Raw genomic sequence first — 56,156 nt, forward strand, 5'->3', positions numbered from 1 at the left:
CGATAGCCGAGGGCGTCGAGAAAATTCTGGTTGGCCGTGATGATCGAGCCATCGAGATTGAATTCGATCATGGCCTGCGAACGGCCAATGGCGTCGAGCCGCGCTTGCGCATCACTGTGGGACTTGCGACCGAACATCAAACAATCTCCATCTCGAAATAGTGTGGGCAGCCCGTAGGGAAGTGACCGTTGCGGCAACACAGCCGTATTCAAATCTACAATTCCCGCGAGTCCGTGCACTCGGATGCAGCTCGGACGAGTTCACGCTGACGACAGCGGGGTACGCTTGAGTCACTCGTAGTCGAAAAGCGCGAAGAAAGTTCTAATAGAAATGTCGGAAATCGGCGGGAGCTGGAACGACCTTCGCCCATATCGCGATCAGGCATGAGCGTCGACGCAACTTGAAATGACGCATCTCATTCAATGGCTTGCGGAGATGCCGCGCTGCCCATCAGCGTGAAATCGACATTCCTGCACAGGGCCTTTCGCGACGCGACATCGCGCCTATCCGTAGTCTCACGGCCGTTGCCGCGCCTTGTGCATCGCACGCCGGCCGAGTCCCCACAGCGTCAGGTTCCAAGCAATACAGGTTCCGAGTGCGAGACACAGACCGACGGCCGACCCGAATGCCACCACCGCAACGTGCAGAACGGCGATTGCCATGCCGAACCCGAGCAGACCCCAGGCGGAGTTGGCGAGCACGGCGGCGGTCGGCGGGCCGCCGATACGCGGATGCAGAATCACCATGATGCTGGAGAACACTACGGGATACAGCGCGATGATGCCGCTGATGCGGGGACCGACCCAGCCGGAGGTCGAGACCACGATGGCAACAAGGGTCGCGACCAGCGCAGCCCGCATCGGCACGTCGTACCAACGGCGTGTCACCAGCGGCATCTTTACATCGCGATAGCCGGCCAGCAGCGGAATGCAGATGCCGAAGGCGATCAGATTTGCAGCGAGTCCCGCGGTGAGCGGCCAGTCGAACTGACGGATGATCGAAGCCAGCACGATCCAGACCGCGACCGCGCTTCCGCAACTCAACAGAAGATTGTGCCGTTGCGCCAGCACGACGTAAGTGAGGCACATGAAGATCGTCGCCGCGTTGACCGGCAGGCTCGCCAGCGCCCCCTGCGCGATGAAGGCAGCGTCGTGGTCAAGCGCGAGGAAGACGTAGGAAGGCCCCGCCGACACCGGCAGTGTCGCGATCAGCGCACCGATCACCGGACCTGCGCGTTCAGTGATGATCGACGCCGACACGACGAACGCCGCCGCGATCGCCATCCGCAGGAGGAGGAAGAGGAGGAAGTGAAGGTCGAGGGACATCTTGGCTTCTTACCCTCCCCTGGAGGGGGAGGGTCGGCTCATATGAAGCGCAGCGAATATGAGACGGGGTGGGGTGACGGTCTCTCGACGGATACAGTGCCCGAGTGGAGAGATCACCCCACCCCGCTCGCGCTACGCGCGATCGACCCTCCCCCTCCAGGGGAGGGTACACAGAGTCACATCCGCTGCATCGACACCGAGACCTTCGGGCCGTTCTTGATGGTCTGGTAGACCACGCAATAGCGCTCGGTGAGCTTCAGAAGGAGATCGAGCTTGTCCTGCGGCGCGTCGGTGTCGACCTCGAAGCGCAGACGGATCTCGGCGAAGCCGACCGGGGTCTCCTTGTCGATGCCGAGCGTGCCGCGGAAATCGAGATCGCCCTCGGCATAGACGTTCCCGGTCTTGAGCGGCACCTCGATCGCGGTGGCGACCGATTTCAGCGTGACACCGGCACAGGCGACCAAGGCTTCCAGAAGCATATCGCCCGAGCAGAGCTCGAGGCCGGAGCCGCCTGTCGCCGGATGCAGGCCCGCCATCGCGATGGCGCGGCCGGTCTCGACCTTGCAGGCGATGCCTTCGCTATCGGTGGAGCCCTTGGCCTTCAGGGTGATCAGTGCGGTCTTGGGATCGGTCTTGTAGCGCTCCTTGATCGGAGCCTGCATCTGGCGCAGTTGGGCGGCGTCCATCTTGTTCTCTCCCGGAAAATTGCCCTTCGATGTACCGGCTCGGAGGGACATTGTCACCACCACATGGCCTGACCGGGACCCTGGGTTGCGTCGCGGTCGGGCACGCTGCGATCGAGCGAACGGTCGAGTGACGTCAGCACACTTCGCTTGAAGTTCTCGAATAGCGGCGAATTGCGGTCGCGCGGGCGGGCGAGATTGATCTCGATCTGGTCGAACAGCCGCCCCGGCCGCGGCCGCATCACCAGCACGCGATCGGCCAGAACCACGGCTTCATCCACGTCATGCGTGACGAGGATCAAGGTCGGGCGCGTGTCGGCCCAGAGGTCGAGCAGATGATCCTGCAGGTCGCGGCGGGTGAAGGCGTCGAGTGCGGAGAACGGCTCGTCGAGCAGGAGCACCTCGGGCTGCGGCACCAGCGCGCGGGCGATCGCGACGCGCTGCGCCTGCCCGCCGGAGAGTTCGCGCGGCCAGGCCTGCGCCTTGTCCGCCAGCCCGACGCGCTCGAGCGCACGCACCACCTTCTCGCGCCGCTCGGTCGCGGGCAGATCGGTAAGGCCGAAGCCGATATTGTCGGCGACACTGAGCCAGGGCAGCAGCCGCGGCTCCTGGAAGATGATGCCGATCTTGGCGTGCGGCGAGGCGATCGCCTCATTGTCGAGCGTCACCGTGCCCGAGCTGGCGCGATCGAGCCCGGCGATGGCGCGCAGCAATGTCGACTTGCCGCAGCCGGAGCCGCCAATGATGGCGATGATCTCGCCCTGCCTGATCTCGGCGGAGAAGCGCGCCAGCGCCGCGACGCCGTTGGGATAGGTCTTGCTGACCCGGTCGAGCGCCAGCATCGCCTTACGCTCCCTTGGCTGGACCGAAGGCGTCCTGCCAGCGCAGGAACGGCGCAGCGGCAAGCTCGATCAGCCAGTCGGTGAGCTTGCCGAGAATGGCGAAGATCACGATGGCGGCCAGGATCTGCGCGGGCTTGCCGAGCTGCTGGCCGTCGAGCAGGAGATAGCCGAGGCCTTCGGAAGCGCCGATCAGCTCCGCCGCCACCACGAACATCCAGCCGAGGCCGAGCCCGACGCGCAAGGACACGACATAGGCCGGCAGCACGGCGGGCAACAGGATGCGGCGGATCATCGCGAAGCCCGAGAGGCGGAAGGTGCGGCCGACCTCGACGATCTTGCGGTCGACGATGAGGATCGCGCCCATCACACCGAGATAGACCGGGAAGAACACGCCGACCGCGATCAGCGCGACCTTCGAGGTCTCGAAGATGCCGAGCCAGAGAATGAACAGCGGCACCCAGGCCAGCGACGGGATCGCGCGCAAGGCTTGGACGGTCGGGTCAAGCAGCCGCCGCGCCAGCGACCAATAGCCGGAGATGGCGCCCAGCAACGTGCCCGCGACCACGCCGAAGGCAAAACCGAGCGAGACGCGCCACAGCGTCGCTGCGATGTGGCGGACCAGCTCGCCGGAGCGAGCAAGCTCGGCGATGGTAGCGAACACGCGCGAGGGCGGCGGCACCAGCCGGCCATTGGACCAGCCGAGCCAGACAACGACCTCCCAGCCGAGCGCGAGCGTCAGCGGCAGCAGAATTCCAAGCAACGGCCGCGCATAGCGCGCGGCGCGCGACGGCGCGGCGGCGTTGTCGGCCGGTTCCGAAGTCTGTTGCAAGGCTGGCGCGTCGGAGACCATAGTCATTAGCAAGCGCGTCTGGTCAGGGAATGCAAGGGCGCCTCTTACCCTCCCCTGGAGGGGGAGGGTCGGCACGCGATCGAGCAAAGCGAGATTGCGTGACGGGGTGGGGTGACAGTCTCTCCACGAAGCAGTGCCCGAGTGGAGAGCACCCCACCCCGCTCGCGCTGCGCGCGATCGACCCTCCCCCTCCAGGGGAGGGTAAGAGGATCAATTCGTCGGCAGCGGGACCTGGTCGTCGATCAGGGCATCCAGCGTGGCCTTCACGTCGACCTTGGCATCGACGACGCCGGCCTGCTGCAGGGCAAGGCCGGCGGCGAGGATCGACTCGCGCTGGGGCGCGCCGATGCGGCTATGGGTGAGGTCGGTGCGCTCCTTGAGCTGTTTGTCGACGACGGCCTCGGGAAGCTTGGTCACGGCGATGAAGGTCTTCTTCAGCTCGTCGTAGTTCGCCAGCGAATATTTGCGCGCCTCCTCATACACGGCGAGCACGCGGCGGGCGGCGTCCGGATAATCCTTCAAGAACTGCTCGCGCACATTGAGGATGCCCCAGGTGTTGGCGTCGGCCTTGCGGTAGAACAGCTTTGCGCCCTCCTCGACCTCGGCCTGCGCCATCATGGGATCAAGGCCGGCCCAGGCGTCGACGTCGCCGCGGATCAGCGCAGTCTTGCCGTCGGCGTGCTGCAGCAGCACCGGCGTGATGTCCTTTTCGGTGAGGCCCGCCCCCAACAGCGCACGCACCAGGAAGATGTGCGGATCGGTGCCGCGCGTCACCGCGACGCGCTTGCCCTTGAGGTCGGCCACGCCGGCGATCTTGGAATCCTTTGATGTCACCAGCGCGGTCCATTCGGGACGCGAATAGACATAGATCGACTTGATCGGATTGCCGTTGATCTTCGCCACCAGCGCCGCCGAGCCCGCGGTCGAGCCGAAATCGATCGAGCCGGCATTGAGGAATTCGAGCGCCTTGTTGGAGCCGGCCGACTGCACCCAGGTGACGGTGATGCCGTCCTTGGCGAACTCCCTCTCCAGAAGGCCCTTCTGCTTCAGGACCATCGACACCGGATTGTAAGTCGCCCAGTCGATGCGGATTTCCTTGAGCGGATCCGCGGCCCTTGCCGCAGGCGCCATGACGAGTGCGACCGCTCCGGCCAACAGAATGCGTCGTGAAATCTCGGTCATGCCCAGAGCCCTCCAAAACTTCATTGTTTTTCAATGAGTTATATCTAGAGGTCAACGAGAAAATCCGCCCCCAGAAAGCCCGCCGGCCGAGAACAGATTTGCCCGAAGCCGCAGCTTTCCAGCATGGAACGACTATTGCCAGAGAATGGCGGGTGACAGCGCCTGTCACCTCTTATATCCGGTGAGACATGGACAGCGTCACAACTGAGCATAAGGCCGAGGGGGACGATCGTTTCGACACTGCGCGGATCACCGCGGCGGTCGATGCGCTTGCCGAAAAGCACCAGGGACGCGAAGACGCGTTCCGCACGGCGACGGCGCAATTGCTCAAGGCCGAGCTGATCGCGGCACGCGCCGCGGCACAGGAAATCCTCTTGAAGGACCGCCACGGCCGTCGCTGCGCCGAGCGGCTGTGTTACGTCCAGGACGAGATCATCCGCATCCTGTATTCGGCGGCGACCCGTCATCTCTACCGCTCGCCGATCCCGAGCGGCGCCGAGCGCATGGCGGTGGTGGCGACCGGCGGCTACGGCCGCGGCCTGATGGCCCCCGAATCCGACATCGATCTCCTGTTCATCCTGCCCTACAAGCAGACCGCCTGGGGCGAGCAGGTGGCCGAAGCCATCCTCTATTGCCTCTGGGACATGGGGCTGAAGGTCGGCCACGCCACGCGTTCGGTGGACGAGTCGATCCGGCAGGCGCGCGGCGACATGACCATCCGCACCGCGATCCTGGAGACGCGCTTCCTCACCGGCGACAAGCCGCTCTACGAGGAGCTGGTCGCGCGCTTCGACAAGGAGGTGGTGCAGGGCACCGCATCGGAATTCGTCACCGCGAAGCTCGCCGAGCGCGAGGAGCGCCATCGCCGCGGCGGCCAGTCGCGCTACCTGGTCGAGCCCAACGTCAAGGACGGCAAGGGCGCGCTGCGCGACCTGCACACGCTGTTCTGGATCGCCAAATACGTCTACCGCGTGCGCGACACCAGCGAGCTGGTGGAGCGCGGCGTGTTCGACGCGCAGGAATATCGCACCTTCCGCCGCTGCGCCGACTTCCTCTGGTCGGTGCGCTGCAATCTGCATTTCTACTCCGGCCGCGCCGAGGAGCGGCTTTCGTTCGACCTCCAGCGCGAGATCGCGGTGCGGCTCGGCTACACCTCGCATCCCGGCATGCAGGACGTCGAGCGCTTCATGAAGCACTATTTCCTGGTCGCCAAGGAAGTCGGCAACCTCACCGCCATCCTGTGCGCCAAGCTTGAGGACCAGCAGGCCAAGCCGGCGCCGGTGCTGAGCCGGATGATGGCGCGGCTGCGCCCGACCGCGGCGAAGCGGCGCGTACCCGAAAGCGACGACTTCATCGTCGACAACAACCGCATCAACGTCGCTGCGCCCGACGTCTTCAAGCACGATCCGGTCAATCTGATCCGGATCTTCCGCCTGGCACAGAAGAACAACCTCGCCTTCCATCCGGATGCGATGCGCGACGTGACGCGCTCGCTCGGCCTCATCAACGCGCAGATGCGCGAGAATCCCGAGGCCAACCGGCTGTTCATGGAGATCCTGACCTCCGACAACGCCGAGATCGTGCTGCGGCGGATGAACGAGACCGGCGTGCTCGGCCATTTCATCCGCGCCTTCGGCAAGATCGTGTCGATGATGCAGTTCAACATGTATCATCACTACACAGTCGACGAGCACTTGATCCGCTGCGTCGGCTTCCTCCAGGACATCGAGCGCGGCGGCCTCGATGAATTCGCGCTCGCGAGCGACCTGATGCGCAAAATTCGCCCCGAACACCGGGCGGTGATCTACATCACGACGCTGCTGCACGACATCGCCAAGGGCCGGCCCGAGGATCATTCGATCGCCGGCGCCAAGGTCGCGCGGCGACTCTGCCCGCGGCTCGGCTTCAGCGCCGCCGACACCGAGCTCATCGCCTGGCTGATCGAGGAGCATCTGACGATGTCCACGGTCGCACAGTCGCGCGACCTGTCCGACCGCAAGACCATCGAGAATTTCGCCGCCGTGGTGCAGTCGGTCGAGCAGATGAAGCTGCTGACGATCCTGACCACCGCCGACATCCGCGGCGTCGGTCCCGGCGTGTGGAACGGCTGGAAGGCGCAGCTGTTGCGTTCGCTCTACTACGAGACCGAGCCGGTGCTCACGGGCGGCTTCTCCGAAGTCGATCGCGGCAAGCGCCTCACCGCCGCCTATGCCGAATTCCGCAACGCCTTCGCCGAATGGCCGGCGGAGGAGCTCGACGCCTATATCGGCCGGCACTATCCGGCCTATTGGCTCAAGGTCGAGCTGCCGCGCAAGATCCGCCATGCCCGCTTCGTCCGCTCCAGCGAGCAGGCCGGCCACAAGCTCGCGATCAATGTCGGCTTCGACGAGGTGCGCGGCGTCACCGAGCTGACGATCTTCGCCGCCGACCATCCCTGGCTGCTGTCGATCATCGCGGGCGCCTGCGCCTCGGCCGGCGCCAACATCGTCGACGCCCAGATCTACACCACGACCGACGGCCGTGCGCTCGACACCATCTCGATCTCCAGGGAATACGACCGCGACGAGGACGAGGGACGGCGCGCCACCCGCATTGGCGAGATGATCGAGGACGTGCTGGAAGGCAAGCTGCGCCTGCCCGAAGTGGTGGCGCGGCGCACCGTGCGCAGCAAGGCGCGCCCCTTCGTGATCGAGCCGGAAGTCACCATCAACAACCAATGGTCCGACCGCTACACCGTGATCGAGGTCTCCGGGCTCGACCGGCCCGGCCTGCTCTACGAGCTGACCACCGCGATCTCGAAGCTCAACCTCAACATCGCCTCGGCGCACGTCGCGACCTTCGGCGAGCGCGCCCGCGACGTGTTCTACGTCACCGACCTCCTGGGCGCGCAGATCAACGCGCCGACGCGCCAGGCCGCGATCAAGAGCGCGCTGACCCATGTGATGGCCGGCGACAAGGCGGTCCAGCCGGCGGCGTGACGCTGTCTCGTCGTTCCGGGGCGCGTTTCTTTCCACTCGTCATTCCGGGGCGCCGCATAGCGGCGAGCCCGGAACCCATCAAGCCACCGACGACGCCGACAAATGGATTCCGGGTTCGCGCTTCGCGCGCCCCGGAATGACGGCAGAGCTAAACATCCACTCCCTCATGCCTGAGCAGCCAGCGCTTGCGCTCGAGCCCGCCGCCGTATTTCACCAGCGAGCCGTCGGCGCCGATCAGGCGGTGACACGGCAGCACGACGCTGATCGGGTTGGAGCCGTTGGCATGGCCGACGGCGCGAATGGCTTTGGGCATCTCGATCGTCGCGGCCATCGCGCCGTAGCTCATCGTGGTCCCGGCAGGAATCTTCGCCAGCGCAGTCCAGACCTTTTGCTGAAACGGCGTGCCGGCGATGCGCCAGGCGATGTTCGAGAGCTGGCCGAGATCGCCTTCGAAATAGCGTGACAGGGCGGTCCGGATGTCCACCGGCGCGGATCGATCACTCAGATCGACCGCACCGTAATGCAGCCGCAACAGTTCGCGCATGCGGTGCTCGTAATCGTCCCAGTCGAGCGCGCGCAGCGCACCTGCGGCATCGGTGACGAGCAAGGCGATCCCGATCGGCGTCGTCAGGCGATCGAGGCCGAAGCTCACGGAGGACTTGGTTGATCGGCTGGGCATTGCGGCACCATTGCATCGAACACGGCCATCGCACTTGCCATGCCGGCCATGCTAACGTCCACTCGAAAGCTGACGCTTTTTGGGGGAGCTCATCTTGATCTGGATCGCCAATATCCTGGTGGCGCTGGTCGCCGCGCTGCACGCTTACTTTCTGACCCTGGAGATGTTTCTCTGGGACAAGCCGCTGGGCTTGAAGACATTCCGCAACACGCCCGAGAAGGCGGAGATCACGAAAGTGCTGGCCGCCAATCAGGGGCTCTATAACGGCTTCCTCGCCGCCGGCCTGGTCTGGGGGCTGGTCCACGGCAACCCCGCCTTCGCATTCCAGATCAAGGCGTTCTTTCTGCTTTGCGTGATCGTGGCCGGCGTCTATGGCGCCGCGACCGTCAGCAGCCGCATCCTGATGGTGCAGGCGCTGCCGGCGGCGATGGCGCTGGTTACGTTGTTTCTGGCCTGAACGCCCTGAGCTCGGACTCCGACGCCTGAGACGCTACGGCGCAGCGCTGCGATCCTTGCGCGGCGCCGCACCTTCCTCCACAATCTTCGGCAGCGATGGCAACCGTTGCAATCAACGGGAAAAGACCGTCGACCGGAAATTCCGTCAGGAGGAACAACCAAGATGAACAATCGCAGAGCCTTCATAGCTGCCGCGGCGACGCTCGCCTTTGCGTTCTCCGCGAGCCAAGCGCTTGCCCAGAAGAAATACGACACTGGCGCAACCGACACCGAGATCAAGATCGGCCAGACCGTGCCGTTCTCCGGCGCCTACTCCGTCTACGCCAATATCGGCAAAACCCAGGCCGCCTATTTCAAGATGATCAATGATCAGGGCGGCATCAACGGCCGCAAGATCAATCTGATCCAGTATGACGACGCCTACTCGCCGCCGAAGACGGTCGAGCAGGTGCGCAAGCTGGTCGAGGGCGACGAGGTGCTGTTCACCTTCCAGCTGATCGGCACCGCGGCCAACGCGGCCGTGCAGAAATATCTCAACGGCAAGAAGGTGCCGCAGCTGCTGGCTTCGACCGGCGCGGCCCGCTTCAACGATCCCCAGAACTATCCCTGGACCATCGCCTACAATCCCAACTACGTGTCCGAGGGCCGGATCTACGCCAAGTACATTCTCAAGGAGCATCCGAACGCCAAGATCGGCGTGCTCTACCAGAACGACGACATGGGCCGCGACTATCTCGCGGGCCTGAAGAGCGGCCTCGGCGACAAGGCCGCCAGCATGGTCGTCGGCGAGGTCTCCTACGAGGTCACCGACCCCACCGTCGACTCCCAGGTGGTCAAGCTGAAGTCGATGGGCGTCGACGTGTTCTTCGACGCTTCGACGCCGAAATTCGCGGCACAGGCGATCAAGAAGCTGGCCGACCTCGGCTGGACGCCGGTGCACATCCTCGACATCAATGCGAGCCCGATCTCGGCGACGCTGAAGCCGGCCGGCCTCGACATCTCCAAGGGCATCATCTCGACCCAATATGGCAAGGAGCCGAGCGATCCGCAGTGGAAGGACGATCCCGGCGTGAAGGCCTTCTTCGCCTTCATGGACAAGTATTTCCCGGAAGGCGACAAGCTCAACACGGTCAACACCTATGCCTATTCGGTGGCCGAGTTGCTGGTCCAGGTCCTGAAGCAATGCGGCGACGATCTGACGCGTGAGAACATCATGAGGCAGGTCGCCAACATCAAGGACTTCACCCCGAGCTTCGCCCTGCCCGGCATCAAGATCAACACCGGGCCGAACGACTTCCGCGTCAACAAGCAGATGCAGATGATGAAGTTCAACGGCGAGCGCTGGGAGCTGTTCGGACCGATCATCGAGGACACGGGACCGTCGGGTTAGGGATCGTGTAGGGTGGGTTAGCGTAGCGTAACCCACCACGGTCTTTCACCGCGGCAACAGACGAGGTGGGTTACGCCCCGCGGACTGCGCTTTGCGCAGTCCGCGGGGCTAACCCACCCTACAAAGGATGTGCCTCTCCCACCTTGCGCCGCAACAATCGTTCCTCCACACTCGCCCTCAGCGATGGCATCGGACGCGCAAGCGCGCGCCGAGAGATCATCGGCAAAAACAGACTGAGGGAATTGCGAATGAGGAATGGAAAGCTGCATCTGGCCACGGCGCTCGCTCTGGCGCTGTCGATTTCAGCGGCCAATGCCCAGAAAAAATACGATCCAGGCGCCAGCGACACCGAGATCAAGGTCGGACAGACCATGCCGTTCTCTGGACCGGCGTCGGCCTATTCGTCGATCGGCAAGACGCAGGCCGCCTATTTCAAGATGATCAACGACCAGGGCGGCGTCAACGGCCGCAAGATCAATCTGATCCAGTACGACGACGCCTATTCGCCGCCGAAAGCCGTGGAGCAGATCCGCAAGCTGGTCGAGAGCGACGAGGTGCTGCTGACCTTCCAGATCATCGGCACGCCCGTGAACGCGGCCGTGCAGAAATATCTCAACGCCAAGAAGGTGCCGCAGCTGTTCGCGGCGACCGGGGCCTCGCGGTTCACCGACCCGAAGAACTTTCCGTGGACCATGGGCTTCAATCCAAACTACTTCGTCGAAGGCCGCATCTACGGCCAGTACATCCTGAAGGAGCATCCGAACGCCAAGATCGGCGTGCTCTATCAGAACGACGACCTCGGCAAGGACTATCTGAACGGCATCAAGGCCGGCCTCGGCGACAAGGCCGCCAAGATGATCGTGACCGAAGCCTCCTACGAAGTGTCCGATCCCACCGTCGACTCGCAGGTTCTCAAGATCAAGGATGCCGGCGCCGACCTGTTCTTCAGTGCGAGCACGCCGAAGCAGGCCGCGCAGGCGATTAAGAAGATCGCGGAGATGGGCTGGCATCCGGTGCAGATCGTCGACATCAACGCCACCTCGGTCGGCGCGGTGCTGAAGCCCGCTGGCCTCGACGCCGCCAAGGGCCTGATCAGCGTCAATTACGGCAAGGAACCGCTGGATCCGACCTGGAAGGACGATGCCGGCCTGAAGAAGTATTTCGACTTCATGGCGAAGTACTATCCCGACGGCGACAAGGACTCGAACTTCAACACCTACGGCTACAGCACGGCACAGCTGCTGGTGCATGTGCTGAAGCAGTGCGGCGACGACCTGACCCGTGAGAACGTCATGAAGCAGGCAGCCTCGGTGAAGGACTTCGCCACCGACACCGCGCTGCCCGGCATCAAGGTCAACACCTCGCCGACCGACTACCGCGTCAACAAGCAGCTTCAGATGATGAAGTTCAACGGCGAGCGCTGGGAGCTGTTCGGCCCGATCCTGGAGGATGCCGGTCCGGCGGGTTAGCTTCCATCGCCGCCATTCCGGGGCGATGCGACAGCATCGAACCCGGAATCTCGAGATTCCGGGTTCGGCTCTTCGAGCCGCCCCGGAATGACTGATTGAGAAATCGTGGATGGCCGGGTCAAGCCCGGCCATGACGACGGAGACAGACGTCTACTCCGGTATCTCCCCAAAGTTCTTGCCGACCGGCAGAACGGCATGCCGGATCAGGCGCGAATCCTCTACCGCGGCCTGCCTGTGCTTCACGGCCTCGCGATAGACGGGATCACGGATCATCTCGACGAAGGCGGCAACGCTTGGATACTCCGCGATGAAGCAATGGTCCCAGCGCTCGTCCTGCGGGCCGATCAGCATCAGCTCGAACTTGCCCTGCCAGACGATGCGGCCACCGAGACGTTCGAACACCGGGCCACTCTCGCGGCCATAGGCGGCGTAGGCTTCCGCGCCGCTCGCCTTGCGGCCGTCCGGATAGGCGGCCTCTTTCCGCAACCGCACCAGGTTGAGCATGTGGATCGGACCGGGACGGTCGTTCTCCCGGAACTGCGCGAAGATCTCCTTGGTCGGATCGATATGGCCCATGTGGGTTTCCTCTGGGTGCTTGCTCTTTTTGTGCCGGCGATCCTAGCTCCGGCGCCAAAGGAGCGGAACTGCGGGGTGCGAATGCCCCACCTCCTAATCACGCGTTAACGCCGGGGTAACCGGGCCTTAAACAGCGACCGCTAGCGTGCGGCGGGGCGGGCTGACCGGGCGTTTGCATATGGCGTGGGGAAAGAAAAAGGGTGGGCGGAAGGAGCCGCTGTTCGGCTTGCCCGCGGCGCTCGCCGATCTGCGCCTGACCCCGGCCGATCGCATTCCCGGCGGCGAGGACAAGCCGAAGAAATCAGCGAAATCATCCACCAAGCGCAAGAGCGAGGACGCCGGCGACGAGCCGCCGCGCGAGCGCAAGGCGCCGGCCAGCCGCAGCGGCGCCAAGCGCCGCGCGAAGTCACGCGGCGGGTTCAGTCTCGGCCGGGTGGTCTATTGGGGCGCGGTGCTGAGCCTGTGGGGCGTGATCGCCGTGATCGGCGTCGTGATCTATGTCGGCGCCCATCTGCCGCCGATCCAGTCGCTGGAAATCCCGAAGCGCCCGCCGACGATCCAGATCGTCGGCATCGACGGCAGCATGCTGGCACAGCGCGGCGAGATGGCCGGCGCCAATATCGCGCTGAAGGATCTGCCGCCCTATTTGCCGAAGGCGTTCATCGCCATCGAGGACCGCCGCTTCTATTCGCATTTCGGCATCGACCCCGTCGGCATTTTGCGCGCCCTCGTCACCAATTTGCTCCATCGCGGCGTCTCGCAAGGCGGCTCGACGCTGACGCAGCAGCTGGCGAAGAACCTGTTCCTGACCCAGGAGCGCACCATGCAGCGCAAGCTGCAGGAGGCGGAGCTCGCGATCTGGCTGGAGCGCAAGCATTCCAAGGACGAGATCCTGGAGCTCTATCTCAACCGCGTCTATTTCGGCTCCGGCGCCTACGGCGTCGAAGCCGCCGCGCAGAGATATTTCGGCAAGTCGGCGAGGAACGTCACCATCGCGGAGGCCGCGATGCTCGCCGGCCTCGTCAAGTCGCCCTCGCGCCTTGCGCCGAACCGCAATCCGGAAGGTGCCGAAGCGCGCGCGCAGATCGTGCTCGCGGCGATGGCGGACGCGAAATTCATCACCGATGCGCAGGCGCAGGCCTCGATCGGCCATCCCTCCTACAACGTGAAGCCGGTCGGTGCCGGCACGGTCAACTACGTCGCCGACTGGATCGGCGAGGTGCTGGACGATCTGGTCGGCCAGATCGACGAAAGCATCAAGGTCGAGACCACCATCGATCCCAAGCTGCAAAGCGTTGCGGAAGCCGCCATCATCGACGAGCTCGCCGCCAAGAGCGTCAAGTTCAACGTCAGCCAGGGCGCGCTGGTGGCGATGACGCCTGACGGCGCGGTGCGCGCCATGGTCGGCGGGCGGAACTATTCCGAGAGCCAGTACAATCGCGCGGTGACCGCCAAGCGCCAGCCGGGCTCCTCGTTCAAGCCGTTCGTCTATCTCACCGCGCTCGAGCAGGGCCTGACGCCGGACACGATGCGCCAGGACGCGCCGATCGAGGTCAAGGGCTGGAAGCCCGAGAACTACACCCACGAATATTTCGGCGCGGTGACGCTGACGCAGGCGCTGGCGATGTCGCTCAACACCGTCGCCATCCGCCTCGGCCTCGAGGTTGGGCCGAAGAACGTGGTGCGCACCGCGCATCGGCTCGGCATCTCCTCCAAGCTCGAGCCCAACGCCTCGATCGCACTCGGCACGTCGGAAGTCTCTGTCGTCGAGCTGGTCGGCGCCTATGCACCCTTCGCCAATGGCGGCTTCGCGGTGGCGCCGCATGTCGTGACGCGGATCAGGACGCTCAGCGGCAAGCTGCTCTACATGCGCCAGCCCGACGAGCACACCCAGGTCATCGACCCCCGCTATGTCGGGATGATGAACACGATGATGCGGGAGACGCTGATCTCAGGCACCGCCAAGAAGGCGGAGATCCCGGGCTGGCCGGCCGCCGGCAAGACCGGCACCAGCCAGGATTATCGCGACGCCTGGTTCATCGGCTACACCGCCAATCTCGTCACCGGCGTCTGGCTCGGCAATGACGACAACTCGCCGACCAAGAAGGCCACCGGCGGCGGCCTGCCGGTGGAAGTCTGGACGCGCTTCATGAAGACCGCGCACGAGGGCGTGCCGGTGGCGGCCCTGCCGAGCGCGCCCGGCGGCTGGGGCCTGTCGAATCTCGCGCAGGCCGCATCGCAGGTATCGCCGCCGACGGCGGCCGCGCCCGCACCGGCAGCAGCGAACAACGGCGGTTATCGCCCGCCGCCACCGACGCGCGCCAATGCGCGGCCGGAGGCTGCGGCAGGGCTTGATGGCTGGCTGATGGACCGCCTGTTTGGCGGAAACCGATAGGCCCGGGTTGAGGGCAGAGAGTCCCTTCAAAACAAAAACTGCGAAAACAACCCCATGCACAGTAGCCGAGGATAGCGAAATCAACGGCTTGCGCGGACGGCGCAGACGCATGAGGCAGGCCTTGAAGTCCGCCGCCACTTCGGCAAGTCCTGCCTATTGCGGCAAGATCAACCGAGGTGAACTCCTCCCCGAAAGCAAAAACATCAGTCTCTTCAGGCGTTCGTCTTCGGCCCGGGATTTGCTCTCATAGGTTGAGCGAGTGCCCAGGAGCGTTCCATGATTTCAGCTCTATCCAGCGCGGCGTTGCCCCATCTGCGCCCCGCATCGACGCCGACTTCGCATGCGGCATCGGGTCTCCAACCGGTGGCGGCGGATACAGCCAATGCGGCGACCAGCGGCTTTCGGATCGACCTCTCGCAGGTCAAGCCGCTGTCGGGCGCCAAAATGATATCGGCGGCGGATGATCCCGTCCTGCATGACCTCATGGCCACGAACTGGCTGATTGCCCAAGGCGCGAATGCACCTCAGTCGGTCGTCGCCGACGATGCACCTGAGAACACCTACGCACAGGTCAAGGTCGACGGCCGGGTGGTGGCCACGCTGTACAATGGCGGCTCCTCGACCATGACCAATGCGGCGGCAGCCAACATCGGCAAGCTCGAGGATCCTCCCGGCTTGGCCGGGCCGGATCTCGCGCAGTGGCGAGCCGACCAATATGCCGCACGGCTTGGCGGCACCGTCGAGAAGGCTTCCACCGCGATCACGCAAGCGCAATGGACGCCGCGTGAAAGCAGATCCACGGCCTATAGCCGCCAGCAACTCGACGCCGCCTTCCAGGCGATGCTGGCGGAGGGGCAAAAGGCCAGCGCGCAACGGCAATCGTCCTATCCGGCCTCACGCACGCAGGCAGGAACGAGTGCGGATTTCAGTGCATGAGGGTTGCCTGAGGCCGCTGAGCGCGCGTCGGCCGGAATCCAAAAAAATACGTCGACGGGCGTTCTGCCTGGCGCCGTCAATGAGTATTGTGCTGCAATCAGGTGAAGCGCGCAGCGCGTAGGATCCGATGTATATGCGCCAGATTGTTTTCGCCGTCGTGCTGCTCGGCGTTTTGGTTCGGTTCGGAGCTGCCGCAGCCGAGGATGGCTTCCCGGCCGCGGAGTGGGAGCGCGTCACCCCTGCAGAATTGGGCTGGTCAGAAACCGAATTGGCCCAAGCGCGATCCTTTTCGGATCAGATTCGCTCGAGCGCGGTTGTGATCGTTCAGCACGGAAAGGTGGTCGCCGAGTGGGGCAATACGACGAAGCCGATGGAACTCGCCTCCATCCGCAAGAGCGTGCTCAGCGCCCTGATCGGCATCGCAGTGTCGGATCGCCTGATCAACCTCGACAGCACGCTTGGCGAACTCGGCATCGACGATAATCCGCCTGGCTTGACCGGAATCGAGAAGGGCGCGACGGCGCGCGAACTCCTCGAAGCGCGCTCCGGGGTCTACCACGCGGCGCTCTATGAGACGCCGGACATGGCCAAGATGAGACCGCCGCGCGGCAGCCACCCGCCCGGGACCTTCTGGTATTACAACAATTGGGACTTCAACGCGCTCGGCACGATCTACGAGCACGCAACTGGCAACGGCATCTTCGAGGCGCTCAACCAAAAGATCGCAAAGCCAATCGGCATGCAGGACTACCGGCCACAGAATGGCAGCTATATCCGCGGCGAAGCCTCTATCCACCCCGCCTATGAGACCCGGATGAGCGCACGGGACTTGGCGCGTTTTGCACTTCTCTATCTGCACAAAGGCAATTGGGCCGGGCACCAGATCGTGCCTCGGGACTGGGTCGAAGAGAGCACGCGTAGCCATTCGAGAGCCGCGTTAGGGATGGGCTATGGCTATCTCTGGTGGATCGGTTTTCTGGGCGGTGCCGTTGCGCCTACGGTCACTTTGCCGGAGGGCAGCTTTATGGCCCAGGGATCCGGCGGCCAATACGCCTTGGTCGTGCCCGCGCTCGACCTCGTCGTGGTGCATCGTGTCGACCGCGACATGCCCTTCACCGAGCCGACCATGCGTAGCATTGGCAGGCTCTTCTGGCTGATCCTGAAAGCCGAGGGCTATGATCCCGGGCCCGATGCCTCGCTCACTGCGGCGGTCGGCGAACGACCGACAGGTGAGGCCCTGGCCGCAAAACTCCAGGGCAAGACGATCAGCTTCGGTACCAAGCTCAGGGATGGCCCGTTCACGATGCGATTCGAGCCCGACGGCCGGATGACCTATCCGCACTGGGACGAGTCCCTTGGACCTAAGGCCGGGACATGGACGGTCGTGGAGGACAAGCTCTGTATCTTGGGTGCCAGACGTCGCTGCTACATTCCCGTGCTGAACGGTGAGCAGATTGAGTTGTTCGACCAGCTTGGTGTCATGCAAATCGCCGGGGTGGCGCTGCCTCAGTGATCTGCGTGCAGCAATCGGCTCGTGACGTCTGTCGAGGGTCATGCACGACAAACGCTTCGACAGGACCAAGCAATGCCGTCGGGTGGCGATGCGCTAAAGCGCGATGAGATCTGGATGAATCGCCATCGCGCTTTAGGTTATTGTTTGCGCATGATCTTTCCGGAAAACCGCTTCGCACTTTTCCGGATCATGCTTTAGGACAAGCGCGCCGCCAACGACCTTGCATTTGTCCAGCTGGCGTCAATCCGGTCGCGGCTGCGCCTTGACGAGCCGCGCCTTAGTCTTCGACCCCGTAGCGGTGCAGATCGTTGCCATACGTGTCGAGCCACTTCTTGGCGCGCTCCATCGACGGGCAGACCTTGCCGCAGACGCGCCAGAAGCGTGCCGAGTGGTTCATCTCGACGAGATGGGCGACCTCGTGCGCGGCGAGATAGTCGAGCACGAAGGGCGGCGCGAGGATCAGGCGCCAGGAGAACGACAGCGAGCCGGCCGAGGTGCAGGAGCCCCAACGGCTGGACTGGTCGCGGATCGACAGGCGCTTGACCCGGACACCGAGCTCGGCGGCGTAGGCCTCTGCCGAACGCTGCAGGTCCTTGCGCGCCTCGCGCTTGAGGAAATCGCTGACGCGGCGGTCGACATGTTCGAGTCCGCCGGCGACGCAGAGGATGCGTTCACCGCTGTCGCGCACCTCCGTCCACACCGTGCCGCGCGTGCCGGCGCGATGAACGATACGATGCGGCGTGCCGCGCAGCGGTATCACCGTGCCCGGCTGGAATGGCGCAGCCTTCGGCAGGCGACCGAGACGTGCGGCGATCCACGCACCGTGACGCTGCGCGAAGTCCTTGGCTTCGGCCAGCGTGCCGCGCGGTGGCATGGTGAGGATGGCTTCGCGATCGCTCGGATGAATTCTGAGCGTATAGCGGCGCGCGCGGCGATGCCGGCGCAATCGGATGGCAAAAAATTGCGATCCGTGGGTGATGACCAGGGTCTTTGGCTCGTGGGGCCGCCGATAGAGGAGAGCGCGAGTGGCCATGTCTGTCAGTCCGGGGGGCAGGAGGGCGCCCGGATTCTGCCATAACCGCCGCCAGGGAAAGCGCTCGGCGCAAAAACAAATCATTTGCCCAATATACAGCGGGTTGGCGTCCGGGAGACCCTACAGACTGGGGTCGGAACCGGCTTTTTTCGCCCCCGCTGGACGCATGCGACACCCCCAAGGGGTGAGGATGGACTCACTCCTATAAGGCTACCTAAATACCGCGAATCTGGCGGGAACTCGGCCCCTTCCGGAGCCTCCGGCCGGGCCTGATTTTCGACGGGAAAGCCGAAACGAGAGGTTATTCGGCGGCGCGCGCCTGCAATGAGCTCGGATTCGCTGCTGAGACCATGAAATCATGAATCCGCGGCACGATTTCCGACTTGAAGCGTGAGCCGTTGAACACGCCGTAATGTCCGACGCCCTTCTGGACGTAATGAACGCGGCGATGATCGGGGATCGCGCTGCACAGCGCGTGCGTCGCTTCGGTCTGACCAAGACCGGAAATGTCGTCATTCTCGCCTTCGACCGTCATCAGCGCGACGCGCGTGACCTTGGAGGGATCGACGCGTGTTCCACGATGGGTCATCTCGCCCTTGGGCAGCGAGTGCTTCACGAACACGGTGTCGACGGTCTGGAGGTAATACTCGGCGGAGAGGTCCATCACCGCGAGGTATTCGTCGTAGAACTCGCGATGCTTGTCGACGAGGTCGCCGTCGCCCTTCACCAGATGGGCGAAGAGCTGCTTGTGGGCGTCCATGTGCCGGTCGAGATTCATGCTGATGAAGCCGTTGAGCTGCAGGAATCCCGGATAGACGTCGCGCATCATGCCCGGATGCGGAAACGGCACCTTGGTGATGACATGGTTGCGGAACCAGTCGATGCCGCGCTCCTGGGCGAGATTGTTCACCGCAGTCGGATTGCGACGGGTGTCGATCGGGCCGCCCATCAGCGTCATCGACGTCGGCACGAAGGGATCGCGCCGCGCTTCCATGATCGAGACCGCGGCAACGACGGGCACGGAGGGCTGGCACACCGCCATGACGTGAGTGTTGCCGCCGAGCACGTGCAGCATCTCGATGACGTAATCGATGTAATCGTCGAGATCGAAGCGACCGTCGCTGAGCGGCACCATGCGGGCGTCGGCCCAATCGGTGATGTAGACCTCATGCGCGGGCAGGAAGGCCTCGACCGTACCGCGCAGCAGCGTCGCGTAATGGCCGGACATCGGCGCGACGATCAGCACGCGCGGCTGCGGGCTGCGCAGCGGACGGGTGAACTTGCGATCGAAGTAGAGCAGCCGGCAGAACGGCTTTTCCCAGACCGAGCGGACCTCGACGGGGACGCGGATGCCGTTGACCTCGGTGTCGTCGAGACCCCATTCCGGCTTGCCGTAGCGGCGCGTGGTGCGCTCGAACAATTCGCAGGCCGCGGCGACCGACTTACCGACCTCGGTGCGCGTCCAGGGATTGAGCGGATTTTGAAACAGCAGCTTGGTCGCGTCCGTGACGGCACGCGCCGGATTGAGAGCGGCGTGCGCCATCTCGTACATCCAGTACATCGGCGTCGTCAGGACCGGACTGCCTTCAGCCGCCAGGGGCGGCGCGCCGCCAAACTCACCAATGGGCATCGCTATATCCTTCTTCGCATCGCAGCATACTGCCGAATGCGTAATATTGCGTCAATGCATGGTTCCGTACATCTACGTAGCCGAAACGGCTAAACCTACCCGAATCCACGAGAAAGTGACGCTATTCGCCGCCGGACAGCAGCGAGCCCTGTCGCTTGGCGCTGCGCAAAAGGGCAAGGAATGCCCAAAAGGATGCAACCAGAAGCACGGCATTGATGGCCAGCGCAGCCAACATCAGGTCGGCGCGGAAGGTGTTCTCGATCAGGAGCGCGCGCATTCCTTCGAACACGTAGGTCGGCGGCAGCGTCCATGCGACGTATTGCAAGAACACCGGCAGCACGCTGACGGGATAGTAGATGCAGGCGAGCGGCATGATCGCGAACATCAAGGTCCAGACGATGCTCTCGGCGCCGAGGCCGTTGCGCAGCACGAGGCCCGAGACGAAGATGCCGACCGACCAGCTCGTGAAGATCAGATTGCAGAAGAAGGCGATCAACGGCAGGCCGAGCGCGTAGACGTTGAAGTGAAACAGGAACAGCGCCAGCAGCGTCATTGGAATGATTCCGATCGCGAGCCGGATCAGGCTCATGACCATCAGCGACAGCAGAAACTCGATCGGCCGGAGCGGGCTCATCATGAGGTTGCCGAGATTGCGCGCCCACATCTCCTCCAGGAACGAGATGGAGAAGCCGAGCTGGCCGCGGAACAGGATGTCCCAGAGGATGACGGCCCCGATCAGCGTGCCGCCGGCGCGCGCGAAGAAGCTGGAGTTCTCGGCGATGTAATATTGGATGAAGCCCCAGGTGATGACCTGCAGCGCCGGCCAATACAACAGCTCGAGCAGCCGCGGCCAGGACGACAGCAGCAGGTACCAGTAGCGCAGGATCATCGCGCCGATGCGGTGGACCGAGATGCCGCGGTGGAGGGGGAGAGAGGTCATGGCAGCTCCTTCATCTTGAAAGGAGCCGTCATTCCGGGGCGATGCGTAGCATCGAGCCCGGAATCCATCGGCCCGCAGCAAACGTCGCGAAATGGATTCCGGGCTCGCGCTCCGCGCGCCCCGGAATGACGGCCGAGACACGAGAGCCCCCTCACCTCGCCGCCTCCTTCGCGCCGTTCACCCGGCCGCGCGCAACGTCCAGGAACACCTCCTCCAGATTGGTGCGGTTGTAGCGAGCCATGATCGCCTGGGGCGTGTCGTCGTCCTCGATGCGGCCGCGCTTCATGATGATGACGCGGTCGCAGAGCCGCTCGACCTCGAGCATGTTGTGCGACGCCAGAAGGATGGTGGCGTTGTTGTCGCGGCGATAGCGCTCCAGATGCGCCCGCACCCAGTCGGCGGTATCCGGGTCGAGCGAGGCGGTCGGCTCGTCCAGAAGCAATAGCTCGGGCTGATTGATCAGCGCCTTCGCCAGCGCGACGCGGGTCTTCTGCCCGGCGGACAGCTTGCCGTTGGCGCGGTCCAGGAATTCGGTGAGGTCGAGATCGTCGGCGAGCGCGGCGATCCGCTCCGACAGGTTCTTCACCGCATAGAGCTTGCCGAACACGGTGAGGTTCTGGCGCACCGTGAGCCGCATCGGCATGTCGACATAGGGGCTCTCGAAGTTCATCCGCGCCAGCACGGAAGCGCTCTGCTCGGGCATCTCGTGACCGAGCACCTGCACGCGGCCGGAGGTCGGCAGCACCAGGCCCATGATCATCGCGATGGTCGTGGTCTTGCCGGCGCCGTTGCCGCCCAGAAGCCCGGTGATGCTGCCGCGCGGCAGGACAAAGGAGATGTCGTCGACGGCCCGGGTCTGCTTGTAGACCTTGACGAGGTGATCGACCGCGATCGCCGCGGGCAAGCTGCGCTCCGCGACAGTCGGCCGACTTGAAGCCTCGTCATTCTCCGTCATGCTGACCGTTCTTCTGCTATTGCGGCAGGGAGCGCAAGGCTTGTAATCCGGTGGTTCCGCGAGCCCAGCGTTTGTGAGCTTAGAAGGCACCGCCACATTGGCCGATATGACCGAAATTGCCGCCTCCAACTTCCGCCATGCGCAGCGGCATATCCGCCTCGATACGATCCTGCGGCTGCGCTGGCTCGCGGTGCTGGGCCAGCTGGCCGCAATCTTCATCGTGGCACAGGGGCTGGAATTCAACGTCGAGATCGTCCCCTGCGTCAGCATCATCGCCCTGTCGGCATCACTGAATCTGGCACTCCAGACTGCAGCCAATCCGATGCACCGGCTGGAGCCGATACAGGCGGCCGGACTGCTCGCGCTGAATATCGTGGAACTGGCCGGCCTGTTGTTCTTCACCGGCGGCTTGCAGAACCCGTTCTCGTTCCTGTTCCTCGCCCCGGTGCTGATCTCGGCCACGGCGCTGCCGGCACGCTTCACGTTCGGCCTCGGCGTGCTCGCCGTGGCCTGCGCCTCGGTGCTGTTCTTCTTCCATCTGCCGCTGCCCTGGGATTCCGACGATCCGCTGGTGCTGCCGCCGATCTATCTGGTCGGCGTCTGGCTCTCGATCGTGCTCGCGATCGGCGTCACCAGCCTCTACTCGTTCCAGGTGACGGAAGAGGCGCGCAAGCTCGCGGACGCGCTGGCCGCGACCGAGCTGGTGCTGACGCGCGAGCAGCACCTGACCCAGCTCGACGGGCTTGCCGCTGCCGCCGCGCACGAGCTCGGTACGCCACTCGCCACGATCTTCCTGATCTCGCGCGAGCTGGAAAAGACGGTGAAGGACGCCAGCATCGCCGCCGACCTGAAGACGCTGCGCGAGCAGACCCAGCGCTGCCGCGACATCCTGAGCAAGATCACCCAGCTCTCCACCGACGCACCGTTCGACCGCATGAAGCTGTCGGAGCTGATCGAGGAGGTGGTGGCCCCGCACCGCGATTTCGGCGTCGAGATCAAGGTGCGGATCGCGGTCGCCGCCGTGTCCGAGCCGGTCGGCTCACGCAATCCGGCGATCCTCTACGGCGTCGGCAACATCGTCGAGAACGCGGTCGATTTCGCCCATACCACCGTCGAGGTGAACGCGTGGTGGAACAAGGACAATATCGAGCTCGTGATCTCCGACGACGGCCCCGGCATTCCCCCCGACATCCTGAACCGGATCGGCGAGCCCTATCTGTCGCGGCGGCGCCCCCAGGATGACGGCGGCGGCGAGCGGCGCGGCCTGGGGCTCGGCGTGTTCATCGCGCGCACCTTGCTGGAGCGCACCGGCGCCAAGGTCTCGTTTACCAACCGGACCTTCCCGGAACACGGCGCGGTGGTCCACATCACGTGGCCGCGAGAGCGTTTTGAGGCTATCGAGGCGCTCGAAGAAACAATAGGATAGGCCGCGACCTTGCGTCGCACGACGGGGCCGATCGACTATCGGCGGCCTTGGCACCGCCCGATTGCGAGGCCATATGTAGACGCGTTGGAGAGAGGAAAAAACCTTGAACGCCATCGCCGAACTGAACGAACAGACCGACCGCTCGCTGCTCATCGTGGAAGACGACAAGCCGTTCCTGGAGCGCCTGTCCCGCGCCATGGAGACGCGCGGCTTTGCGGTGACGTCATGCGACACCGTCTCGGACGGTCTTGCGCAGATCGGCAAGGCGGCCCCCGCGTTCGCCGTGGTCGACTTGCGGCTCGGCGACGGCAACGGCCTCGATGTGGTCTCGGCGCTGAAGAAGAAGCGCCCGGATGCGCGGGCGATCGTGCTGACCGGCTACGGCAACATCGCCACTGCCGTCACCGCGGTGAAGATGGGCGCGATCGATTATCTCTCCAAGCCCGCGGACGCCGACGACGTCGTCGCCGCGCTGCTGTCGACCAGCGCGGAGAAATCCGAACTGCCGGCCAATCCGATGTCGGCCGACCGCGTGCGCTGGGAGCACATCCAGCGCATTTACGAGATGTGCAATCGCAACGTTTCGGAAACCGCGCGCCGCCTCAACATGCACCGCCGGACGCTGCAGCGCATTTTGGCCAAGCGCGCGCCGAGGTAAGCTTCAACGGCTCTCGTGCCCCGGACGCAGCGCAGCGCTTCTTCAGCGGTGCGCTGCAGAGCCGGGGCCCATGACTCAGCATACATTTAACCTTCTGGGTCCCGGCTCTGCGCAGCAGCGTTTCACGCTGCAGTGCGTCCGGGACACGAGGCCGCCGCTACTCCCAGAACTCCGCATGGCCTTGCGGATCGACCAGGCGGTTGATCCGCAGCGCCGCCGCCATTCCAAACCGCACCGTCATTTGCTTGCGCGTGGCGGCGGCGAGCTTGTGCTCGGGCGCCTCGCAATGCATGTGCGCGCCATAGGCGTCGGCGACGATCAGGCCGGTCTCCGCAGGAAAGATCTCGCACGGCAGATCCTGCGTGAAGGCAAAGAACAGCCGGTCGCAATGGGCGCGGTATTCGTGCCATTTCTGGTCGGCGCGCAGATCCTCCACCGACGATTTGATCTCGACGATCCAGATCTCGCCGCGCTCGTTCAGCGCAACGAGATCGGCGCGCCGGCCCGAGGGCAACGGCAATTCGCTGATGCAGGAGAAGCCGAGCGAGCGCAGCAGCCGCGACGTGCCGCGCGCGATCGCGAGCGCCGTCTCGGATTGGCGGCGATCGGGTGGTGGCACGAGGGCGATGTTGCGGGCGGCGTTGTCCATGGGTGGGAGGATAGCCGATTCCGTGGGGCTCGTCATTCCGGAGCGCGCGCAGGTGGAGCGACGATGACGCCCTCATTGCCCCTGAGATCGAGCACGCCTTCGATCCGCTCGCCCTCGCGATCCAGGAACGTCGACAGCAAGATACTGCTGCCGAACTTGATCGCACTCGTCGTCACCGCAATCGGGTCCGGGCCGAGATTGAGCGCCGCGATCACCGCCCAGCCCTCGGCCTCGCGGCGATAGACCAGCAGGTCGCCTTGCGCGGCGATCGGATGATACTCGCCTGCGACCAGCGGCGGACAGCTCTTCCGCAAGCCGATCAGACGCTTGTAGAGGCTGAGGATCGAGCGAGAATCGGCTTCGAGATTGACGACATTGTCACGCACATAATGCTCCGGCAGCGGCAGCCACGGCCGCGCCGTGGAGAAGCCTGCAAATTCGGTCGCGTCCCACTGCATCGGGGTGCGGCAGCCGTCGCGGCCGACGCCGATGCCGGGCACGTTCTTCTCGAAGGGATCGCGCACGTCCTCCGGCGCGATCGCCACCTGGTGCATCCCGATCTCGTCGCCATAATAGAGCGTCGGCGTGCCGCGCAGCGTCAGCAGCAGCATGGCGGCGATGCGGGCCTGGTCGCTGCCGATGCGGCTGGCGACACGCGGACGATCATGGTTGCCGAGCACCCAGTTCGGCCAGGCGCCGCGCGGCAGCGCCTTCTCGTAATCCTCGATGATCTTCTCGATCGAGCGCGCGCTCCAGAAGGTCGACAGCAGCGCGAAATTGAACGGCATCTGCGCGCCGGTGAGGTCGTTGCCGTAATAGGCCATGAGACGGTGCAGCGGCAGATAGATCTCGCCGATCAGAACGCGCGCGCGATAGGCATCGGTGACGCGCCGCATCTCGGCGATGACGTCGTGCACCTCGTCCTGGTCGGTGGAATATTGCGTCAGGATCTTTTCGTTCGGCGGCCGGCCCTCGACATAATGCGGGTTCGGCGGATTGTCGCGGAATTCGGCGTCCTTGATCAAATGCCAGATCACATCGACACGAAAGCCGTCGACGCCCTTCTCCAGCCAGAACCGCATCGCGTCGTAGATGGCGTTGCGGACATCCGGGTTACGCCAGTTGAGATCGGGCTGCTGGGCGAGGAAGGCATGATAGTAGTACTGACCCGTGGTCTCGTCGAAAGCCCACGCGCTGCCGCCGAATTCGGACAGCCAGTTGTTGGGCACGCCGCCGTCGCCCGCTGGATCGCGCCAGATGTACCAGTCGCGCTTGGGATTGTCGCGCGAGGCGCGGCTCTCGACGAACCAGGGATGCTGATCGGAGGTGTGGTTCGGCACGAGATCGAGGATCAGCTTCAGGCCGTTGTCATGGACGGCTGCGATCAGCGCATCGAAATCCGCCATCGTGCCGAACAGCGGCTCGATCCCGGTGTAGTCCGAGATGTCGTAGCCGAAATCGGCCATTGGCGAGGGAAAGATCGGCGACAGCCAGATCGCGTCGACGCCGAGGGACTTCACGTAAGGCAGCCGCCGCAAAATGCCGGCGAGATCGCCGACGCCGTCGCCGTTCGAGTCCTGAAACGAGCGCGGGTAGATCTGGTAGAAAATGCCGTCGCGCCACCAATTTTCTTCGCTTTGAGCCAAGACCGTCCCCCAAATGCGCCTCGCGCGAAGCAACGCGAGATCGCGCCAAGGGTTCAGACCAACAGGGCTTTGGGACGGCTATGTGACGTCGGCGGGAGCGGACGCGCCGCTTGCGCGCGGGGTTCCGCCCGGATTCGCCGCAATTTCGCGCCGGTCCGGCCTTTGTTCCGGCTTCAGGCCACCGCGATGCCAGTGGAACCTTGGTTCCGAGGGACGAAACCACTGGAGGGACCCGATGAGGTCACGCATCACACTGTGCTCGCTCGCCTTCGCACTCGCCACCATGCCGCTTGCGGCAGGACTAACTCCCGCCCAGGCCAAGCCAACCGTTGAGGTCGCCTTCGTGCTCGACACCACGGGCTCGATGGCCCGCCTGATCGAAGGTGCCAAGCGCAAGATCTGGTCGATCGCCACCACGATCGTCGATTCCAATCCGGACGCCGACATCCGCATGGGCCTCGTCGCCTATCGCGACATCGGCGACGATTACGTGACGTCGAAGATCGAGCTGACCCGCGATATCCAGGATCTCTACGCCAATTTGCTGGAGCTGAAGGCGCGCGGCGGCGGCGACTGGCCCGAAAGCGTCAACGAGGCGCTCGACGTCGCCGTCAACAAGCTGCAATGGACCGCCGGCGGCGACGTCAGGCACATCGTCTTCCTGGTCGGCGATGCCCCGCCCCACATGGACTACGCGCAGGACACCAAATATCCGACCACCCTCGCGGTCGCCCGGCAGAAGGACATCATCGTCAATGCCGTGCTCGCCGGCGATGCCCGCGATACCGAGCGGGTGTGGCGCGACATCGCCCAGATCGGCAGCGGCCGCTTCATCCCGATTCCGCAGGATGGCGGCCAGGTCGTGGTGATCGAGACGCCGTACGACCAGGACATCATCATCCTGCAACAGCAGCTCAACGACACGGTGATCCCCTATGGCCCGCGCGAGCGGCAACGGCACACCGAGCTGAAGCTGCGGCAGACGGCCAGCGTGGCGGCATCCGCACCGTCAACGGCCAGCGACATGGCGAGCTATATCAACAAGCGATCCGCCTCGACCTCCGAAGCGGTCACCGGCGGCGGCGACCTCGTCGCCGATGCGGCCAGGGGCACCACCAGCGTCGCCGCGGTCAAGGATTCCGATCTGCCCGACAATCTGCGCGCCATGAAGCCCGAGCAGCGCGAGGCCGAGGTGGCCAGGCAGGTCGGGCAGCGCAAGGCCTTGAACGAGAAGCTCACCGCGCTGGTCGGCCAGCGCGACAAATACATCGCCGAGCAGGCGGCGAAATCACCCAAGGCCTCGACCTTCGACGGTATCGTCCGGGAGACGTTGAAGGCGCAGATCAAGCGGTAATCGCAGGGTCCCGGGGAACGATCGTTCCCCGGGGCCTTCACCCCAATCTTTTGCTTGGCGGCATGGCAAAAATCGGCATTGTGGCGCCATGACCGAGCAAAATGACACTCAAGACTCCTCGCAAGCCAAGGCCGGTGCGATCATCGTTCCGGTGACGCTGTTCGAGCAGAACTGCACCATCATCTGGAACGAGCCGTCCAAGAAGGCCGTGGTGATCGATCCCGGTGGGGACGTGCCGAAGATCCTCGACGCCATCAAGCAGACCGGCGTCACAGTGGAGAAGATCTGGCTGACCCATGGCCATATCGACCATGTCGGCGGCGCCGCGGATTTGCGCGATGCGCTGAAGGTGCCGATCGAGGGGCCGCACGAAGCGGACAAGTTCCTGCTCGACAATGTGGTCGCGAGCGGCGCGCGCTTCGGCATGACCGGCGTACGCAACTTCGCGCCGGACCGCTGGCTCAACGAGGGCGACACCGTGTCGATCGGCGATCTCTCGTTCGACATCCTGCATTGCCCCGGCCATTCACCGGGCAGCGTGGTGTTCTTCAACAAGGACTTGCGTTTTGCCCATGTCGGCGACGTTCTGTTCGCCGGCTCGGTCGGGCGGACCGATCTGCCCGGCGGCAGTCACGCGACCCTGATCAACTCGATCCTGACCAAGCTGCTGCCGCTCGGCGACGACGTCGGCTTCATCTGCGGCCACGGCGCAGGCTCGAGCATCGGCCAGGAGCGGATGACCAATCCGTTCATCACCGGCGAGATGTGAGGCCCACGACAGGCTCCGCTGTCATCCCGGACAAGCGCAAGCGCAGATCCAGGATCCATAACCCCACGGCGATGTGGTTACGGGGACTCGGAGCTACCTCTTCGTGCCCAACTTGTCCTTTGGCTATGGGTCCCGGATCTGCGCGCGCTTGGGGCGCGCTTGTCCGGGACAACGGCTGAAATGCGTGTCGACCAACTACTTCATCAGCCCCGCAGCGGTCAGTGCGCGCGTGATGATCTGGCCGAGGTCGAAGCCGCGAGCTTCCTGCTTCCGCTCGGCGGACTCGTCAGCAACCGCTGTGCGGATCGAGCGGGCGAGATGCGGCGCGGGTGAAAGTGCCGGCTTCGCGACAGGCTTGGCTTCCGCCTTTGCAGCGTCCGCGATCCAGTCGGTGAGGCCGAAGAACTTTGCGATGTGGTAGGATGAGGAAATGCCGGCTTCGATCAGGAATGCGCCTTCGACGCCATAGCGCTGATCGTTGTCGGCGAGCCCAAGCGGCGTGCCATGCGCCATGTCGGTGATGGCGTAGGACTCGACCAGGGTCTCGCCGTCCTTGCCCCACCAGGCCTGGCGCGGATAGCCGTCGACATTGGTCTCCGCCATCGGCGCTTCCGGCAGATCGTGCAGATCGAGCCATTGCTTGACGATCTCGTTGGCGTTGCCGGGATTGACGGTGCGGTCGGCACTGCCGTGCCACACCGAGATTTTCGGCCAGGGGCCGCGATGAGCCGAGGCGTTGCGCACGAGATCGCCGAGCTCGCGCGCCGGACGCACCGGGGAATGAAACATGCCGTCGAGCGCCTCACGCAGATTCGAGGCGATGCCATAGGGCAATCCGGCGATGACCGCGCCGGCCGCGAAGACTTCCGGATAGGTCGCGAGCATCACCGACGTCATGCCGCCGCCGGCGGACAGGCCGGTGATGAAGACCTGCCTGGGATCGATGCGATGTGCCCCGACCGTGTGCGCGATCATCTCGCGGATCGAATGTGCCTCGCCGCTGCCTCGCGCCGTGTCTTCCGGGTTGAACCAGTTGAAGCAGGTATTGCCGTTGTTGATGCGCTGCTGCTCGGGCATCAACAGCGCGAAGCCATAGTGCTGAGCCAGTGTCGACCAGCCGGCGCCGAGGTCGTAAGCCGCTGCGGTCTGGCCGCAGCCATGCAGCACGACGACCAGCGCACGCGGCTTCTGCAACCGCGCCGGGACGAACGCGAACATGCGCAAGGCTCCGGGATTGTCGCCGAAGCCCGTGACCTCTTCCAACGGACTGGACGCATCCGCGCGGCGACCGAGCTCGGCAAAGCGCAGACCGTCCAGCCTCGGCAGACGTCTCAACAGATCGACATTTCTGGCTAACGACACGGCAAGTTCCTGGTGGCGACGTTCAACGTCCAGCCAAACCAGATAGTTGCTGCATTGCAAAATAAAAAGACCGTGCGCTGTCAATCCAATGAAAATCGACGGAAATCACGGGGGAATCCGCACGTATTAACCGTAATGCCTCAACTTGATGCAGATGCGCGGCGCAGCCACGACAAAAATGCGGCGCAGATCATGATGAGTGTCACAAACAGCACGAGCGAGACCAGAAATCCTGCGCGCGCTGATTGCAACGCCTCCAGCGCGAAGAACACCGCGCCGATTGCGGCCACTCCGGCCGCATTTCCAATCTGCGCCGTGGTGCCGTAGATGCCGGAGGCCGAGCCTGCGGCGACGGGCTTCACGGTCGCGAGCACCGCGCCGGAGAGCGGCGCCATCACCAATCCCTGGCCGTAGCCAAAGACGATCATGGTGAAGGCGAGCAGGAGCGGCGACGGCGCATCGACCAAGCCTGCGACGAGCGCGAGGGCGGCGAGACTTGTGATCTGAACCGCGCAGCCTTCAATCAACACCTTGGTGCCGCGATGCCGCGTCCGCGCGCCGCTATGGCGCGACGCGACGACGAAAGCGATCGCGAGTGGAATGAAGGCCAAGCCGGCGGAGAGCGGCGGGATGTGGAGGCCCCGCTGCATGAACAGCGTCATGACGAGGTAGAAGGAGAGATTGGCGAGGAAGAAAAAGAAGGCGGCGCCGAGCCCGCGCAGGAAAGCAGCGTCCGCCAGCAGCGTGAGGTCGATGAGCGGCATGCCACCGGCACGCGCGACCGCATGCTCCAGCTTCAGGAACGCGGCCAGGACGACGCCGCCGGCTGCCATCACGGCCCACAGCCAGGGTGCCCAGCCGACATCGTGGCCGAACAGCAGCGGGCCGATCAGGCACAGCAACCCCGCGAACAGGACCAAGCTGCCCTTGATGTCGAGCCTCGTGCCCGATCGCCGCGGCACCGACGGCATGATGCGCCAGGCGGCAAGAGCAATGATGAGGCCACCGGGCACGTTGACGAAGAACACCGAACGCCAGCCGGTGCCGGCCAGATCAACCGTGATCAAGAGACCGCCGAGCAGGAAGCCTGCGGCGCCGGCCAGCCCGAGCACGATGCCGTAGATGGCGAAGGCGCGACTGCGCGATTCGTCGGTGAACAGCAGATGCAGTGTCGCCAGCACCTGAGGCACCATCAGCGCCGCGGTCGCGCCCTGCGCCAGCCGGGCGATGATCAGCTCCGCAGCCGAATGCGCGAGGCCGCACCACAGCGACGTCAAGGTGAAGCCGAGCAAACCGGCCAGGAACACGCTCCTGGTGCCGTGGATGTCGCCGAGACGGCCGCCGGTGACGACCAGCGTGGCGTAGGCGATCAAGTAAATCGCGACCACGGATTCGATCTCCGCCGGCGTCGCGCGCAGCTCGACCGCGATGGTGGGAATGGCGACGTTCACGATGAAGGCATCGACGCCGAACATGAACTGGGCGGCCACGACGATCGCCAGCACCCACCAGCGGCGGGAGGAATCGACTTGTTGCGTGACGATCTGATGCATCGGCGCAGAATCCGGGACTATCCTTGCCCGATGATTTCAGACCGTAGACGGTGTCGCGATTACCTCGGAGGTCAGATTCGCGGGCTCCAAGCCCGGCCATGACGGAGAACCTGGCTTCATCGCATGCCTGCATTCCGTGGCACGGGAGACCGCGCGATTGCGTTCGCGCCCCCGGGCACGTAGCCTTGTGGCCTCAACAATCAGAAAATCAAAGGCCGGAGAAAACGTCATGGCGCGTCTGAAGTTCGGAGCCTTCCTTGCCCCGCATCACCCGATCGGGGAGCATCCGATGCTCCAGTTCCGGCGCGACCTCGACCTGGTCGAGCAGCTGGACGCGCTCGGTTATGACGAATTCTGGTGTGGCGAGCACCATTCCTCGGGCTGGGAGATGATCGCCTCGCCCGAGATGTTCCTGGCGGCGGCCGGCGAGCGAACCAAGCGGATCAAGCTCGGCACCGGCGTGGTGTCGCTGCCCTATCATCATCCCTACAACGTCGCCCAGCGCATGGTGCAGCTCGACCACATGACCGGCGGCCGCGCCATCTTCGGTTCCGGCCCCGGCGCGCTCGCCTCCGACGCGCATACGCTCGGCATCGACCCGATGACGCAGCGCGACCGCCAGGACGAGGCGATCGGCGTCATCCGGCGCCTGTTCAACGGCGAGCGCGTCACCGCCAAGAGCGATTGGTTCACGATGAACGACGCCGCGCTGCAGATCCTGCCGCTGCAGGAGGAGATGCCGTTCGTGGTGGCCTCGCAGATCTCGCCTTCAGGCATGACACTCGCCGGCAAATACGGCATCGGCATCATCTCGCTGGGCTCGATGACGACGCAGGGACTGATGTCGCTGCAGCAGCAATGGCAGTTCGCCGAGGACGCCGCGAAGAAACACGGCACCACGGTGAACCGCGCCGACTGGCGCGTGCTGCTGACCTTCCACATCGCCGAGACCCGGGAGCAGGCGCGCCGCGAAGCCGGCGCCGGGCTGATGCGCTGGCACAACGAATATAATGTCGGCACGCTGCAGCGGCCGGGCCTCACCGCTTTCTCCTCGCCGGATGAGGCCGTGGACAAGACTGCCTTCGTCGAGGGCGCGGCCTCCACCATCGGCACGCCCGACGATCTCGTCAAAACCATCAAGAACGTGATGCAGGTGTCGGGCGGCGTCGGCGCCATCATCGGCTTCGTGCACGACTGGGCCAATCCGGAAAATACGCGCCGGAGCTGGGACATGGTCGCGCGCTACGTCGTGCCCGAGATCAACGGCTATATCGACGGCCTGCGCAGGTCGCAAAAATTCGTGATCGAGAACCGCGCCATCTTCGAGCGTGCGGGACAGGCGGTGATGGCCAAGATCATGGAGAACGAGAAAGCCGCCGAGGCGCTGAAGGTGACCGGCCCCGGCCGCGTCGCCATTCCCGCCGTCAACGCGCCGGATCTGCAGAAGGAAGCGGCGAAGAGGGGATAACCGGGGAAGGCCTGTCGCCATTCGTCGTCCCGGCCCCCCGCGCAGCTGCGCAGGGCCCGGGACGACGATGTAGGTGTGACGATTTTGTGCGTAAGACGACCGCAGCTCATCGCGGCCGGATCGTGGTATGTTCGCGGAATCTGCCAGACGGAGCAATCGTCATGTCGATGCAGAATGTGGCCGCAACGGCGCCCGATTACACCGCGCCCAAGCGCAACGCCCTGACGCACATTCCCGGCGACGAAGGCTGGCCGATCGTCGGCAAGACCTTCCAGGTGCTGGCCGATCCCAAAGGCCATGTCGAGGCGAACGGCGCCAAATACGGCCCGGTCTACCGCACTCATATTTTCGGCGAGACCAATGTCGTGCTGCTCGGGCCCGAGGCCAACGAGCTCGTGATGTTCGACCAGAAAAAGCTGTTCTCCTCGACCCATGGCTGGAACAAGGTGCTCGGCCTGTTGTTTCCGCGCGGATTGATGCTGCTCGATTTCGACGAGCACCGGCTGCACCGCAAGGCGCTGTCTGTCGCGTTCAAGTCGGGACCGATGAAATCCTATCTGGCCGATCTCGACCGTGGCATCGCCGCGCGCGTCGCGCAGTGGAAGGCCAAGCCCGGCGAGATGCAGCTCTATCCCGCAATGAAGCAGCTCACGCTCGATCTCGCGGCGGCATCCTTCCTCGGCGCCGACATCGGGCCGGAGGTCGACGAGATCAACCGCGCCTTCGTCGACATGGTCGCGGCTGCCGTCGCGCCGATCCGCCGCCCCCTGCCCGGCACCCAGATGGCGCGCGGCGTTGCGGGGCGCAAGCGCATCGTCGCCTATTTCCGCGAGCAGATCCCGCTGCGACGCGGCAATCACGGCGGCGACGATCTGTTCTCGCAGCTCTGCCGCGCCACCCATGAGGACGGCGCGCTGCTGTCCGAGCAGGACATCATCGACCACATGAGCTTCCTGATGATGGCGGCGCACGACACGCTGACCTCGTCGCTGACCTCCTTCATCGGTGAGCTCGCCGCCAATCCGGACTGGCAGGACCGTCTGCGCGCGGAAGTTCTGGCGCTCGGGCTCGCGCCGGGAGCGCCGAGCAGCTTCGACGATCTGGAGAAGATGCCGCTGTCGGAGATGGCGTTCAAGGAAGCGCTGCGGATCAAGCCGCCGGTCCCCTCGATGCCGCGCCGCGCGATGCGCGATTTCACCTTCAAAGGCTTTACGATACCCGCCGGCACCGCGGTCGGCGTCAATCCACTCTATACGCATCACATGAAGGACATCTGGCCGGAGCCGGACCGCTTCGATCCCTTGCGCTTCACCGAGGACGCCCAGCGCGACCGTCATCGCTTCGCCTTCGTCCCGTTCGGCGGCGGCGCGCATATGTGCCTCGGCCTGCACTTCGCCTACATGCAGGCGAAATGCTTCGCGCGGCACTTCCTGCAGAACCTCGAAGTGTCGCTGGAGCCGGGCTACAAGCCGGACTGGCAGATGTGGCCGATCCCGAAGCCACGGGACGGGCTGCGGGTGCGGGTGAAGGCGGTGTGAGCTTCTCGTGTCCCGGACGCGCGAAGCGCGAGCCGGGACACAGAATCCTGAAGTGCGTTCAGTTCGGAGCGATGGGCCCCGGCTCTGCAGCGCACCGCTGAAGAAGCGCTGCGCTGCGTCCGGGGCACGAGACCTGTTTACGCCCCCTGATCGAACGCCTTGCGCAAGGCCACGTAGCCCTGCTGCTGCTGGCTCCAGTTGCGGCCACCGGTCATGGCGCCGTCGACGACGAGGTCGTGGCCGTTGATGAAGCTGGATTCGTCGCTGGCCAGGAACACTGCGGCCTGGGCAATGTCGTCGGGCAGGCCGGCGCGCGGGATCGGCTGCGCGGTCTTGTAGACCTCGCGCATCACCGCAGGGGTCTTCTCCGCGGCATCGGTCGACAGCCCCAGCGCCTTGCCGAAAATGCCGGTCGCGATCGCGCCCGGCGAGATCGCGTTGACGCGCACATTGGACTCGCCGAGCTCCATCGCCACGCATTTGGTGAGATGGATCACCGCGGCCTTGGCCGCGCTATAGACCATCGAGGACGAGAAGCCGGCGAGACGTCCGGCAATGCTGCCATTGTTGATGATGCTGCCGCTCCCCTGCTTCTTCATATGAGGCGCGGCGTGCTTCATGCCGAGCATGACGCTGCGCACCAGGGTCGCCATCGCTGCGTCGAAGCGCTCGACCTCGAGGCCCTCGATGCCGCCGGTCTGCGCCGGACCGCCGGCATTGTTGAACAGGCAGTCGATGCGGCCGAACCTGTCCACGGCGAGCGCGATCAGGGCCTGCATCTGCGCCTCGACCGTGACGTCGGTTTGGAGGAAGACGCAATTGGCCCCGAGCTGCCTCGCCAGCGCCTCGCCTTCCGGTAGACGCCGGCCCGCGATCACAATTTTGGCACCTTCGGCAACGAAGACTTCCGCAGTGCGCAATCCGATCCCGCTCGTCGCTCCCGTGATCACCGCAACCTTGCCGTCCAGCCTGCCCATGGAATGTTCCCGTTTTCGAACGATTTGATGACAAATGACGAACATCGACCGCTGCCGTTGCAGCAGCGGCCACTATCCCCGCCTGCTTGCGACAAGGCAAGCTATGCTTGGGCGAACGGGATGCGTAACATCCTCATGGGCCGATCGAATTTCGAACGCATATCGCAACTGAGCTGCGCATGGGGAAGCTGATCGACGAATTCCGCAAGGGCTGGCAGGGCGCGGCGCCGCCATCCGTCGGTCTGAGCATTGCGTTTGCGGTGGCCTGCCTGCTGGTTGCGACGCTGGCGCGCTGGGCGCTGGCCCATGTGCGGCCCGACGTCTACTTCACGCCCTACTTTCCGGCCGTGTTCTTTGCCGCCGCGTTCGGAGGCTTCCGGATCGGGATCGTGACCGCCCTCGTCGGCGGCGTGCTCGGCGTCGTCGTGAATTTCGGCGATGCCTTCGCCGATCGCGCCCGGTTTGCCCTGCTTGCACTCTATTGGGCGGTCTGCGCGCTCACCATCTGGGGTGTCGAGCACTACCGCACCATGCTGGCAGAGCAGCGCCGGATCTCCAAACGCCTGATCGAGGAAGAAGAGTATCGCAAGCTGCTGGTCGACGAGCTCCAGCACCGGCTGAAGAACAAGCTGTCGACGGTGCACGCCGTGCTGCACCAGGTGCTGCATGACCAGCCGCTGGTCTGGGCCCGGATCGATCCGCGGCTCCGCTCGCTCGCGGCGACCGACGATCTGATCTCGCGGATCGACAAGGCCGGCTGCGACATCCGCGACCTCCTGATCTCGGAGCTCGGCCCCTACGGCCACGTCCGCTTCACCCTCAATGGCGATCGGCTGTTCCTGCCGCCGAAGCTCGCGGTCACGCTGTCATTGATGTTTCACGAGCTCGCCACCAATGCAGGCAAATATGGTGCGTTCTCCTCGCCCCGTGGCCTGTTGCAGGTGTCGTGGACCATCAGCGACGACCGCCTGACCGTCACCTGGGACGAAAACGAGGGCCCGAGCGTGGACAAGGTGTCCGAACCCGGCTTCGGCACCAAGCTGCTGAAATCGGCATTGTCGGCCTTCGACGGCAGAACCGAGATCACCTATTTGAAGACCGGGCTGCATTGCATCATGCAGTGTCGAATCCCGCGAAGCGAATAGCATCGCACGCCAAGCGAAAGCGCAACCCGCGCGCTGCCCGCCGTTTCGCATGCGCCGTTGACGCTCTGTTAATGACGATCGTCGGCGTAGCTCGCATCGTCGCAAGTTTCACCCAAAACACCCCCGTATTTCTCCGGAGCCCTTAACCAAACTTAAGAGGGAACCACGCAAGATCGTGCTCATTGCAAAACGCGCTGAAACAACAAGATTCATGACTTCTATGAACGACAACAAATATTCCGGCGCGAGCGAAGCCGAACTCGGATTTCTCAAGGAAATCGTTAGAATGCTGCCGGCGGGCCTGACCGTGCAGGATGCGCATGGCGAGCTTCTGCTGGTTAACGACGCCGCGGCCGCGCAGCTCGGCATGGACGGCAGCCGTCCCTCACCCGATCTTTCGCCGCGCCGCGAAGCCTGCCGCCAGGCCCTGAGTGCCGGCCAGCCTGTCGTCACCGAGGAGGCGCTTCATGGCGGCGCCGCCCGACAAGTGCTGCTCACCACCCATCGTCCCGTCCGCCTCGCCGGACGCGAGCTGCTGATCTCGGCGTCCTCCGACATCACCGAGCAGAAGAATTTCGAGGACCAGCTGTTCCGCTCGGCCTATTTCGACGAGCTGACCGGGCTGCCCTCGCGGCGCGTGATCGAACATCGCGCCAACGGCCTGCTGTCCGAGAGAAGCGGCGGCGAGCGTTTCGCGCTGGCCTTCCTCGACGTCGACAATTTCAAGCACATCAACGACTATTACGGCCACGCCGTCGGCGACGCGCTGCTGGTCGAGCTGTCGAAGCGGCTCGGACGCGACCTGCGCGATTCGGACATGCTGTCGCGCATCTCCGGCGACGAATTCCTGCTGCTGCTCTCGCCGATCCAGAGCCAGGAGGAGGTCGCCGAGTTCATCCAGGCGACGCTGGAGCGGCTGACCGCGCCGTTCTTCATCGACAATTCGGAGGTCTTCGCCTCGACCTCGGTCGGCATCAGCCTCTATCCCGATCACGGAAGCAGCTTCGAGACGCTGCGCCAGAACGCCGACATCGCGATGTATCGCATCAAGAATGACGGCAAGGGGATGGCGGCCTTCTTCGATGCCAGCATGGAGCGCGAGGCGCAGGCGCGGACCAAGATCGAGCAGTCGCTGCGGCTCGCGATCCTCGAAAAGCGCTTCTGCTGCGCTTTCCAGTCCAAGGTCGACATCCGCACGCAGGCCGTGAAGGGCATCGAGGCATTGGTGCGCCTGCGCGACGACGAAGGCGTGATCCAGGCGCCCGGCTCGTTCATCAATCTCGCCGGCGAGCTCGGGCTGATCGACGAGCTCACTCATCTCGTGCTCGCCGAGATCGTCAAATCGATCGACCTGATCAACGAGACGTTCGGCGCGGAAGCCACCATCAGCATCAATGTCGCCGCCAAGCAGGCCGGCAAGCCCGAGTTCATGCGCAGCTTTGCGCAGGCGCTGGAAGAGACCGGCTTTCCCCAGCGCTTCATGATCGAGGTGACGGAAGACGCTTTCGTCGCCAAGAATCACTTCCAGGCCGAGATCCTGCCGATGTTCCGCAAGCTCGGCGTCGGCATCTCGATCGACGATTTCGGCACCGGCTATTCATCGCTCTCGGCGCTGGCCGACATCACGGCCGACGAGATCAAGATCGACCGCTCCTTCATCACCGACATCCATAAGCGCCCGCGCAGCCAGGGCATCCTGCGCGCGATCGAATCCTTGAGCGAGGCGCTCGGCATGACCGTGATCGCCGAAGGCCTCGAATCCTACGAAGAGCTCGCTTATCTCCAGGCCGCGACCAAGATCCGCTACGCGCAAGGCTATTACTTCTCGCGCCCGATCTTTCTCGAGGAGCTGAAGCTCGCCACCCCGCTCTCCAGCGAGTCGCGGGCGAGCGTCGTCAGCCGCCCGATGCAGCACAACCGCCAGGGCTATTCGCGCGCGAGCGGATACCGGCGGTAGGGACGATGGCGCCGCTCCAATCTGGCTGTCGTCGCCCGGCTTGACCGGGCGACCCAGTATTCCAGAGACAGTCGTTATTGAATCGAAAGGCCGCGGCGTACTGGCTGCCCCGGTCAAGCCGGAGCATGACAGCGGGGATGGGGCGGCATCTCAACGCCCCCATTTCCCCCTTTGAAATTGCTGGTCTTTTGGTAATACACGGGCAGGCTTCCCGCGAGGCATGCCATGTCCGGTCCCTCTTCCGTCGTCAGCGATCCCGCCTATATCCGCGCACGCGCCATGGAAACGCTGTTCGAGCGGCTGGAGCATCTGTGCGAGGGCGCCATCGCGATCGACCGCAGCGGACGCGTCGTCTATGTCAACGAAAAATACGTCACTGCGATGGGCCTCTCGCATGAATCCGAGGCGCTCGGCCGCCCGATCGAGGAGGTCATCCCCAACAGCCTGATGCGAAGGGTCGTGGAGACGGGGGAGCCGATCATCCTCGACATCATGGAGCTCGGCGGCGAGCAGCTCGTCGTCACGCGCATGCCGATCGAGGACGAGAAGGGCAACATCATCGGCGCGATCGGTTTCGTGCTTTACGACCGCCTCGAAGGCCTGAAGCCGCTGCTCGGCCGCGTCGCCCAGCTCGAGAACGATCTGCGGCTGGCGCGGCGGCAATTGTCGCATGCGCGCGCCGCGCGGTTCACCTTCGAAGACTATGTCGGCACCACCGCGGGCATTGCGCAGGCCAAGGAGCTCGCGGCGCGTGCCGCGCGCCAGAGCGTCACCGTCCTGCTCACCGGAGAGACCGGCACCGGCAAGGAAATGCTGGCGCAGGCCATCCACAACGCGTCCGCCCGCGCCGAAAAGCCGTTCGTCAGCGTCAACGTCGCGGCGATCCCGGAGACGCTGATCGAATCGGAATTCTTCGGCGCCGTGCCGGGCGCCTATACCGGCGCGGACCGCAAGGGACGCGAGGGAAAGTTCCGGGTCGCCGACGGCGGCACGCTGTTTCTCGACGAGATCGGCGAGATGCCGCTGCAATTGCAGGCCAAGCTTCTTCGCGTGCTGCAGGAGCGCGAGATCGAGCCGCTCGGCTCCGACAAGGTCACCAAGGTCGACCTGCGCGTGATCGCGGCCACCAATGTCGATTTGCACAAACGGGTCAGCGAGGGGACATTCCGGGCCGACCTCTATTACCGGCTCAACGTGCTCTCGATCGAGCTGCCGCCGCTGCGCCACTGCCTGGACGACCTGCCCGAGATCTGCGGACGGCTGCTCGAAGACATCAGTGCGTCCGGCGACTATCTCAACGCCAGGATCACGCCGAGCGGCCTCGCCGCGCTGGCGCGGTATGACTGGCCCGGCAACGTCCGCGAGCTGCGCAACATCCTGGAACGCGCACTGATCCTGAGCGATTCGGGACGCCTCACCAGCGACGACTTCGACCGCATTCTCCCCGTGAGCGCGGAGACGATACCCGCGGCGCCATCGCGGCCAACCGGCCTCGTCCTGCCCTACGCCGAAGCCGAGGCCGAGTTCGAGAAGCACACGCTGGAACAGGCGCTCGCCGCCAGCAATGGCCAGATCTCGGAAGCAGCCAGGATGCTCCAGATCTCGCGCGCGACCTTCTACAAGAAGCTCGCCAAGTTCGGCCTCGCCGCAGGGCCGGCCTCCGTCTGAGTTTCGAGACACGAATGTGTCCGGAGTCTCGGATTCCGGACACGGCGCTGCGCCGCTCGCTCCGCCCACGTTGGCGGGATTTGCCGTGTTTTCAGCCAATTTGCGCAAACCCTCCGCATCTGGCGCGGACCTTGCTCTTCGCCCTGCACAATGACGCATGCTGCACATGCGCATTCTCAAACCAGGGAGGACGCAGGATGAGTGAAGCGATCTCTGTCCATCAGCTTCAGGCGAGACAGCCCTCGCACGTCACGGTCGCCACCGCGAGCCTGATCGGCACGGCCATCGAGTGGTACGACTTCTTCCTCTACGGCACCGCCGCCGCGCTGATCTTCAACAAGCTGTTCTTTCCGACCTTCGACCCGATGATGGGAACGCTGTTGGCGTTCGCGACCTACGCGCTCGGCTTCATCGCACGCCCGCTCGGCGGCGTCGTGTTCGGGCATTACGGCGACAAGATCGGCCGCAAGACCATGCTCTATCTGACGCTGCTGATCATGGGCGCGGCGACCGCAGCGATCGGTTTCCTGCCGACCTACGAGACCGCCGGCATCGGGGCCGCGGTCCTGCTCGTCACCTGCCGGCTGATCCAGGGTTTTGGCCTCGGCGGCGAATGGGGCGGCGCGGTGCTGATGGCGGTCGAGCATGCGCCGGCGGACAAGAAGGGCTTTTACGGCAGCTGGCCGCAGTTAGGGGCGCCGCTCGGCCTCGTGCTCGGCACGCTGGTATTCTCCGTGGTGTCGGCGATGCTGACCGACGCGCAGCTCTATGCCTGGGGCTGGCGCATCCCGTTCCTGTTCTCGATCGCGCTGGTGCTGGTCGGCCTCTGGATCCGCTTCACCATCGCGGAATCGCCGGAATTCCAGAAGGTCAAGGACACCAAGCAGGACGTGAAGATGCCGATCGTCGAGGCGATCCGCATGTATCCCAAGAACATCCTGCTGGCGATGGGCGCGCGCTTCGCCGAGAACGGCTTCTTCTACATCTACGCCACCTTCGTGCTCGCCTATGCCACGCAATCGCTCGGCATGAACAAGCAGGACATGCTCAACGGCGTCCTGATTGGCGCCGCCATCGAGACCTTCACCATCCCCGCCTTCGGCGCGCTGTCCGACCGGCTCGGGCGGCGGCCGATCTACATCTTCGGCGCGGTGTTCTCGGCGCTGATGTCGTTCCCGCTGTTCATGCTGCTGGCAACCAAGAACCCGCAATATGCCTGGATCGCGATCGTGCTCGGCCTCGCCGTCGGTCACGCCGCGATGTACGGGCCGCAGGCGAGCTTCCTGTCGGAGCTGTTCGGCACCAAGGTGCGCTATAGCGGCGTCTCGCTCGGCTACAACCTCGCCTCGATCTTCGCCGGCGCGCTGTCGCCGCTGATCGCGACGGGATTGATGACGGCCTACGCGCCGGCGACCTGGCCGATCTCGCTCTACATGATCGCGCTCGCGCTCATCACGATCGTGTCGGTCTATTTCGCCACCGAAACACGCAAGATAGTTCAGGCCTGAACGTCCTGATCTTGTCGCCCGTCGCGAGGAGCAAGCTGTTCCACGGCTGCTCCTCGCGATAGGATCAAGCAACAACGGCATGCGGTCGAAGGGATAGGGAGGAACGCCGTGAGCCATCATCCAGCACTGCCTTACCTGCGCAATTCCGAGAAGGGCAAGGTCGTCACGGCGGCCGAGGCGGTCATGCTGATCCGCGACGGCGACACGGTGGCGACCGGCGGCTTCGTCGGCATCGGCTTTGCCGAGGAGATCGCGATCGCGCTGGAGGAGCTCTATCTCTCCCACGAGGGCGATGCGCCCTATACGCAAGGAAAGCCGCGCAACCTGACGCTGGTCTATGCGGCGGGCCAGGGCGACGGCAAGAATCGCGGCCTCAACCATTTCGGGCATGAAGGCCTGGTCCGGCGCGTGATCGGCGGACATTGGGGCCTTGCGCCGAAGTTGCAGCAGCTCGCGATCGCTGGCCAGATCGAGGCCTACAATCTGCCGCAGGGCGTCATCACGCATCTGTTCCGCGACATCGCCGCGCATCGGCCCGGCCATGTCACCCGCGTCGGCATGGGCACCTTCGTCGACCCCAGGCACGGCGGCGGCAAGCTGAACGCGCGCACCACCGAGGATCTCGTGGAGCTGATCACGATCAGCGGTGAAGAGTGCCTGCTCTACAAGACGTTTCCGATCAATGTCGGAATCATCCGCGCCACCACGGGCGATCCCGACGGCAACCTCACCATGGAGAAGGAGGCGCTGACGCTGGAAGCGCTGGCCATCGCCATGGCCGCGCATAATTCCGGCGGCATCGTCATCGCCCAGGTCGAACGCGTCGCCGAAGCCGGCAGCCTCAATCCGCGCCAGGTGAAGATTCCCGGCATCCTCGTCGACTGCGTCGTGGTGGCAAGGCCCGAGAACCACTGGCAGACTTTCGGCACGCAGTACAATCCGGCCTTCTCGAGCGAGATCCGCGTCCGCGCAGCTTCCCTGCCGGTCATGCCCATCAGCGAGCGCAAGATCATCGCCCGGCGCGCCGCGCTGGAGCTGAAGGCCAACAGCGTCGTCAATCTCGGCATCGGCATGCCCGAGGGGATCGCCTCGGTCGCCAATGAAGAACGGATCATCGACCTCATCACGCTGACGGCTGAGCCTGGCGTGATCGGCGGCATTCCCGCGAGCGGCATCGACTTTGGCGCGGCGATCAACACGCAGGCCGTGATCGACCAGCCCTATCAGTTCGATTTCTACGACGGCGGCGGCCTGGACGCCGCCTTTCTCGGCCTCGCCCAGGTCGATCGCGCCGGCAACCTCAATGTCAGCAAGTTCGGGCCGAAGCTCGCGGGCGCCGGCGGCTTCATCAACATCAGCCAGAACGCCAAGGAGGTCATCTTCGTCGGCACCTTCGGTGCGGGCAGGCAGCGCATTGCGGTGAGCGACGGGAAGCTCGTCATCCTCGACGAGGCCAAGTCGCGCAAATTCGTCGACAGCGTCGAGCACGTCACCTTCAGCGGCCCGTTTGCCGGCGCACGCAAGCAGCGCACGCTGTACGTCACCGAGCGCTGCGTGTTCGAGCTCGGGGCGGACGGGCTCGAACTCACCGAGATCGCGCCCGGCATCGACATCGAGCGCGACATTTTGCGCCTGATGGACTTCAAGCCGCTGATCCCGCGCGATCCGGCGCTGATGGACGCGCGCATCTTCGGCGACGGCCTGATGGAGCTGCGCGAGCGCCTGCTCACCATTCCGCTCGAGCAGCGCTTCACGCTGGACGAGCAGCAGAACCTGTTCTTCGTCAATCTCGAGCGCTATCCGCTGCGCAGCAAGGCCGAGATCGACACCATCGCAGCGATCGTCGAGGCCAGGCTCACGCCGCTCGGCCGCCGGGTCTACGCCATCGTCAATTATGACAATTTTTCCATCCTGCCGGAGTTGATGGACGATTATTCAGCGATGGTGCGCAGCCTGGTCGATCGCTTCTACTCCGGCGTGTCGCGCTACACCACCTCGGGCTTCCTGCGCATCAAGCTCGGCGAAGCCCTGGAGAAGCGCGGCGTCGCGCCGCATATTTTCGAAAGCGCCGACGAGGCGCAGTCGGACCGGCGTCAGGCCGAGGGAGCCGGCGAGGCGCGGCTGGCCCAAAAATGATGCAGGCTAAAAAGGCCGACGCGCTCGGCCGGAAGGTGTAATTGCAATGTTCGCAAGCTTGTGCAAATCGCTGTTGCCGAGAAACGTTGAATCAGGAGGGACCATCGTGCGTCGATCACTCATCATAGCAACAACCATCCTCGCGCTCGGCGCGGGCACCTCCGCGCAAGCCGACGATCTCAAGGTCGCGCTGATCTACGGCAAGACCGGCCCGCTCGAGGCCTACGCCAAGCAGACCGAGACCGGCCTGAAGATGGGCTTTGAGTACGCGACCAAGGGCACGATGACGCTCGACGGTCGCAAGATCGTCATCATCACCAAGGACGACCAGGGCAAGCCGGACCTCGCCAAGGCCGCCCTCGCCGAAGCCTATCAGGACGACAAGGCCGACATTGCGATCGGCACGACCTCGTCGGCCGCGGCGCTCGCCATTCTCCCCGTCGCCGAGGAGAACAAGAAGATCCTGATCGTCGAGCCCGCCGTCGCGGACCAGATTACCGGCGAGAAGTGGAATCGCTACATCTTCCGCACCGCGCGCAACTCCTCGCAGGACGCGATCTCGAACGCGGTCGCGATCGGCAAGCAGGGCGTCACCGTCGCAACCCTGGCGCAGGACTATGCGTTCGGCCGCGACGGCGTCGCCGCCTTCAAGGACGCGCTCGCCAAGACCGGCGCGACGCTGGCGGCGGAAGAATATGCTCCGACCAACACCACCGACTTCACCGCGGTCGGCCAGCGCCTGTTCGACGCGCTGAAGGACAAGCCGGGCCGCAAGGTGATCTGGGTGATCTGGGCTGGCGCCGGCAATCCGCTGGCCAAGCTTCAGGACATGGATCCGAAGCGCTACGGCATCGAGCTCTCCACCGGCGGCAACATCCTGCCGGCGCTCGCTGCCTATAAGGGCCTGCCGGGCATGGAAGGTGCGACCTATTACTACTATGAGATCCCGAAGAACCCGGTGAACGACTGGCTGGTTGCGGAGCACCAGAAGCGCTTCAACGCGCCGCCGGACTTCTTCACCGCGGGCGGCTTTGCCGCTGCGATGTCCGTCGTCGCCGCCGTCAACAAGGCCAAGTCGACCGACAGCGAGAAGCTGATCACGGCGATGGAGGGCCTCGAGTTCGACACGCCGAAGGGCAAGATGGTGTTCCGGAAGGAAGATCATCAGGCGCTGCAGAGCATGTATCACTTCAAGGTCAAGGTCGATCCGAACGTCGCCTGGGCTGTCCTCGAGCCGGTGCGCGAGCTGAAGATCGAGGACATGGACGTTCCGATCAAGAACAAGCGGTGATCTTCTGCACCTCTCCCGCTTGCGGGAGAGGGCTCTGTCCTCTTGGGGGTTCTTGCCCGCGGAGACACCCTCTCCCCCGCCCTCCCCCGCAAGCGGGGGAGGGAGCGCAGCGTGGCCCGCGGCGATATCCCGATCATCATTTGCCAGACATCCAATGACGCTCTCCCTCGAAACCCGCGACCTCACCATCCGCTTCGGCGGCCATGTCGCGGTCAACAGCGTGACCTGCACGTTCCGTCCGGGCGAGCTCACCGCGATCGTCGGGCCGAACGGCGCCGGCAAGACCACCTATTTCAATTTGATCTCGGGTCAGTTGCGCGCCTCCAGCGGCAACATTCTGTTCGACGGCACCGACATCACGCAGCAGTCCGCGCCGATGCGCACGCGCGCAGGCCTCGGACGCGCATTCCAGCTCACAAACCTCTTTCCGAACCTGACGGTCGAGGAGAACGTCCGCCTCGCGGTGCAGGCTGCCAATGGCACCCATTACGACATGCTGCGGCCGTGGATGGTGCGCCGCGACCTGATCGCGCGCGCCGATGCCATCCTCGACCAGGTCGCGCTCGGCAGCCGCCGCGGCGTTGCCGCGACCGCACTGTCGCATGGCGATCAGCGCAAGCTCGAGGTGGCGCTGATGATCGCGCTCGAACCTGATGTCTTCATGTTCGACGAGCCGACTGCCGGCATGAGCATCGACGAGGTGCCTGTCGTGCTCAACCTGATCGCGCAGCTCAAGCAGGACAAGAGCAAGATCATCCTGCTGGTCGAGCACAAGATGGACGTGGTGCGCTCGCTCGCCGACCGCATCATCGTTCTGCATAACGGGCAACTCGTCGCGGACGGCCCGCCCGCCGAGGTGATTGCCTCGCCGATCGTGCAGGAGGCCTATCTCGGCGTTGCTCCCAAGAACACTGCCGAGAGTGCCGCATGACCGATCTCCTCAAACTCTCCGGCGTGCACACTCATATCGGGCGCTACCACATCCTCCAGGGCATCGACCTCGCGGTCCCGGAAGGACAGGTCACGATGCTGCTCGGCCGCAACGGCGCCGGCAAGACCACGACGCTGCGCACCATCATGGGCCTGTGGCAGGCCTCATCCGGCGAGATCAGTCTCGCCGGCGAGCGTATCGAGAGCCGCGCCACGCCCGACATCGCCCGGCTCGGCGTCGGCTACGTGCCGGAGAGCATGGCGGTGTTCTCCGATCTCACGGTGAAGGAGAACCTCGTGCTGGCGGCGCGCGACGCTGCGATGGACGACAAGCAGCTGGAATGGATTTTCGGCTTCTTCCCGGCGCTGCGCCGGTTCTGGCTGTCGCGCGCGGGAAGCCTCTCGGGCGGGCAGAAGCAGATGCTGTCGATCGCGCGCGCCATCATCGAGCCGCGCAAGCTGCTGCTGATAGACGAGCCGACAAAGGGGCTGGCGCCGGCGATCATCGTGGCGCTGATCGAATGCCTGAAGGAGATCAAGCGCAAGGGTGCGACGATCCTCCTGGTGGAACAGAATTTCTTCGCCGCCCGCGAGCTCGGCGACAACGTGCTGGTGATGGACAACGGCACCATCGTCCATCGTGGCGAGATGGCGGCGCTCGCCGCCGACGTGCCGCTGCAGGAGCGGCTGCTCGGCCTGAGCCTGGAGGCGCATCAGTGACTGACCTTGCCGCAACCGATCCACTGCCGAAGCCGAAGCGCGATATCGCGCCGATCCTGCTGCCGGTCGCGCTCGCGCTGCTGATGATCCCACTGATCGGCTCGACCTCCTCCTGGCTGACGCTGACCGCCGCGAGCCTTGCCATGGGCATGATGATCTTCATCATGGCCTCGGGCCTGACGCTGGTGTTCGGCCTGATGGACGTGCTCAATTTCGGCCACGGCGCCTTCATCGCCGTCGGCGCCTATGTCGCGACGCTGGTGTTCGCGCCATTCGCCGCCTCCGTGCAGGCCGACTCGCTCTGGATCAACCTCGCGGTGCTGGCGCCGGCGGCGCTGCTGTCGATGGCGGTGTCGGGCGCGCTCGGCCTCGTCGTCGAGCGCGTGCTGATCCTGCCGGTCTACGGCCAGCACCTGAAGCAGATCCTGATGACGACAGGCGGCCTGATCGTCGCCGAGCAGACGCTCTATGCGCTGTGGGGACCGCAGATCATCCCGATGCCGCTGCCGACATCGCTGCGCGGCTCCTTCATCCTCGGTGACGTCGCGATCGCAAAGTACCGCGTGCTGGCGATGCTGATCGGCCTTGCCGTCTTCATCGCGATCCAGCTCGTGCTGAATCGCACCAAGCTCGGGCTCCTGATCCGCGCCGGCGTCGAGAATCGCGAGATGGTCGAGGCGCTCGGCTATCGCATCCGCCGCCTGTTCCTCGGCGTGTTCATGACGGGATCGGCGCTGGCCGGCCTCGGCGGGGTGATGTGGGCGCTGTATCGCGAGCAGGTGCACGCCTCCATGAGCGACGACCTCACCGTCTTGATCTTCATCGTCGTCATCATCGGCGGCCTGGGGTCGATCGGCGGTTGCTTCATCGGTGCAATCCTGGTGGCCATGGTCGCCAATTATGGCGGCTTCCTGGTGCCGAAACTCGCCCTCGTGTCCAACATCCTGCTGATGGTCGCCATTCTGATGTGGCGGCCGCGCGGCCTCTATGCGGTGACCAGCCGATGATGATCCTCTCAGGCGATCCGCCGCGTAGCCGAATCCTCACGCTCGTTCTCGTCGTCATCATCCTGGCGCTGGCGGCGACGCCGTTCCTGTTTCCGGGGGCGAAGGCGTTGAACGTCGCGGCCAAGATCTGCGTCTTCGCCGCGCTGGTCGCCTCCTACGACCTCTTGCTCGGCTATACCGGCTCGGTGTCGTTCGCCCACACCATGTTCTACGGCATCGGCAGCTACGCGATCGCGATCGCGCTGTACGGCATGGGCCCGAACTGGGCTGCGGTCGCCACCGGCATCGTCGTCGGCTTGCCGCTCGCAGCCCTGCTCGCGCTTGCCATCGGCCTGTTCTCGCTGCGCGTCGCGGCGATCTTCTTCGCCATGATCACGCTCGCGGTCGCCTCCGCGTTCCAGGTTCTGGCCTCGCAACTGTCCTGGCTGACCGGCGGCGAGGACGGACGCAGCTTTCAGCTGCCGGAGCTGCTTCGCCCCGGTACGGTGCTGATCTCGAAGAACCTCTTCGGCTTCGAGATCAACGGCCGCATCCTGACCTTCTATCTGGTGTTCGCCGTCTCGGCCCTGATGATCCTCGCTTTGCTCCGCGTCGTGAACTCACCGTTCGGGCGCGTGCTGCAGGCCATCCGCGAGAACCGCTTCCGCGCCGAGGCGCTCGGCTTCCGAACGGTGTTTCATCTGACCTACGCCAACTGCCTCGCCGCGCTGGTGGCCGCCGGCGCCGGCATTTTGAATGCGTTGTGGCTGCGCTATGCCGGTCCGGATACCTCACTCAGCTTCTCGATCATGCTGGACATCCTGCTGATGGTCGTCATCGGCGGCATGGGCACGATCTATGGCGCGATCATCGGCGCCAGCATCTTCATCCTCGCCCAGAACTATCTGCAGTCGCTGATGGGCGTCGCCTCCAAGGCGGCCTCCGAGGCCGGGCTGCCATTGCTGCCGGGACTGCTGCATCCCGATCGCTGGCTGCTATGGCTCGGCCTGCTGTTCATCGCCAGCGTCTACTTCTTTCCGACCGGCGTGGTGGGGCGGCTGCGGAATCCGGCCGGCGACAAGGGCGGCGGCTCGCATTAACGCACGATTCATGATGCGACGCAGCGTTGACGGCGCGCGCCGCGCAACCGCGACGTGATTCCCGCTCCACTGTATCCGGACGGGACTGCGCAACCCGATTAATGCTTAGGTAACTGGCTTTCCTAAGGTTTGGGCCATTTGTGCGGTGTATTCGTGTTCCTCCAGGGAGGGGGAATGCGCCAGGTCTTTTCCACGGTGGCAACCGGAATGTCTCGAGCCGCAACGAACGGCTGGGAGGCCTTGACGCGGCGTGGCCCCGTCCTGTGGTTGACCCTGTGCGGCGTGTTGCTGGTCGCGGGCATCTTCGGCTTGACGGCCATGGCCGTCGGCGAGTTTCGCGAACGCACGCTGGCCAATCGCGAACGCGAGCTGGAAAACACGGTGCAGCTGATCGCGCGGCACTTCGATCAGCAGTTTGAGGATTCCGACGTCGTCGCCGCCGATCTGATCGGGCAGATGAACCTGGTCGAGATCAGCTCGCCCGCGATGTTCCGCGAACGGATGTCCGGGCCAGCGGCGCACCAGATGCTGCGCAGCAAGATCAGCTCCGTGTCCTATCTCGGCGATATCGCGATCTACGATGCCGACGGCGATTTGATCAACTGGTCGCGGGGCCAGCCGCTGCCCAAGATCAACGTTTCGTCCCGGGCCTATTTCCAGACATTCAAGACCAATCCGAGCGCCGAACCGGTGCTGCTGGAATCCGTCCGCAGCTTCATCATCAACAAATGGACCACGATCGTCGCGCGCCGCCTGAACGGCGCAGACGGTACCTTCCTCGGCGCGATGGTCCGCCGGATCGATCCGGACAGCTATCAGAACTATTTCGCATCCGTCGCGCTGGCCGAGGGCACCGCCATCTCGCTGTTCGATCGCGAAGGCAAGATGCTGGCGCGCTATCCGCACCGCGAAGACCTGATCGGGCGGAGCTACAAGGACGCCCCGCTGATGCAGAAGGTGCTCAGCGAGGGCGGCCTGCGCACGCTTCGCGTCAGGAGCCCGGTCGACGGCGGGGAGCGTCTCGGCTCGGCCGCGTCGCTGACGCACTTCCCGCTCGTCATCGTCGCCACCAACACCACGGCAGCGGCTTTGGCCGACTGGCGCCAGCAGACCGGCTTCATGGTGACGACCGCCGCGCTCTCGGCAGCCGTCATCGCGCTGATCCTCTATCTGATCATCCGCCAGATCAGCCGGCAGAACCGCGAGGCGCAGCAACGGCTGGAGGCCGAGCGGCTGCGGCTCGACACCGCCCTGAACAACATGTCGCAGGGACTGATCCTGTACGACGCGAACGGCTATATCGTCACCTGCAACCGCCGTTACGCCGAGATGTTCGGTCTCTCGCACGACGTCATCAAGCCCGGCTGTCACATCCGCGAGGCGATGTACCATCGCAAGGAGCGCAATGCATTCGACGGCGACGTCGAGGCGTTTTGCGCCGACGTCATGAGGGTCGTGGCCGAAGGCACGGTCTCCACGCGCACGCACCAGCTCGCCAACGGCCGGGCCTTCCAGGTCATCAACACGCCGCTCGCCCAGGGCGGCTGGGTCGCGACGATCGAGGACATTACGGAGCGCCGCAATCTCGAGCGGGAGCGCGACCGCAACCACACGTTCCTGCGTGAGATCATCGACCATATCCCGTCGCAGATCACGGTGAAGGATGCGCGCACGCGGCAATACCTGCTGCTGAACGGCGTCGCCGAGCAGCTGTTCGGCCAATCGCGCCAGGAGGTCATGGGCAAGACTGCTTTCGACATCTTCCCCGAGGCGCACGCGGCCCACATCACCGCGGACGACAGCAGCGCGCTGCAATCGGCCAAGGGACTGTTCAAGGACGAGCACGCCTGGCAGATGCCGGGCATGGGGTTGCGCTACATTACGTCAACGCGGATCGGCATCCGCGACGACGCCGGCGAGCCGCGCTATCTCATTCACGTCATCGACGACGTCACCGAGCGACGCCGGGCCGACGAGAAGATCGCACATATGGCGCATTACGATGCGCTCACCGACCTGCCGAACCGCACGCTGTTCCGCGAGCAGATCGAGCGCGAGCTGGCGAAGGTCGCCGACGGGGATCAGTTTGCGCTGCTCTACATCGACGTCGACGAGTTCAAGGGCATCAACGATTCGCTCGGCCACCACGTCGGTGACGAGCTGCTGAAGGCGATCGCAAGCCGTCTGCGCGGCTGCCTCAAGGACGGCGACCTGATCGCGCGCCTGGGCGGCGACGAATTCGCGGTGATCCAGACCGGGATCCAATCCTCTGCCGAGGTGCTGTCCTTCGTGACCCGGATCTACCAGGCGATCCGACAGCCCTATCATTGTCTCGGTCATCAGCTCTCCACCGATGCGAGCATCGGAATCGCCCTTGCGCCGCAGGACGGCACCGATCTCGACCAGCTCGTCAAGAACGCCGATCTGGCGATGTACGGCGCCAAGGCCGAGGGGCGCCGCACCCACCGCTTCTTCGAGCCGGAGATGGATGCGAGCGCCAGGGCGCGCCTGAGCATGGAGCAGGATCTGCGGCAGGCGCTGGTGAACGGCGGCTTCGAGATTCACTATCAGCCGCTGGTCGACCTGCGTACCAACGAAGTCTCGGGCTGCGAGGCGCTGCTGCGCTGGCGCCACCCCGAGCGCGGCATGGTGTCGCCGGCCGAGTTCATTCCGGTCGCCGAGGATACCGGCCTGATCACCGAGCTCGGCGACTGGGTTCTCCGCATGGCCTGCAACGAGGCAGCGACCTGGCCGACGCATATCCGCGTCGCGGTCAACGTGTCGCCGGTTCAGCTCAAATGCGACACGCTGGCGCTGCGGATCGCGGGCGCGCTCGCCGCCTCGGGCCTCGACCCGCGCCGGCTCGAGATCGAGATCACCGAGGCCGTGCTGATCCGCGACGACGAGGCTGCGCTCTCGATCCTGCACCAGCTCCGCTCGATCGGCGTGCGCATCGCGCTCGACGATTTCGGCACCGGCTATTCCTCGCTCAGCTATCTCAAGCGCTTCCCGTTCGACAAGATCAAGATCGACCGCTGCTTCGTCGCCGACATCGCGGAGACGAGCGGCGCACCCGTGATCGTGCAGGCGGTGGTGAACATTGCAGCCGCCAGCAGCATGACCACGGTCGCCGAAGGCGTCGAGACCGAGGCGCAGCGCGAGATGCTGCGCGCGCTCGGCTGCACGCAGATGCAGGGCTACCTGTTCAGCGCGCCGAAGCCGGCCGCGGAGGTGCGGAAACTGTTCGGCACGGGCGATGGTTCGCCCGGCATCGTGCCGGTCGCGGCGGTGGCCTGATGGCAAAGCCGGGAAGGATTTCAAGCAGAGCTCCAGGCAAGACCGTCGACGTCGCGGATTCCTATGCCGTGCGGCTGATGCAGCATCTGGTGGTACCGACCTTCGTGATCGACCCCAAGCGCCGCGTCGTGATCTGGAACAGGGCATGCGAGCGGCTGACCGGTCTGGCCGCCTCGGAGGTGATCGGCACCAACAGGCACTGGCAGGGCTTCTACGAGACCAGGCGCCCCTGCCTTGCCGACCTCGTCGCGCTCGACCGGCCGGAGCGGCTGCCGGAGTTCTATTCGGAATATGCCGCGCGCGGCCATAACGGGCTCGGCTTTTCCGCGGAGAACTGGTGCACGATGCCCAAGCTCGGCAACCAGCTCTATCTCGCCATCGATGCCGGCCCCATCCACGACGAGGCCGGACATCTGATCGCCGTGGTGGAGACGCTGCGCGACCTCACCGACCAGAAGCGCGCCGAGATGGCGCTGAAGGAGCTCGCCACCAAGGACGGCCTGACCGGCCTGTCGAACCGCCGCTCGTTCGACCAGATGCTGGCGAGCGAATGGGCGCGCGCCCACCGCACGCAGAGGCCGCTGGCGCTGCTGTTCGTCGACGTCGATCATTTCAAGCTGTTCAACGACCATCACGGCCACCAGATCGGCGACGAATGCCTGCGGGCGATCGCTTCCGTCGTCAGCCGGCATGCCGTGCGCCCGCTCGATCTCGCCAGCCGCTACGGCGGCGAGGAGTTCGCGCTGATCCTGCCGGACATGGATTGCGACAGCGCCTGCGTCATCGCCGAGGAAATCCGCAGCGCCGTCATGGCCTTGCAGATCGTCCATGGCGCTGCGGGCGCCGGCGACCACGTCACCCTCAGCGTCGGCGTCGCCAGCCACATTCCCGGCGCGGTCGACGGCGGCCCCGACCGCCTGCTGGGCGCGGCCGACGAGGCGCTTTACGTCGCCAAACGGCTCGGCCGCAACCAGGTCATCTGCGCCGAACGCGTACTGGCCGAATTCGCCGCCCTGGGACGGCAGGCCAAGCAGGTTCCGGGCCTCTTTCGGCGCAAATCGGCTTAAGTGCCGATCCGGCGAGAAGCGGTTGCCCGCCCCTCGCCAATCGGCTAAATGAACCTCGACTAGCACCCGTAGCTCAGCTGGATAGAGCGTTGCCCTCCGAAGGCAAAGGTCACACGTTCGAATCGTGTCGGGTGCGCCAGTCTGCCCCCCGTGCAGAATAAAACTGCGAACTGTTCAATCGGGAATTTTCGCAAATACGGTGGCCGTTTGGACGTGCATGTGCCGCAACGCGGCTCCGGCAGCGGTCCGCGCAATCCGCTCTAGGCCGCCAGGTTATGCTTTTCGTCCCCGATCAGGTGGACTCGGTTGCGGCCAGCGGCCTTCGCGTCATAGAGCGCGATGTCGGCTTCCGCGAACAATTCGACGATCCGCCGGCGGTGCGGGCGGCCAACTACGGCAGCTCCGATCGAGGCGCTGACTTCGAGGCGATGACCGTTCCAGAACAGCGGGCGGCTCAACAGCACGACGGTCTGCTGCAGCACGCGCGCGATGCGCGCCGGGTTTGTCGGAGCGCGCAGGATGATCGCGAATTCGTCACCACCGAGCCGGCCGACCAGGCCGGCATTGTGAAAGGCCCGCCGCAAACGCTGTGCGACCTCGCATAGGCATGCGTCTCCGGCCAGATGGCCGAACGTATCGTTGAGCTTCTTGAAGCCGTCCAGGTCGATCAGAACGAGCGCCGACGCGAAGCCATGATTCAGGCGGTCGTTGACCAGTTCGCGATAGCGGGCCTGAAAAATCGCCCGGTTGGCGAGCCCGGTAAGCGGATCGGTTTCGGCTTGCTGCCGCAGGCTCTCCAGCGCCTGTCGGTCGGAAGTGACGTCCTGTTTGCAGCCGAAGATCCGCACCGGCCTTTCGCCCTCTCGCACCGCGTTGATCGAGAGGCGCATCCAGCGCTTTTCACCGCGCCATGTCCTGATCTCGGTATCGAGCGTGACCGGGCAACCGCTTCGGATGACCTCGGCACGAGCGAGTTCCATGTTGCGCCTGGATTCATCGATGTAGAGATCAACGATGCTTGCGCGCCGCAGCGGATTGCTCGCGGGATAGCCGAAGATGTCGTAGACACCCTGGGTCCAGCTCAGGCGCTCCGTCTCGAGTTCACATTCCCAAGCGCCGATGCGGGCGACATTCAGAGCCTGATCATAGAGTCGTACGCGAACCTCGTCCGACAAAGTCGAGGCAGCATGATTCTCCGTCATCGACGATCCGGCAGCCTTTTGCGATCTTGCACAAGTACCCAAAAGCTAGGGCCGCGGCGTTAACGAACCCTATATGTCCGCCTGCATCCGGCGATGCGGGCCGAAGTTGAATGTCAGCGCTCGCATCTGCCGCGAGGTTGCAGTGCAATTGCGCCCGGGCGAGGTAGCGAGACGATCGCCTATCGGCCTGACTGAGGCAGGCACCGCCCTTCGCAGCAGGTCTGGTCGGTCGACGCCGAAGTCTCAATTCAACCGCCAGATCGCCGCGTTGAGCACACCGGCAAACGCGACCCAGGCGGCGTAAGGCAGGAACAACGCGGCGGCCAGTTTATCTCGGGAGATCTCCAGACCGATATACGTCACGATCGCGACGAACAGGCCAATGAGAATGACCAACGCGGCGCCGATCTGGTGCATGGTGAACATGACCGGCGACCAGGCGAAGTTCAGCGCGAGTTGCGCAGCCCAGGCCAGCATGGCCTTGCCTGACGGCTCGCGGCGAAAGGTCCGCCAACCCGCGATGGCGATCATGACGTAGAGGATGGTCCAGGCCACCGGGAACGCCCAGTTCGGCGGCACGAAACCCGGCTTGGCGAGGCCGGCATACCACTCGCCAGGAAGATTGGTGGCGCCGATCAGCCAGCCCATCCCGACCACACCCACTACGAAGACCAACAGCTGCAACATCCCTCACCTCGCGCATCACATCGCGCAATTGTATCATCTTTCCATGAGCGAATCCGACACGATGACTGGCGAGGCCTCGCCGGTCCGCAAGATCATCCATATCGACATGGATGCCTTCTATGCGTCGGTGGAGCAACGTGACAATCCGGAGCTGCGCGGAAAACCGGTTGCGGTCGGAGGATCGGCCGAGCGCGGCGTGGTCGCGGCCGCCAGCTACGAGGCCCGCAAGTTCGGCGTTCGCTCCGCCATGCCGTCGGTGACGGCGAAACGGCAATGCCCAGGCCTGATCTTCGTCAAGGCGCGCTTCGAGGTCTACAAGGCAATCTCGAGGCAGATCCGCGACATCTTCGCCGAGCACACGCCGATCATCGAACCCTTGTCGCTGGACGAAGCCTATCTCGACGTGACGGAAAATCTGCAAGGCATCCCGCTGGCGCGTGACATCGCCCTGCGCATCCGCGAGAAGATCAAGGCCGAGACCGGCCTCAACGCGTCGGCGGGCGTGTCCTACAACAAGTTTCTGGCAAAGCTCGCCTCCGATCATCGCAAGCCCAACGGCCAGTTCGTGATCGCCCCCGGAATGGGCGAGGCCTTCGTCGAAACCCTGCCCGTCGGCAAGTTTCACGGCATCGGGCCGGCGACGGCGGCGAAGATGAACGCGCTCGGCCTGTTCACCGGCCTCGACATTCGCAATCAGACGCTGGAGTTCATGAACGCCAATTTCGGCAAGTCTGGCGCCTATTATTACTGGATCTCGCGCGGCGTCGACGAGCGGCCGGTCCGGGCCAACCGGATCCGCAAGTCGATTGGCGCGGAGACCACATTCTCGACCGACCTTGTCGAATATGGCGCGCTGGCCGCCGAGCTCAAGCCTCTCGTCGACAAGGTCTGGCGCCATTGCGAGACCACCGGCAACCGCGGCCGCACCGTCACACTGAAGATCAAGTTCGCCGATTTCGAGATCATCACGCGCAGCAGATCCGTGGCAGCGGCGGTCGCGACCCGCGACAATCTGGAGCGGCTGGCTTGCGACCTGCTCGAGGTCGAGATGCCGCTGCCCAAGCGTGTCAGGCTGCTGGGGGTATCGCTCTCCTCTCTCCAGACCGGCGACGATGTGGAGCCGCAGCTGACGTTCGGGATTTGAGCCGGATCGGAAATGCCCGGGAACAGCGACATCCTGATCCGCGACCTGGCTCCGAACCCGCCGCAGGCAGCGGCGGGGTTTTTCCA

44 protein-coding genes and 1 tRNA gene are annotated in these 56,156 nt (G+C 64.6%); 27 read left to right on the forward strand and 18 right to left on the reverse strand.

What is annotated here, in order from left to right; translation table 11 throughout:
* Window positions 1–515: 515 nt before the first annotated feature.
* From UNPF46_RS27535 to UNPF46_RS27555, 5 genes are all read right to left on the reverse strand, one after another.
* Window positions 516–1,325, reverse strand: a complete 810-nt coding sequence (locus UNPF46_RS27535; RefSeq protein ID WP_142252087.1) for a hypothetical protein — start codon at window positions 1,323–1,325, stop codon at window positions 516–518.
* A 176-nt stretch (window positions 1,326–1,501) separates the two neighbouring features.
* Window positions 1,502–2,011, reverse strand: a complete 510-nt coding sequence (locus UNPF46_RS27540; protein WP_142252088.1) for an OsmC family protein — start codon at window positions 2,009–2,011, stop codon at window positions 1,502–1,504.
* Window positions 2,012–2,064: 53 nt separating this feature from the next.
* The gene (locus UNPF46_RS27545; protein ID WP_142252089.1) at window positions 2,065–2,850 is read right to left on the reverse strand and encodes an ABC transporter ATP-binding protein; all 786 of its coding nucleotides are present in this window, start codon (window positions 2,848–2,850) and stop codon (window positions 2,065–2,067) included.
* 4 nt (window positions 2,851–2,854) lie between these two features.
* A complete protein-coding gene (locus UNPF46_RS27550) occupies window positions 2,855–3,700 on the reverse strand; it encodes an ABC transporter permease (protein ID WP_142252115.1) in 846 nt (281 codons plus the stop codon).
* A gap of 210 nt (window positions 3,701–3,910) precedes the next feature.
* Complete coding sequence (locus UNPF46_RS27555; protein ID WP_181770139.1) at window positions 3,911–4,882, reverse strand: aliphatic sulfonate ABC transporter substrate-binding protein; 972 nt, start codon at window positions 4,880–4,882, stop codon at window positions 3,911–3,913.
* Window positions 4,883–5,070: 188 nt separating this feature from the next.
* Between UNPF46_RS27555 and UNPF46_RS27560 the strand changes: the two genes are divergently transcribed.
* A complete protein-coding gene (locus UNPF46_RS27560) occupies window positions 5,071–7,860 on the forward strand; it encodes a [protein-PII] uridylyltransferase (protein ID WP_142252091.1) in 2,790 nt (929 codons plus the stop codon).
* Window positions 7,861–8,008: 148 nt separating this feature from the next.
* Here UNPF46_RS27560 and UNPF46_RS27565 read toward each other — a convergent pair whose 3' ends face one another.
* On the reverse strand, window positions 8,009–8,539 hold the full coding sequence (locus UNPF46_RS27565) for a methylated-DNA--[protein]-cysteine S-methyltransferase (protein ID WP_100176533.1): 531 nt from the start codon (window positions 8,537–8,539) through the stop codon (window positions 8,009–8,011).
* Between the two features lie 94 nt (window positions 8,540–8,633).
* Here UNPF46_RS27565 and UNPF46_RS27570 point away from each other — a divergent pair, with 94 nt between their 5' ends.
* The 3 genes from UNPF46_RS27570 (at window position 8,634) to UNPF46_RS27580 (ending at window position 11,854) form a co-directional block, all read left to right on the forward strand.
* Window positions 8,634–8,996, forward strand: a complete 363-nt coding sequence (locus tag UNPF46_RS27570; RefSeq protein ID WP_181770140.1) for a DUF1304 domain-containing protein — start codon at window positions 8,634–8,636, stop codon at window positions 8,994–8,996.
* Window positions 8,997–9,158: 162 nt separating this feature from the next.
* Window positions 9,159–10,385, forward strand: coding sequence for an ABC transporter substrate-binding protein (locus tag UNPF46_RS27575; protein WP_142252092.1), 1,227 nt, complete (start codon window positions 9,159–9,161; stop codon window positions 10,383–10,385).
* 248 nt (window positions 10,386–10,633) lie between these two features.
* A complete protein-coding gene (locus UNPF46_RS27580) occupies window positions 10,634–11,854 on the forward strand; it encodes an ABC transporter substrate-binding protein (RefSeq protein WP_181770141.1) in 1,221 nt (406 codons plus the stop codon).
* 150 nt (window positions 11,855–12,004) lie between these two features.
* Here UNPF46_RS27580 and UNPF46_RS27585 read toward each other — a convergent pair whose 3' ends face one another.
* A complete protein-coding gene (locus UNPF46_RS27585) occupies window positions 12,005–12,430 on the reverse strand; it encodes a DUF1330 domain-containing protein (protein ID WP_142252093.1) in 426 nt (141 codons plus the stop codon).
* A gap of 178 nt (window positions 12,431–12,608) precedes the next feature.
* On the opposite strand from UNPF46_RS27585, the gene UNPF46_RS27590 reads away from it, so the two are divergent.
* From UNPF46_RS27590 to UNPF46_RS27600, 3 genes are all read left to right on the forward strand, one after another.
* Window positions 12,609–14,825 carry a transglycosylase domain-containing protein gene (locus tag UNPF46_RS27590; RefSeq protein ID WP_142252094.1) on the forward strand — a complete coding sequence of 739 codons (2,217 nt, stop codon included), beginning with the start codon at window positions 12,609–12,611 and terminating at the stop codon, window positions 14,823–14,825.
* A 276-nt stretch (window positions 14,826–15,101) separates the two neighbouring features.
* Window positions 15,102–15,761, forward strand: coding sequence for a hypothetical protein (locus UNPF46_RS27595; RefSeq protein ID WP_142252095.1), 660 nt, complete (start codon window positions 15,102–15,104; stop codon window positions 15,759–15,761).
* Window positions 15,762–15,894: 133 nt separating this feature from the next.
* Window positions 15,895–17,274 carry a serine hydrolase domain-containing protein gene (locus UNPF46_RS27600; protein WP_246668747.1) on the forward strand — a complete coding sequence of 460 codons (1,380 nt, stop codon included), beginning with the start codon at window positions 15,895–15,897 and terminating at the stop codon, window positions 17,272–17,274.
* Window positions 17,275–17,551: 277 nt separating this feature from the next.
* Here the strand turns inward: UNPF46_RS27600 and UNPF46_RS27605 are convergent, their stop codons facing one another.
* The 4 genes from UNPF46_RS27605 to UNPF46_RS27620 all read right to left on the reverse strand — a co-directional run bounded on the left by UNPF46_RS27605 (window position 17,552) and on the right by UNPF46_RS27620 (window position 21,832).
* Complete coding sequence (locus tag UNPF46_RS27605) at window positions 17,552–18,391, reverse strand: M48 family metallopeptidase (protein ID WP_142252097.1); 840 nt, start codon at window positions 18,389–18,391, stop codon at window positions 17,552–17,554.
* A 217-nt stretch (window positions 18,392–18,608) separates the two neighbouring features.
* Window positions 18,609–19,937: a polyhydroxyalkanoate depolymerase gene (locus tag UNPF46_RS27610; RefSeq protein ID WP_100176540.1), complete on the reverse strand. Its 1,329-nt coding sequence runs from the start codon at window positions 19,935–19,937 to the stop codon at window positions 18,609–18,611.
* Between the two features lie 121 nt (window positions 19,938–20,058).
* Window positions 20,059–20,877 (reverse strand): ABC transporter permease, encoded by an 819-nt coding sequence (locus tag UNPF46_RS27615; RefSeq protein ID WP_142252098.1) that lies wholly within the window; start codon window positions 20,875–20,877, stop codon window positions 20,059–20,061.
* 151 nt (window positions 20,878–21,028) lie between these two features.
* Entirely contained in the window at window positions 21,029–21,832 is an 804-nt protein-coding gene (locus UNPF46_RS27620; RefSeq protein WP_142252099.1) for an ABC transporter ATP-binding protein, read from the reverse strand.
* A 106-nt stretch (window positions 21,833–21,938) separates the two neighbouring features.
* Between UNPF46_RS27620 and UNPF46_RS27625 the strand changes: the two genes are divergently transcribed.
* Both UNPF46_RS27625 and UNPF46_RS27630 read left to right on the forward strand, forming a co-directional pair.
* Window positions 21,939–23,258, forward strand: coding sequence for an ActS/PrrB/RegB family redox-sensitive histidine kinase (locus UNPF46_RS27625; RefSeq protein ID WP_100176543.1), 1,320 nt, complete (start codon window positions 21,939–21,941; stop codon window positions 23,256–23,258).
* A 103-nt stretch (window positions 23,259–23,361) separates the two neighbouring features.
* Window positions 23,362–23,916, forward strand: a complete 555-nt coding sequence (locus UNPF46_RS27630) for an ActR/PrrA/RegA family redox response regulator transcription factor (RefSeq protein WP_097661536.1) — start codon at window positions 23,362–23,364, stop codon at window positions 23,914–23,916.
* Window positions 23,917–24,073: 157 nt separating this feature from the next.
* Here the strand turns inward: UNPF46_RS27630 and UNPF46_RS27635 are convergent, their stop codons facing one another.
* The gene (locus UNPF46_RS27635; RefSeq protein ID WP_100176544.1) at window positions 24,074–24,565 is read right to left on the reverse strand and encodes an MmcB family DNA repair protein; all 492 of its coding nucleotides are present in this window, start codon (window positions 24,563–24,565) and stop codon (window positions 24,074–24,076) included.
* Between the two features lie 32 nt (window positions 24,566–24,597).
* Window positions 24,598–26,211 carry an alpha-amylase family glycosyl hydrolase gene (locus UNPF46_RS27640; RefSeq protein WP_142252100.1) on the reverse strand — a complete coding sequence of 538 codons (1,614 nt, stop codon included), beginning with the start codon at window positions 26,209–26,211 and terminating at the stop codon, window positions 24,598–24,600.
* A gap of 235 nt (window positions 26,212–26,446) precedes the next feature.
* Here UNPF46_RS27640 and UNPF46_RS27645 point away from each other — a divergent pair, with 235 nt between their 5' ends.
* Window positions 26,447–27,565 (forward strand): vWA domain-containing protein, encoded by a 1,119-nt coding sequence (locus tag UNPF46_RS27645; RefSeq protein WP_142252101.1) that lies wholly within the window; start codon window positions 26,447–26,449, stop codon window positions 27,563–27,565.
* An 88-nt stretch (window positions 27,566–27,653) separates the two neighbouring features.
* Window positions 27,654–28,334: an MBL fold metallo-hydrolase gene (locus UNPF46_RS27650; protein ID WP_100176547.1), complete on the forward strand. Its 681-nt coding sequence runs from the start codon at window positions 27,654–27,656 to the stop codon at window positions 28,332–28,334.
* 195 nt (window positions 28,335–28,529) lie between these two features.
* Here UNPF46_RS27650 and UNPF46_RS27655 read toward each other — a convergent pair whose 3' ends face one another.
* Together UNPF46_RS27655 and UNPF46_RS27660 are read right to left on the reverse strand one after the other, a co-directional pair.
* Entirely contained in the window at window positions 28,530–29,696 is a 1,167-nt protein-coding gene (locus tag UNPF46_RS27655; RefSeq protein WP_181770142.1) for an extracellular catalytic domain type 1 short-chain-length polyhydroxyalkanoate depolymerase, read from the reverse strand.
* A 140-nt stretch (window positions 29,697–29,836) separates the two neighbouring features.
* Complete coding sequence (locus UNPF46_RS27660; protein WP_142252102.1) at window positions 29,837–31,249, reverse strand: MFS transporter; 1,413 nt, start codon at window positions 31,247–31,249, stop codon at window positions 29,837–29,839.
* 229 nt (window positions 31,250–31,478) lie between these two features.
* Between UNPF46_RS27660 and UNPF46_RS27665 the strand changes: the two genes are divergently transcribed.
* Both UNPF46_RS27665 and UNPF46_RS27670 read left to right on the forward strand, forming a co-directional pair.
* Window positions 31,479–32,717 carry an LLM class flavin-dependent oxidoreductase gene (locus UNPF46_RS27665; protein WP_100176549.1) on the forward strand — a complete coding sequence of 413 codons (1,239 nt, stop codon included), beginning with the start codon at window positions 31,479–31,481 and terminating at the stop codon, window positions 32,715–32,717.
* Window positions 32,718–32,878: 161 nt separating this feature from the next.
* Window positions 32,879–34,255, forward strand: a complete 1,377-nt coding sequence (locus UNPF46_RS27670) for a cytochrome P450 (protein ID WP_142252103.1) — start codon at window positions 32,879–32,881, stop codon at window positions 34,253–34,255.
* 137 nt (window positions 34,256–34,392) lie between these two features.
* On the opposite strand, the gene UNPF46_RS27675 is transcribed toward UNPF46_RS27670, so the two are convergent.
* Window positions 34,393–35,232: an SDR family NAD(P)-dependent oxidoreductase gene (locus tag UNPF46_RS27675; RefSeq protein WP_142252104.1), complete on the reverse strand. Its 840-nt coding sequence runs from the start codon at window positions 35,230–35,232 to the stop codon at window positions 34,393–34,395.
* 179 nt (window positions 35,233–35,411) lie between these two features.
* Here UNPF46_RS27675 and UNPF46_RS27680 point away from each other — a divergent pair, with 179 nt between their 5' ends.
* From UNPF46_RS27680 to UNPF46_RS27740, 13 genes are all read left to right on the forward strand, one after another.
* Complete coding sequence (locus UNPF46_RS27680) at window positions 35,412–36,377, forward strand: sensor histidine kinase (RefSeq protein ID WP_100176552.1); 966 nt, start codon at window positions 35,412–35,414, stop codon at window positions 36,375–36,377.
* Window positions 36,378–36,597: 220 nt separating this feature from the next.
* Window positions 36,598–38,334, forward strand: a complete 1,737-nt coding sequence (locus tag UNPF46_RS27685) for a putative bifunctional diguanylate cyclase/phosphodiesterase (protein WP_174718864.1) — start codon at window positions 36,598–36,600, stop codon at window positions 38,332–38,334.
* 225 nt (window positions 38,335–38,559) lie between these two features.
* Entirely contained in the window at window positions 38,560–40,002 is a 1,443-nt protein-coding gene (locus UNPF46_RS27690) for a sigma-54 interaction domain-containing protein (protein ID WP_100176554.1), read from the forward strand.
* 197 nt (window positions 40,003–40,199) lie between these two features.
* Window positions 40,200–41,510: an MFS transporter gene (locus UNPF46_RS27695; RefSeq protein ID WP_142252105.1), complete on the forward strand. Its 1,311-nt coding sequence runs from the start codon at window positions 40,200–40,202 to the stop codon at window positions 41,508–41,510.
* Window positions 41,511–41,618: 108 nt separating this feature from the next.
* A complete protein-coding gene (locus tag UNPF46_RS27700) occupies window positions 41,619–43,646 on the forward strand; it encodes an acyl CoA:acetate/3-ketoacid CoA transferase (RefSeq protein WP_142252106.1) in 2,028 nt (675 codons plus the stop codon).
* A 106-nt stretch (window positions 43,647–43,752) separates the two neighbouring features.
* Window positions 43,753–44,937: a substrate-binding domain-containing protein gene (locus UNPF46_RS27705; protein WP_181770143.1), complete on the forward strand. Its 1,185-nt coding sequence runs from the start codon at window positions 43,753–43,755 to the stop codon at window positions 44,935–44,937.
* A 154-nt stretch (window positions 44,938–45,091) separates the two neighbouring features.
* Window positions 45,092–45,868, forward strand: coding sequence for an ABC transporter ATP-binding protein (locus UNPF46_RS27710; RefSeq protein WP_142252108.1), 777 nt, complete (start codon window positions 45,092–45,094; stop codon window positions 45,866–45,868).
* The gene (locus UNPF46_RS27715) at window positions 45,865–46,587 is read left to right on the forward strand and encodes an ABC transporter ATP-binding protein (RefSeq protein WP_100176559.1); all 723 of its coding nucleotides are present in this window, start codon (window positions 45,865–45,867) and stop codon (window positions 46,585–46,587) included. The genes UNPF46_RS27710 and UNPF46_RS27715 overlap by 4 nt, the downstream gene beginning before the upstream one ends.
* Window positions 46,584–47,594 (forward strand): branched-chain amino acid ABC transporter permease, encoded by a 1,011-nt coding sequence (locus UNPF46_RS27720; RefSeq protein ID WP_100176560.1) that lies wholly within the window; start codon window positions 46,584–46,586, stop codon window positions 47,592–47,594. The genes UNPF46_RS27715 and UNPF46_RS27720 overlap by 4 nt, the downstream gene beginning before the upstream one ends.
* Complete coding sequence (locus tag UNPF46_RS27725) at window positions 47,591–48,673, forward strand: branched-chain amino acid ABC transporter permease (protein WP_181770144.1); 1,083 nt, start codon at window positions 47,591–47,593, stop codon at window positions 48,671–48,673. Before UNPF46_RS27720 ends, UNPF46_RS27725 begins: the two co-directional genes overlap by 4 nt.
* A gap of 174 nt (window positions 48,674–48,847) precedes the next feature.
* Window positions 48,848–51,970 carry a bifunctional diguanylate cyclase/phosphodiesterase gene (locus tag UNPF46_RS27730; protein WP_181770145.1) on the forward strand — a complete coding sequence of 1,041 codons (3,123 nt, stop codon included), beginning with the start codon at window positions 48,848–48,850 and terminating at the stop codon, window positions 51,968–51,970.
* Complete coding sequence (locus tag UNPF46_RS27735; RefSeq protein ID WP_142252111.1) at window positions 51,970–53,037, forward strand: sensor domain-containing diguanylate cyclase; 1,068 nt, start codon at window positions 51,970–51,972, stop codon at window positions 53,035–53,037. The genes UNPF46_RS27730 and UNPF46_RS27735 overlap by 1 nt, the downstream gene beginning before the upstream one ends.
* A gap of 62 nt (window positions 53,038–53,099) precedes the next feature.
* Window positions 53,100–53,176: transfer RNA gene (locus UNPF46_RS27740), tRNA-Arg, on the forward strand.
* A gap of 121 nt (window positions 53,177–53,297) precedes the next feature.
* Here UNPF46_RS27740 and UNPF46_RS27745 read toward each other — a convergent pair.
* The gene (locus UNPF46_RS27745; RefSeq protein ID WP_142252112.1) at window positions 53,298–54,239 is read right to left on the reverse strand and encodes a sensor domain-containing diguanylate cyclase; all 942 of its coding nucleotides are present in this window, start codon (window positions 54,237–54,239) and stop codon (window positions 53,298–53,300) included.
* Window positions 54,240–54,482: 243 nt separating this feature from the next.
* Window positions 54,483–54,926, reverse strand: coding sequence for a TspO/MBR family protein (locus tag UNPF46_RS27750; RefSeq protein WP_142252113.1), 444 nt, complete (start codon window positions 54,924–54,926; stop codon window positions 54,483–54,485).
* Window positions 54,927–54,969: 43 nt separating this feature from the next.
* On the opposite strand from UNPF46_RS27750, the gene dinB reads away from it, so the two are divergent.
* The gene (dinB, locus tag UNPF46_RS27755; protein ID WP_142252114.1) at window positions 54,970–56,070 is read left to right on the forward strand and encodes a DNA polymerase IV; all 1,101 of its coding nucleotides are present in this window, start codon (window positions 54,970–54,972) and stop codon (window positions 56,068–56,070) included.
* Window positions 56,071–56,156 lie beyond the last annotated feature (86 nt).

Source organism: Bradyrhizobium sp. UNPF46, from assembly GCF_006658625.1.
GTDB lineage: Bacteria > Pseudomonadota > Alphaproteobacteria > Rhizobiales > Xanthobacteraceae > Bradyrhizobium > Bradyrhizobium nitroreducens.

What these genes read in the sequence shown, in the direction of transcription:
- UNPF46_RS27680 (WP_100176552.1), top strand. Translation starts at nt 35,412, where the DNA reads ATGGGGAAGCTGATCGACGAATTCCGCAAGGGCTGGCAGGGCGCGGCG.
- UNPF46_RS27660 (WP_142252102.1), bottom strand. Translation starts at nt 31,249, where the DNA reads ATGCATCAGATCGTCACGCAACAAGTCGATTCCTCCCGCCGCTGGTGG.
- UNPF46_RS27650 (WP_100176547.1), top strand. Translation starts at nt 27,654, where the DNA reads ATGACCGAGCAAAATGACACTCAAGACTCCTCGCAAGCCAAGGCCGGT.
- UNPF46_RS27615 (WP_142252098.1), bottom strand. Translation starts at nt 20,877, where the DNA reads ATGACCTCTCTCCCCCTCCACCGCGGCATCTCGGTCCACCGCATCGGC.
- UNPF46_RS27620 (WP_142252099.1), bottom strand. Translation starts at nt 21,832, where the DNA reads ATGACGGAGAATGACGAGGCTTCAAGTCGGCCGACTGTCGCGGAGCGC.
- UNPF46_RS27670 (WP_142252103.1), top strand. Translation starts at nt 32,879, where the DNA reads ATGTCGATGCAGAATGTGGCCGCAACGGCGCCCGATTACACCGCGCCC.
- UNPF46_RS27560 (WP_142252091.1), top strand. Translation starts at nt 5,071, where the DNA reads ATGGACAGCGTCACAACTGAGCATAAGGCCGAGGGGGACGATCGTTTC.
- UNPF46_RS27595 (WP_142252095.1), top strand. Translation starts at nt 15,102, where the DNA reads ATGATTTCAGCTCTATCCAGCGCGGCGTTGCCCCATCTGCGCCCCGCA.
- UNPF46_RS27605 (WP_142252097.1), bottom strand. Translation starts at nt 18,391, where the DNA reads ATGATTTGTTTTTGCGCCGAGCGCTTTCCCTGGCGGCGGTTATGGCAG.
- UNPF46_RS27730 (WP_181770145.1), top strand. Translation starts at nt 48,848, where the DNA reads ATGCGCCAGGTCTTTTCCACGGTGGCAACCGGAATGTCTCGAGCCGCA.
- dinB (WP_142252114.1), top strand. Translation starts at nt 54,970, where the DNA reads ATGAGCGAATCCGACACGATGACTGGCGAGGCCTCGCCGGTCCGCAAG.
- UNPF46_RS27535 (WP_142252087.1), bottom strand. Translation starts at nt 1,325, where the DNA reads ATGTCCCTCGACCTTCACTTCCTCCTCTTCCTCCTCCTGCGGATGGCG.
- UNPF46_RS27550 (WP_142252115.1), bottom strand. Translation starts at nt 3,700, where the DNA reads ATGGTCTCCGACGCGCCAGCCTTGCAACAGACTTCGGAACCGGCCGAC.
- UNPF46_RS27545 (WP_142252089.1), bottom strand. Translation starts at nt 2,850, where the DNA reads ATGCTGGCGCTCGACCGGGTCAGCAAGACCTATCCCAACGGCGTCGCG.
- UNPF46_RS27610 (WP_100176540.1), bottom strand. Translation starts at nt 19,937, where the DNA reads ATGCCCATTGGTGAGTTTGGCGGCGCGCCGCCCCTGGCGGCTGAAGGC.
- UNPF46_RS27710 (WP_142252108.1), top strand. Translation starts at nt 45,092, where the DNA reads ATGACGCTCTCCCTCGAAACCCGCGACCTCACCATCCGCTTCGGCGGC.
- UNPF46_RS27590 (WP_142252094.1), top strand. Translation starts at nt 12,609, where the DNA reads ATGGCGTGGGGAAAGAAAAAGGGTGGGCGGAAGGAGCCGCTGTTCGGC.
- UNPF46_RS27600 (WP_246668747.1), top strand. Translation starts at nt 15,895, where the DNA reads ATGCGCCAGATTGTTTTCGCCGTCGTGCTGCTCGGCGTTTTGGTTCGG.
- UNPF46_RS27685 (WP_174718864.1), top strand. Translation starts at nt 36,598, where the DNA reads ATGAACGACAACAAATATTCCGGCGCGAGCGAAGCCGAACTCGGATTT.
- UNPF46_RS27750 (WP_142252113.1), bottom strand. Translation starts at nt 54,926, where the DNA reads ATGTTGCAGCTGTTGGTCTTCGTAGTGGGTGTGGTCGGGATGGGCTGG.
- UNPF46_RS27555 (WP_181770139.1), bottom strand. Translation starts at nt 4,882, where the DNA reads ATGACCGAGATTTCACGACGCATTCTGTTGGCCGGAGCGGTCGCACTC.
- UNPF46_RS27745 (WP_142252112.1), bottom strand. Translation starts at nt 54,239, where the DNA reads ATGACGGAGAATCATGCTGCCTCGACTTTGTCGGACGAGGTTCGCGTA.
- UNPF46_RS27675 (WP_142252104.1), bottom strand. Translation starts at nt 35,232, where the DNA reads ATGGGCAGGCTGGACGGCAAGGTTGCGGTGATCACGGGAGCGACGAGC.
- UNPF46_RS27690 (WP_100176554.1), top strand. Translation starts at nt 38,560, where the DNA reads ATGTCCGGTCCCTCTTCCGTCGTCAGCGATCCCGCCTATATCCGCGCA.
- UNPF46_RS27540 (WP_142252088.1), bottom strand. Translation starts at nt 2,011, where the DNA reads ATGGACGCCGCCCAACTGCGCCAGATGCAGGCTCCGATCAAGGAGCGC.
- UNPF46_RS27580 (WP_181770141.1), top strand. Translation starts at nt 10,634, where the DNA reads ATGAGGAATGGAAAGCTGCATCTGGCCACGGCGCTCGCTCTGGCGCTG.
- UNPF46_RS27695 (WP_142252105.1), top strand. Translation starts at nt 40,200, where the DNA reads ATGAGTGAAGCGATCTCTGTCCATCAGCTTCAGGCGAGACAGCCCTCG.
- UNPF46_RS27645 (WP_142252101.1), top strand. Translation starts at nt 26,447, where the DNA reads ATGAGGTCACGCATCACACTGTGCTCGCTCGCCTTCGCACTCGCCACC.
- UNPF46_RS27575 (WP_142252092.1), top strand. Translation starts at nt 9,159, where the DNA reads ATGAACAATCGCAGAGCCTTCATAGCTGCCGCGGCGACGCTCGCCTTT.
- UNPF46_RS27725 (WP_181770144.1), top strand. Translation starts at nt 47,591, where the DNA reads ATGATGATCCTCTCAGGCGATCCGCCGCGTAGCCGAATCCTCACGCTC.
- UNPF46_RS27715 (WP_100176559.1), top strand. Translation starts at nt 45,865, where the DNA reads ATGACCGATCTCCTCAAACTCTCCGGCGTGCACACTCATATCGGGCGC.
- UNPF46_RS27625 (WP_100176543.1), top strand. Translation starts at nt 21,939, where the DNA reads ATGACCGAAATTGCCGCCTCCAACTTCCGCCATGCGCAGCGGCATATC.
- UNPF46_RS27635 (WP_100176544.1), bottom strand. Translation starts at nt 24,565, where the DNA reads ATGGACAACGCCGCCCGCAACATCGCCCTCGTGCCACCACCCGATCGC.
- UNPF46_RS27665 (WP_100176549.1), top strand. Translation starts at nt 31,479, where the DNA reads ATGGCGCGTCTGAAGTTCGGAGCCTTCCTTGCCCCGCATCACCCGATC.
- UNPF46_RS27585 (WP_142252093.1), bottom strand. Translation starts at nt 12,430, where the DNA reads ATGGGCCATATCGATCCGACCAAGGAGATCTTCGCGCAGTTCCGGGAG.
- UNPF46_RS27565 (WP_100176533.1), bottom strand. Translation starts at nt 8,539, where the DNA reads ATGCCCAGCCGATCAACCAAGTCCTCCGTGAGCTTCGGCCTCGATCGC.
- UNPF46_RS27735 (WP_142252111.1), top strand. Translation starts at nt 51,970, where the DNA reads ATGGCAAAGCCGGGAAGGATTTCAAGCAGAGCTCCAGGCAAGACCGTC.